General features: G+C 30.6%; 56 protein-coding genes and 1 other RNA gene (1 of these 57 running past the window's edge). 29 read left to right on the top strand and 28 right to left on the bottom strand.

Annotated elements, in window-relative coordinates:
* From ACYEKI_RS18275 to ACYEKI_RS18260, 4 genes are all read right to left on the bottom strand, one after another.
* Positions 1-1,809: the 5' portion of an ABC transporter ATP-binding protein gene (locus ACYEKI_RS18275; protein ID WP_459212655.1), read on the bottom strand. The gene continues 15 nt to the left of window position 1, outside the view; 1,809 of the gene's 1,824 nt are visible here — the first part of the coding sequence; the start codon lies at positions 1,807-1,809; its stop codon lies beyond the left edge, outside the window.
* Positions 1,810-1,848: 39 nt separating this feature from the next.
* Positions 1,849-3,576, bottom strand: a complete 1,728-nt coding sequence (locus tag ACYEKI_RS18270) for a phospho-sugar mutase (RefSeq protein WP_459212654.1) — start codon at positions 3,574-3,576, stop codon at positions 1,849-1,851.
* A gap of 79 nt (positions 3,577-3,655) precedes the next feature.
* Entirely contained in the window at positions 3,656-4,603 is a 948-nt protein-coding gene (locus ACYEKI_RS18265; protein ID WP_459212653.1) for a glycosyltransferase family 2 protein, read from the bottom strand.
* 3 nt (positions 4,604-4,606) lie between these two features.
* Entirely contained in the window at positions 4,607-5,134 is a 528-nt protein-coding gene (locus ACYEKI_RS18260; protein WP_459212652.1) for a DUF4199 domain-containing protein, read from the bottom strand.
* 178 nt (positions 5,135-5,312) lie between these two features.
* Here ACYEKI_RS18260 and ACYEKI_RS18255 point away from each other — a divergent pair, with 178 nt between their 5' ends.
* Positions 5,313-5,564, top strand: a complete 252-nt coding sequence (locus ACYEKI_RS18255) for a type B 50S ribosomal protein L31 (protein ID WP_459212651.1) — start codon at positions 5,313-5,315, stop codon at positions 5,562-5,564.
* A 122-nt stretch (positions 5,565-5,686) separates the two neighbouring features.
* On the top strand, positions 5,687-6,865 hold the full coding sequence (locus ACYEKI_RS18250) for a GlmU family protein (RefSeq protein WP_459212650.1): 1,179 nt from the start codon (positions 5,687-5,689) through the stop codon (positions 6,863-6,865).
* Between the two features lie 100 nt (positions 6,866-6,965).
* Here ACYEKI_RS18250 and ACYEKI_RS18245 read toward each other — a convergent pair whose 3' ends face one another.
* From ACYEKI_RS18245 to ACYEKI_RS18235, 3 genes are all read right to left on the bottom strand, one after another.
* The gene (locus tag ACYEKI_RS18245) at positions 6,966-8,024 is read right to left on the bottom strand and encodes a hypothetical protein (RefSeq protein WP_459212649.1); all 1,059 of its coding nucleotides are present in this window, start codon (positions 8,022-8,024) and stop codon (positions 6,966-6,968) included.
* Positions 8,025-8,388: 364 nt separating this feature from the next.
* Entirely contained in the window at positions 8,389-9,408 is a 1,020-nt protein-coding gene (locus tag ACYEKI_RS18240; RefSeq protein ID WP_459212648.1) for a hypothetical protein, read from the bottom strand.
* 70 nt (positions 9,409-9,478) lie between these two features.
* Positions 9,479-11,050: an ABC transporter substrate-binding protein gene (locus ACYEKI_RS18235; RefSeq protein ID WP_459212647.1), complete on the bottom strand. Its 1,572-nt coding sequence runs from the start codon at positions 11,048-11,050 to the stop codon at positions 9,479-9,481.
* A gap of 170 nt (positions 11,051-11,220) precedes the next feature.
* Here ACYEKI_RS18235 and mtaB point away from each other — a divergent pair, with 170 nt between their 5' ends.
* The gene (gene mtaB / locus ACYEKI_RS18230; RefSeq protein WP_459212646.1) at positions 11,221-12,537 is read left to right on the top strand and encodes a tRNA (N(6)-L-threonylcarbamoyladenosine(37)-C(2))-methylthiotransferase MtaB; all 1,317 of its coding nucleotides are present in this window, start codon (positions 11,221-11,223) and stop codon (positions 12,535-12,537) included.
* Positions 12,538-12,601: 64 nt separating this feature from the next.
* Here mtaB and ACYEKI_RS18225 read toward each other — a convergent pair whose 3' ends face one another.
* Positions 12,602-12,904 (bottom strand): GNAT family N-acetyltransferase, encoded by a 303-nt coding sequence (locus ACYEKI_RS18225; RefSeq protein ID WP_459212645.1) that lies wholly within the window; start codon positions 12,902-12,904, stop codon positions 12,602-12,604.
* A gap of 216 nt (positions 12,905-13,120) precedes the next feature.
* Between ACYEKI_RS18225 and ACYEKI_RS18220 the strand changes: the two genes are divergently transcribed.
* Genes ACYEKI_RS18220 through ACYEKI_RS18205 form a run of 4 tightly spaced genes read left to right on the top strand, consistent with a single transcriptional unit; the run spans position 13,121 to position 16,295 of the window.
* On the top strand, positions 13,121-13,786 hold the full coding sequence (locus tag ACYEKI_RS18220) for an alpha/beta hydrolase family protein (protein ID WP_459212644.1): 666 nt from the start codon (positions 13,121-13,123) through the stop codon (positions 13,784-13,786).
* A gap of 32 nt (positions 13,787-13,818) precedes the next feature.
* On the top strand, positions 13,819-14,766 hold the full coding sequence (locus tag ACYEKI_RS18215; protein ID WP_459212643.1) for a lytic transglycosylase domain-containing protein: 948 nt from the start codon (positions 13,819-13,821) through the stop codon (positions 14,764-14,766).
* Positions 14,763-15,212 (top strand): glycine-rich domain-containing protein, encoded by a 450-nt coding sequence (locus tag ACYEKI_RS18210; RefSeq protein ID WP_459212642.1) that lies wholly within the window; start codon positions 14,763-14,765, stop codon positions 15,210-15,212. The genes ACYEKI_RS18215 and ACYEKI_RS18210 overlap by 4 nt, the downstream gene beginning before the upstream one ends.
* A gap of 15 nt (positions 15,213-15,227) precedes the next feature.
* A complete protein-coding gene (locus tag ACYEKI_RS18205; RefSeq protein ID WP_459212641.1) occupies positions 15,228-16,295 on the top strand; it encodes a hypothetical protein in 1,068 nt (355 codons plus the stop codon).
* Positions 16,296-16,328: 33 nt separating this feature from the next.
* Here the strand turns inward: ACYEKI_RS18205 and ACYEKI_RS18200 are convergent, their stop codons facing one another.
* Both ACYEKI_RS18200 and ACYEKI_RS18195 read right to left on the bottom strand, forming a co-directional pair.
* Positions 16,329-17,081 (bottom strand): TlpA family protein disulfide reductase, encoded by a 753-nt coding sequence (locus tag ACYEKI_RS18200; RefSeq protein WP_459212640.1) that lies wholly within the window; start codon positions 17,079-17,081, stop codon positions 16,329-16,331.
* Positions 17,082-17,234: 153 nt separating this feature from the next.
* Entirely contained in the window at positions 17,235-17,750 is a 516-nt protein-coding gene (locus tag ACYEKI_RS18195) for a DUF2892 domain-containing protein (protein ID WP_459212639.1), read from the bottom strand.
* Between the two features lie 378 nt (positions 17,751-18,128).
* Between ACYEKI_RS18195 and rpmH the strand changes: the two genes are divergently transcribed.
* The 3 genes from rpmH (at position 18,129) to ACYEKI_RS18180 (ending at position 22,267) form a co-directional block, all read left to right on the top strand.
* Positions 18,129-18,290, top strand: a complete 162-nt coding sequence (gene rpmH, locus ACYEKI_RS18190; protein WP_459212638.1) for a 50S ribosomal protein L34 — start codon at positions 18,129-18,131, stop codon at positions 18,288-18,290.
* 115 nt (positions 18,291-18,405) lie between these two features.
* Positions 18,406-21,258, top strand: coding sequence for a carbamoyl-phosphate synthase large subunit (gene carB, locus ACYEKI_RS18185; protein ID WP_459212637.1), 2,853 nt, complete (start codon positions 18,406-18,408; stop codon positions 21,256-21,258).
* Between the two features lie 202 nt (positions 21,259-21,460).
* On the top strand, positions 21,461-22,267 hold the full coding sequence (locus ACYEKI_RS18180; RefSeq protein WP_459212636.1) for a carbonic anhydrase: 807 nt from the start codon (positions 21,461-21,463) through the stop codon (positions 22,265-22,267).
* Positions 22,268-22,312: 45 nt separating this feature from the next.
* Here the strand turns inward: ACYEKI_RS18180 and ACYEKI_RS18175 are convergent, their stop codons facing one another.
* The 3 genes from ACYEKI_RS18175 to ACYEKI_RS18165 form a co-directional block, all read right to left on the bottom strand.
* Positions 22,313-22,861: an acyl-CoA thioesterase gene (locus ACYEKI_RS18175; RefSeq protein ID WP_459212635.1), complete on the bottom strand. Its 549-nt coding sequence runs from the start codon at positions 22,859-22,861 to the stop codon at positions 22,313-22,315.
* 56 nt (positions 22,862-22,917) lie between these two features.
* Entirely contained in the window at positions 22,918-23,277 is a 360-nt protein-coding gene (locus ACYEKI_RS18170) for a 6-phosphogluconate dehydrogenase (RefSeq protein WP_459212634.1), read from the bottom strand.
* 87 nt (positions 23,278-23,364) lie between these two features.
* Positions 23,365-23,772: a GlcG/HbpS family heme-binding protein gene (locus tag ACYEKI_RS18165; protein ID WP_459212633.1), complete on the bottom strand. Its 408-nt coding sequence runs from the start codon at positions 23,770-23,772 to the stop codon at positions 23,365-23,367.
* 137 nt (positions 23,773-23,909) lie between these two features.
* On the opposite strand from ACYEKI_RS18165, the gene ACYEKI_RS18160 reads away from it, so the two are divergent.
* Positions 23,910-24,326 carry a hypothetical protein gene (locus ACYEKI_RS18160; RefSeq protein WP_459212632.1) on the top strand — a complete coding sequence of 139 codons (417 nt, stop codon included), beginning with the start codon at positions 23,910-23,912 and terminating at the stop codon, positions 24,324-24,326.
* 17 nt (positions 24,327-24,343) lie between these two features.
* Here the strand turns inward: ACYEKI_RS18160 and ACYEKI_RS18155 are convergent, their stop codons facing one another.
* Entirely contained in the window at positions 24,344-25,735 is a 1,392-nt protein-coding gene (locus tag ACYEKI_RS18155) for a DNA recombination protein RmuC (RefSeq protein WP_459212631.1), read from the bottom strand.
* Positions 25,736-25,898: 163 nt separating this feature from the next.
* Here ACYEKI_RS18155 and ACYEKI_RS18150 point away from each other — a divergent pair, with 163 nt between their 5' ends.
* On the top strand, positions 25,899-26,129 hold the full coding sequence (locus tag ACYEKI_RS18150) for a hypothetical protein (protein WP_459212630.1): 231 nt from the start codon (positions 25,899-25,901) through the stop codon (positions 26,127-26,129).
* 104 nt (positions 26,130-26,233) lie between these two features.
* Here the strand turns inward: ACYEKI_RS18150 and ACYEKI_RS18145 are convergent, their stop codons facing one another.
* The 3 genes from ACYEKI_RS18145 to ACYEKI_RS18135 all read right to left on the bottom strand — a co-directional run bounded on the left by ACYEKI_RS18145 (position 26,234) and on the right by ACYEKI_RS18135 (position 28,769).
* A complete protein-coding gene (locus ACYEKI_RS18145) occupies positions 26,234-27,181 on the bottom strand; it encodes a septum formation inhibitor Maf (RefSeq protein WP_459212629.1) in 948 nt (315 codons plus the stop codon).
* Between the two features lie 98 nt (positions 27,182-27,279).
* On the bottom strand, positions 27,280-27,867 hold the full coding sequence (locus ACYEKI_RS18140) for a Maf-like protein (protein ID WP_459212628.1): 588 nt from the start codon (positions 27,865-27,867) through the stop codon (positions 27,280-27,282).
* A gap of 5 nt (positions 27,868-27,872) precedes the next feature.
* Positions 27,873-28,769, bottom strand: coding sequence for a geranylgeranylglycerol-phosphate geranylgeranyltransferase (locus ACYEKI_RS18135; protein ID WP_459212627.1), 897 nt, complete (start codon positions 28,767-28,769; stop codon positions 27,873-27,875).
* A 283-nt stretch (positions 28,770-29,052) separates the two neighbouring features.
* On the opposite strand from ACYEKI_RS18135, the gene ACYEKI_RS18130 reads away from it, so the two are divergent.
* Positions 29,053-29,754 carry a gasdermin gene (locus ACYEKI_RS18130; RefSeq protein WP_459212626.1) on the top strand — a complete coding sequence of 234 codons (702 nt, stop codon included), beginning with the start codon at positions 29,053-29,055 and terminating at the stop codon, positions 29,752-29,754.
* A 52-nt stretch (positions 29,755-29,806) separates the two neighbouring features.
* Here ACYEKI_RS18130 and ACYEKI_RS18125 read toward each other — a convergent pair whose 3' ends face one another.
* A complete protein-coding gene (locus tag ACYEKI_RS18125) occupies positions 29,807-30,268 on the bottom strand; it encodes a YybH family protein (protein WP_459212625.1) in 462 nt (153 codons plus the stop codon).
* A 211-nt stretch (positions 30,269-30,479) separates the two neighbouring features.
* On the opposite strand from ACYEKI_RS18125, the gene ACYEKI_RS18120 reads away from it, so the two are divergent.
* The 3 genes from ACYEKI_RS18120 to ACYEKI_RS18110 all read left to right on the top strand — a co-directional run bounded on the left by ACYEKI_RS18120 (position 30,480) and on the right by ACYEKI_RS18110 (position 34,165).
* The gene (locus ACYEKI_RS18120; RefSeq protein ID WP_459212624.1) at positions 30,480-32,846 is read left to right on the top strand and encodes a TonB-dependent receptor; all 2,367 of its coding nucleotides are present in this window, start codon (positions 30,480-30,482) and stop codon (positions 32,844-32,846) included.
* Between the two features lie 13 nt (positions 32,847-32,859).
* Positions 32,860-33,336: a thioredoxin family protein gene (locus ACYEKI_RS18115; protein ID WP_459212623.1), complete on the top strand. Its 477-nt coding sequence runs from the start codon at positions 32,860-32,862 to the stop codon at positions 33,334-33,336.
* 94 nt (positions 33,337-33,430) lie between these two features.
* Entirely contained in the window at positions 33,431-34,165 is a 735-nt protein-coding gene (locus tag ACYEKI_RS18110; RefSeq protein ID WP_459212622.1) for a GIY-YIG nuclease family protein, read from the top strand.
* A gap of 68 nt (positions 34,166-34,233) precedes the next feature.
* Here ACYEKI_RS18110 and ACYEKI_RS18105 read toward each other — a convergent pair whose 3' ends face one another.
* Positions 34,234-36,627 carry a TonB-dependent receptor domain-containing protein gene (locus ACYEKI_RS18105; RefSeq protein ID WP_459212621.1) on the bottom strand — a complete coding sequence of 798 codons (2,394 nt, stop codon included), beginning with the start codon at positions 36,625-36,627 and terminating at the stop codon, positions 34,234-34,236.
* A gap of 289 nt (positions 36,628-36,916) precedes the next feature.
* On the opposite strand from ACYEKI_RS18105, the gene ACYEKI_RS18100 reads away from it, so the two are divergent.
* The 3 genes from ACYEKI_RS18100 to ACYEKI_RS18090 are packed head-to-tail and all read left to right on the top strand — an operon-like array spanning position 36,917 to position 39,474.
* Positions 36,917-38,302: a sensor histidine kinase gene (locus ACYEKI_RS18100; protein ID WP_459212620.1), complete on the top strand. Its 1,386-nt coding sequence runs from the start codon at positions 36,917-36,919 to the stop codon at positions 38,300-38,302.
* Between the two features lie 2 nt (positions 38,303-38,304).
* The gene (locus tag ACYEKI_RS18095; protein WP_459212673.1) at positions 38,305-38,991 is read left to right on the top strand and encodes a response regulator transcription factor; all 687 of its coding nucleotides are present in this window, start codon (positions 38,305-38,307) and stop codon (positions 38,989-38,991) included.
* 15 nt (positions 38,992-39,006) lie between these two features.
* Positions 39,007-39,474, top strand: a complete 468-nt coding sequence (locus ACYEKI_RS18090; protein ID WP_459212619.1) for a hypothetical protein — start codon at positions 39,007-39,009, stop codon at positions 39,472-39,474.
* 64 nt (positions 39,475-39,538) lie between these two features.
* Here the strand turns inward: ACYEKI_RS18090 and rlmH are convergent, their stop codons facing one another.
* Positions 39,539-40,012 (bottom strand): 23S rRNA (pseudouridine(1915)-N(3))-methyltransferase RlmH, encoded by a 474-nt coding sequence (gene rlmH, locus ACYEKI_RS18085; protein WP_459212618.1) that lies wholly within the window; start codon positions 40,010-40,012, stop codon positions 39,539-39,541.
* Between the two features lie 52 nt (positions 40,013-40,064).
* Here rlmH and nadC point away from each other — a divergent pair, with 52 nt between their 5' ends.
* The 6 genes from nadC (at position 40,065) to priA (ending at position 46,771) form a co-directional block, all read left to right on the top strand.
* Complete coding sequence (gene nadC, locus ACYEKI_RS18080) at positions 40,065-40,922, top strand: carboxylating nicotinate-nucleotide diphosphorylase (RefSeq protein WP_459212617.1); 858 nt, start codon at positions 40,065-40,067, stop codon at positions 40,920-40,922.
* A gap of 10 nt (positions 40,923-40,932) precedes the next feature.
* Positions 40,933-41,850: a YihY/virulence factor BrkB family protein gene (locus tag ACYEKI_RS18075; RefSeq protein ID WP_459212616.1), complete on the top strand. Its 918-nt coding sequence runs from the start codon at positions 40,933-40,935 to the stop codon at positions 41,848-41,850.
* Positions 41,851-42,353: 503 nt separating this feature from the next.
* Positions 42,354-42,917 (top strand): chalcone isomerase family protein, encoded by a 564-nt coding sequence (locus tag ACYEKI_RS18070; protein WP_459212615.1) that lies wholly within the window; start codon positions 42,354-42,356, stop codon positions 42,915-42,917.
* Positions 42,918-43,086: 169 nt separating this feature from the next.
* The gene (locus ACYEKI_RS18065) at positions 43,087-43,464 is read left to right on the top strand and encodes a DUF2147 domain-containing protein (protein WP_459212614.1); all 378 of its coding nucleotides are present in this window, start codon (positions 43,087-43,089) and stop codon (positions 43,462-43,464) included.
* A gap of 109 nt (positions 43,465-43,573) precedes the next feature.
* Entirely contained in the window at positions 43,574-44,140 is a 567-nt protein-coding gene (locus tag ACYEKI_RS18060; RefSeq protein ID WP_459212613.1) for a chalcone isomerase family protein, read from the top strand.
* Positions 44,141-44,317: 177 nt separating this feature from the next.
* Positions 44,318-46,771, top strand: a complete 2,454-nt coding sequence (gene priA, locus ACYEKI_RS18055) for a replication restart helicase PriA (protein WP_459212612.1) — start codon at positions 44,318-44,320, stop codon at positions 46,769-46,771.
* Positions 46,772-46,821: 50 nt separating this feature from the next.
* Here priA and ACYEKI_RS18050 read toward each other — a convergent pair whose 3' ends face one another.
* From ACYEKI_RS18050 to ACYEKI_RS18040, 3 genes are all read right to left on the bottom strand, one after another.
* Positions 46,822-47,604 carry a carboxypeptidase-like regulatory domain-containing protein gene (locus tag ACYEKI_RS18050; RefSeq protein WP_459212611.1) on the bottom strand — a complete coding sequence of 261 codons (783 nt, stop codon included), beginning with the start codon at positions 47,602-47,604 and terminating at the stop codon, positions 46,822-46,824.
* Between the two features lie 81 nt (positions 47,605-47,685).
* Entirely contained in the window at positions 47,686-49,440 is a 1,755-nt protein-coding gene (locus ACYEKI_RS18045) for a DEAD/DEAH box helicase (protein WP_459212610.1), read from the bottom strand.
* 115 nt (positions 49,441-49,555) lie between these two features.
* A complete protein-coding gene (locus ACYEKI_RS18040; protein ID WP_459212609.1) occupies positions 49,556-50,644 on the bottom strand; it encodes a glutaminyl-peptide cyclotransferase in 1,089 nt (362 codons plus the stop codon).
* Between the two features lie 89 nt (positions 50,645-50,733).
* On the opposite strand from ACYEKI_RS18040, the gene ffs reads away from it, so the two are divergent.
* Both ffs and ACYEKI_RS18030 read left to right on the top strand, forming a co-directional pair.
* Positions 50,734-50,832, top strand: an RNA gene (gene ffs / locus ACYEKI_RS18035) — signal recognition particle sRNA small type.
* Between the two features lie 215 nt (positions 50,833-51,047).
* Entirely contained in the window at positions 51,048-51,239 is a 192-nt protein-coding gene (locus tag ACYEKI_RS18030) for a hypothetical protein (protein WP_459212608.1), read from the top strand.
* Positions 51,240-51,374: 135 nt separating this feature from the next.
* Here ACYEKI_RS18030 and ACYEKI_RS18025 read toward each other — a convergent pair whose 3' ends face one another.
* Both ACYEKI_RS18025 and ACYEKI_RS18020 read right to left on the bottom strand, forming a co-directional pair.
* Positions 51,375-52,466 carry a DUF4932 domain-containing protein gene (locus ACYEKI_RS18025; protein WP_459212607.1) on the bottom strand — a complete coding sequence of 364 codons (1,092 nt, stop codon included), beginning with the start codon at positions 52,464-52,466 and terminating at the stop codon, positions 51,375-51,377.
* Between the two features lie 198 nt (positions 52,467-52,664).
* Positions 52,665-53,537 carry a bile acid:sodium symporter family protein gene (locus ACYEKI_RS18020; RefSeq protein ID WP_459212606.1) on the bottom strand — a complete coding sequence of 291 codons (873 nt, stop codon included), beginning with the start codon at positions 53,535-53,537 and terminating at the stop codon, positions 52,665-52,667.
* 309 nt (positions 53,538-53,846) lie between these two features.
* Here ACYEKI_RS18020 and ACYEKI_RS18015 point away from each other — a divergent pair, with 309 nt between their 5' ends.
* Positions 53,847-54,665, top strand: a complete 819-nt coding sequence (locus ACYEKI_RS18015; RefSeq protein ID WP_459212605.1) for an SDR family oxidoreductase — start codon at positions 53,847-53,849, stop codon at positions 54,663-54,665.
* A 55-nt stretch (positions 54,666-54,720) separates the two neighbouring features.
* A complete protein-coding gene (gene fsa / locus ACYEKI_RS18010; RefSeq protein WP_459212604.1) occupies positions 54,721-55,377 on the top strand; it encodes a fructose-6-phosphate aldolase in 657 nt (218 codons plus the stop codon).
* Between the two features lie 113 nt (positions 55,378-55,490).
* On the opposite strand, the gene deoD is transcribed toward fsa, so the two are convergent.
* The 3 genes from deoD to ACYEKI_RS17995 form a co-directional block, all read right to left on the bottom strand.
* Positions 55,491-56,189 (bottom strand): purine-nucleoside phosphorylase, encoded by a 699-nt coding sequence (deoD, locus tag ACYEKI_RS18005; protein WP_459212603.1) that lies wholly within the window; start codon positions 56,187-56,189, stop codon positions 55,491-55,493.
* A gap of 2 nt (positions 56,190-56,191) precedes the next feature.
* Positions 56,192-56,836: a deoxyribose-phosphate aldolase gene (deoC, locus tag ACYEKI_RS18000; RefSeq protein WP_459212602.1), complete on the bottom strand. Its 645-nt coding sequence runs from the start codon at positions 56,834-56,836 to the stop codon at positions 56,192-56,194.
* Positions 56,837-57,034: 198 nt separating this feature from the next.
* On the bottom strand, positions 57,035-57,514 hold the full coding sequence (locus tag ACYEKI_RS17995; protein WP_459212601.1) for a hypothetical protein: 480 nt from the start codon (positions 57,512-57,514) through the stop codon (positions 57,035-57,037).
* Positions 57,515-57,671 lie beyond the last annotated feature (157 nt).

Here is a 57,671-nt window from a genome sequence, read left to right as displayed (position 1 = left end):
CATAGAGACTAATTTATTATAAACGCCATTTTTTGCAATTAATTCATCATGTTTTCCTTGTTCTACAATTCTACCTTGTTGCATGACAACAATAAGATCAGAATTTTGAATTGTAGATAAACGGTGAGCAATAACGATACTAGTTCTGTTTTTCATCATATTTTCTAAAGCAGCTTGAACTAGACGTTCACTTTCTGTATCTAGAGCAGAAGTTGCTTCATCAAGGATCATTATTGGTGGATTTTTAAGAACAGCTCGTGCAATAGAAAGGCGTTGCTGTTGTCCACCACTCAATTTATCTCCGCTATCACCTACAACAGTATGAATACCTTGGGGTTTATCTTTTACAAATTCCCATGCATTTGCTATTTTAAGTGCTTCAATAATTTCTTCATCAGTAGCATCTTCTTTACCAATAAGCAAATTGTTTTTTATGGTATCGTGGAATAGGATAGATTTTTGAGTAACTAATCCTAGCATGTTTCTTAAAGAATGCTTACTTAAATCTTTGATATTAATACCATCGATTTTAATATCTCCTTTGTTAATGTCATAAAAACGAGTTACTAAATTTGCAATTGTAGATTTTCCACTTCCAGATTGACCTACTAAAGCTACAGAAGACCCTTTAGGAACTTGTAATGAAAAATCTTTAAGCACATAATCGTCTTCGTATTTAAAAGAAATAGTATCTATTTCGATAGCTGTATCAAATTCTTTTTTATCAATAGCATTTGGTTTATCCTTAAGAGGAGATTCGGTATTTAGAATTTCTAAAACACGCTCGGCAGCAGCATTACCACGTTTTACACCATAAGTAGCTTTTGATATTGCTTTTGCAGGTGTAAGGATTTGATATGCTAATCCCATGTACACGATAAATAACCCTGGATCTAATACCTTGTCAACTAATACCATTTGTCCTCCATACCACAATAAAATAGCAATAACGGTAATCCCTAGAAACTCACTTGTTGGGGAGGCTAAATTTTGACGATTTAAAAGACTATTTGAAAAATTATAGAAACGTGAAGTTGATTCTTGAAATTTTGAATTAAAAATCTTTTGAGCGTTAAAACCTTTAACAACTTTAAGTCCTCCCAATGTTTCTTCTACAATAGAAAGGAAGAAACCTTGTTCTTTTTGAACATCATCAGAATGTTTCTTTAATTTTTTCCCAATTAATGAAATTACGAATCCAGAAATGGGGATAAAAATAAATACAAATATTGTTAGTTGAGGGCTAATCATAATCATAGCTCCTATTGCAAATAAGATAGTAAGTGGTTCTCTAACGATTAGCTCTAAAATAGATAAGAATGAGTGTTGTATTTCTAATACGTCTGTAGAAATACGAGCTATAGTATCACCTTTTCTTTTTTCTGAGAAGAAAGATAAAGGTAAATCAATTGTTTTTTGATAAAGTTCATTTCTAATATCTTTTAGAACACCATTTCTTAAGAAAGTAATGAAATACATGGCTAGATAATTAAAGATATTCTTCATAAAGAACATGAAGATGATTAATGCTATCATAAAGATTAAAACATCGCTATGACCTTCGTCTTGTTTTGTAGTTACAAAATAATTAAGGTAATTTTCGATATAATCTTTGGCATTGAAAATACCGTCCCATTTAGGTTCGGTACGAATTCTTTCTGTTTTCCCAAAAAGTACATTAAGCATAGGAAATAAGGATACCATTGCTAATGTACCAAATAATGCATAAAATATATTGGCAATAATATTGAGTATTGCATATATTTTATAAGGTTTTGCATAACGCAAAATTTGTTTAAAGTATTCCATTTAATAAAAGTGAAAATTGCCCCAAAAGGGCAATTTTATTTAAGTTAATTGTAAATCTTTTTTGATGGCTAGAATTTTATGATCTAGTTCATTTTGTATGGTTTCAAAATCATCGACAGAAGCTAGTGGTTGTTGAACACTTATATAAAATTTAATTTTTGGTTCGGTACCACTAGGGCGTGCTGCAATTTTACTACCTTCTTCGGTATAAAAAATTAATACATTAGATTTAGGTACATCAATAGTTGTTTCTGTATGATCTTGTGTATTGTAAGCAATACTTTTATCATAATCTTCTATTAATACTACTTTTTCTTCGTTGATATATTGAGGTGGAGTATTGCGTAAATCAACCATAGTTTGTTTAATTTGAGTAGCTCCTTCGATTCCTTTTTTAACTAGAGAAACTAAAGATTCTTTATAAAAACCATGAGAGGTATATAGCTCAATAAGTTGTCTGTAGAATGAACTTCCGTTAGCTTTTGTATACGCTACAATTTCACAAGCTAATAAGGTAGAAGTTACGGCATCTTTATCACGAACAAAGTCGCCTACCATAAAACCAAAACTTTCTTCACCGCCTCCTATAAAATGATCTTGAGGAAAATCTTTGATTAATTTGGCAATCCATTTAAAACCGGTAAGTACTTCTTTGTATGTAACGCCAAAAGCATCAGCAAGACTACGCATCATAGGAGTTGAAACGATAGTAGAAGCGATAAACTCATTTCCTTTTAAGCCTTGTTTTTTATAATGATCAAGTAAAAACCAAGTCATGAGAACCATAGTTTGATTACCGTTCAATAATTCAAGTTCTCCATCTAAGTTACGAACGGCAATTCCTAATCGGTCACAATCAGGGTCTGTACCAATAACTATATCTGCATTAACTTCTTTTGCTAATTCCATAGCCATAGTTAATGCTTCAGGTTCTTCTGGATTAGGAGATTTTACTGTTGGGAAATCTCCATTAGGTTCTGCTTGTTCTTGGACAATATGAACATTTTTATATCCAGCTTTTTGAAGCGTTTCTGGTATTGCTTTAATAGAAGTACCATGTAACGAAGTAAATACAATAGTAATATCGTCTTTTGCTTCTTGAGAGGCTGCAAAACTTCCTTTTTTGACACTATTTTCAATAAAAACAGTATCAATTTCTTTATCAATCATTTGGATTAATTCTTCATTTGCGTCAAAGTTGATATCAGCATAATTAAGTGAATTAATCTCTGCAATAATTTCTTTATCTTGAGGTGGAACTAGTTGTCCGCCATCTTGCCAGTACACTTTATATCCATTGTACTCTGGTGGGTTATGACTAGCTGTAAGTACTATACCACAATGACATCCTAATTCTTTTACAGCAAAAGATAATTCTGGAGTAGGGCGTAGCTCAGAGAATAAAAATACTTTAATTCCGTTTGCAGAAAATACATCGGCAACAATTTTTGCTAACGTATTGCTATTATGTCTACAATCATAAGCAATAACTACTTTAGGTTGTTCATTTGGGAATTGTTTGTGGATATAATTACTTAATCCTTGTGTATTTTTACCTAAGGTATATTTATTGATACGATTTGTACCAACACCCATAATACCTCTCATACCACCAGTACCAAACTCTAGATTTTTATAAAAACTCTCTTTAAGTTCTTCTGGATGATTATCAATTAGGTCTTGTATTTTTTGTTGTGTTGTGTTGTCAAATATAGGAGTTAGCCATTCGCTAACTTGTGAAGCTATTGTAGTATCAATTACTGCCATAGGTTAAATATATTTAGGTGGACAAAAATAAGATTTAATTAAGATACTTCAAGTCTTTTAAAAGAACTAAAATTTATAGTTAAACCTTTATTTTTTCTGCTACTTTATATCGTTTTTTATCTCTTTTGGTAATTATAATGATTTCTCCTATAAAACCGGCTAAGAAGAATTGTGTTCCTAATACCATACAAATAAGTGCTATATAGAATTCGGGACGTTGTGTAATCAATCTTCCTTGTGTATCAATATATAGTTTGTCGATACCCATATATACAGAAAAACAAAAACCAGCAAAAAATAACAAGGTACCAATTAAGCCAAAAAAGTGCATAGGTCTTTTGGCAAATCTTGACATAAACCATATTGTAATTAGATCTAAAAAACCATTAACAAAGCGATCTATACCAAATTTTGTGGTTCCGTATTTTCTAGCTTGATGTTTAACTACTTTTTCTCCAATTTTTGAGAATCCTGCATTTTTTGCAAGAACAGGAATGTAACGATGCATTTCGCCATAGACATCAATGTTTTTAACTACTATTTGTTTGTAAGCCTTTAATCCACAATTAAAGTCATTTAATTTTACTCCAGAAGTTTTACGAGCAGCGGCGTTAAATAATTTGGAAGGCAAATTTTTAGCTATGATAGAGTCGTAGCGTTTCTTTTTCCAACCAGAAACTAGATCGTAGCCTTGATTTTGAATCATGTCAAATAATTCAGGAATTTCTTCTGGATTGTCTTGTAAATCTGCATCCATTGTAATGATGACATCTCCAGATACAGCTTCAAAACCAGCATGTAAAGCCTGAGATTTACCATAATTACGTAAAAAACGAATTCCTTTTACTCGAGGATCTTTTTCTGATAATTCCTGGATAGTATTCCAAGAGTCATCTGTACTTCCATCATCGATAAAAAGAATTTCGTAAGAAAAAGAATTGGATTGCATAACTTTTGCAATCCAATTGTATAGTTCGTTAAGTGATTCCTGCTCATTGAGCAGCGGTATAACCACAGATATATCCATATATTAATATATATTTTCTTTTTTCTGCATTACTGCACCTCCTATAAGAGAGATAATAAAACCTAAAAAGATATTTACTACCAATCCAATTGCAAAAACAATAAAAGGAGAACTGAATTTTTTACCTATCTCGGCAGCTTGTTCAAGTTGTTCATCCGTTAAATTAGGATTCATTTGTAAAGCTTGTTCTCTTTGAAGTTCTATAGACTTCGCTAAAAAATCTGGATCTAATACATTAGAAACTAGTAGAGACCAAACTCCTCCTATAATTCCTGAGATAAGAGCAATTCCTAAACCTATTTTAATGGCTTCTCCTATAGTAAGATAGCTATTGTTTTCATTTTTATAGGCTTTAATTCCCATGATGATAGCTACAGTAATGATAATCAATCCTATGATTGAGAATGCCCAATGCGGTTGAACGTGATTGTCTGTAACATATAGTATTACACCTAGTAATACACTTACAATACCAAGGATTAGACCGTAGTTAAGAATAAATTTTTTAGCAGAAGGTTTTACATTCTCCATAAGTACATGATTTTTGGTTATTAGTATAACCTATCAGTAAACAAATATACTAAAACGTTACAAGTAATCGAGAATTAAATAAAATTTCGAAATAATTTGCATTTTTTTTGAAATAATTGTTGTTATATTATATATGTTTCTTAAATTTGCAGCTCGAAAAAATGAAAAGATTATTACGATGAAACAAGGTATTCACCCAGAAAATTATAGGTTAGTAGCCTTCAAAGATATGTCAAATGATGAGGTTTTTATAACTAAATCTACCGCGAATACTAAAGAAACTATCGAAGTTGATGGTGTTGAGTATCCGGTTGTAAAGTTAGAAATTTCAAGAACTTCACACCCTTTCTATACTGGAAAAGCAAAACTTATCGATACAGCAGGACGTATTGACAAGTTCAAAAATAAATATGCTAAATTCAAAAAGTAATTTAGATAATAATATAAAAGAAGAGCCTTTCATATCGAAAGGCTTTTTTTATTTTTAAAAAATAGTACTACTGCTATTTTCAATGTATTTTTATAACGATTTATTATAAAAGAGTTTTCTGTATGAATTATATCCTTTTTGATGGAGCTTCAAGAGATGCTTTATTACCTTTTACATATACTAGACCAGTTGCAGATATTAGAATAGGTATCTTAACTATTAGAGAAAAATGGGAAAAATATCTAGAAACTACTACCTCTACTGTTACAGAAGAGTATTTAAGTGAAAAATTCCCGATGGTAGAATTAGAAGAGAACATTATGATTAATGCATCATTCTTACCTACGACTAATCTTGTAAAGATGATAAAAAATATGACTTCTGCCCAAGCTATTTTTTATAAAGATGAGCCTATTGCATTTTATGTAAAAGAAGATGAGGAAGTTAATTTTGATGTATATGATGTAATCCCTTATGATTTTGATGTATTAAAAATAGGAAACACTTGGGATATTTTCTCTAAAAATGAACGTGCCATAGCAGAAGATTTTGAGCTATTGACTAGAGATCGTACATCTCAACCTATACCAGAAAGCGTTCAATGTATCAATAAAGAGCAAATTTTTATAGAAGAAGGAGCAACAGTGTTTGCAGCTACTCTAAATGCAGCTAAAGGACCTATATATATAGGAAAAGATGCAGAGATTATGGAAGGAAGCTTAATTAGAGGACCTTTTGTTTTGGGAGATCATGCTGTGGTTAAGATGGGAGCTAAGATTTATGGAGGAACAACTATAGGACCTTATGCAAAAGTAGGAGGAGAAATAAGTAATTCGGTTATTTTTGGATATTCAAATAAAGGGCATGATGGATTTTTAGGAAATTCTGTAATAGGAGAATGGTGTAATTTAGGAGCTGATACGAATACATCGAACTTGAAAAACAATTATGCACCTGTGCGTTTATGGAGTTATGAAACTGAAGGTTTTGCCAAAACAGGATTACAATTTTGTGGATTGATGATGGGAGATCATTCTAAGTGTGGTATTAACACCATGTTCAATACAGGAACAGTGATAGGGGTTAATGCTAATATTTTTGGTAGTGGATTCCCTCGTAATTTTGTACCTAGTTATAGCTGGGGAGGAAGTAATGGTTTTGTTACATATTTAACCAGAAAAGCATTTGAGGTAGCCAAGGTAGTAATGGCTAGACGTAATGTTGAATTTACAGATCAAGATGCAAAAATATTAGAACATGTTTTTGAGATCACTCAGCAATGGAGAAAAAGTTATGATTAGATAAAAAGATAATTTTTACTTGAAATATAAAAAGCATCGCAAAATACTATGCGATGCTTTTTTGGTTGAAGTTAGTTGTTGTTTTTATTAAGAGTAATTTTTATCGTATTAAATTATATGTAATAGCAGGAATAGTGATAACTCCAGCTTCTTCTTGTTGGTTTTCATTTATAGAAAGAGATGTCGCTGTAACATCGATAGCATTTGTCGAAATTATTTTTCCGTAATCAAGTTCAAAAGGATCATTTTTTGCAAATTGAACAAGCGTAAGAGTCCCATTTTCTTCATCAAAAGCCCATTTTCCATGAGATCTAAAAGCAATATCATCAGAATCTTCATCAAATCTAGCTTCACAGTTTAATGTTGAATCTTCTATATTGAGTTTTTTTGTTTTTTTATAAATTTCGGTAAGCGAATAAGTACCATCTTCTCTTATGGTAAAGTTTAACGTAGATGTGGCTTCACATGAAGCTTGTAAAATCTCTAAGGTTTCTTGATTATTGCAAGTATAAGAGTTGTCTTTTGAGCATGAGTGATCCTCACCAGCCAAAACAGTAAGTCCATTATCGAGGACATGATCAAATTTCCAGTGAGAAACCAAATTAGGATTACCTCCCCAAGCTTCAATATTTATGCATACTTCTTGAGGTTGACTTACATTACCTTCATTATCATATACACTAATTAGAAAACAAAATTTACCTGGAGTCATAGTTCTTTTAAAGTGAACAGGGATATTGGGACCATCTATATTGGTAGTAGTAAAAAGACTAGATTTGATACTAGAAGAGTTTACATTAGATCTATTTGTGATAGGTACATCATGATAATTAGGTGCTAAATTTCCAGTTAAAGATTTTACTTGAATATAAGCTCCTGAGTAATCTCCTGTAGGCAATAAGATTGTAAAACCATGTTTGAGATAAGCATATTGACTGGTTGCTATTTCAGGAAAATCGATTGTCCCTCTAGGCTCAGGGAGCGGCTCTGATATTCTTGAACTTTCTATGATAACGAGATTATCAGAAACAGTATTTTCATTCAGGATTGCTTCTTCTTGTGGATCACTGGCAATAAATTCTTGAAATGAGTCATCTTTTTTACAAGATTGGAAGAAGATAACAAGTAATAATAAAGCTGTTAAGTAAATTTTATACATAAGCGATTGATTTTGTGTTATAATAGTGCACACGACAGAAATGCTAAATAATTAGCACATAATGTTTTTAAGATGAGTTTAGTTGTATAAAGAAGTTGAACTTCTATATTTTTGGGATAATTCTGTTTCTTTAATAAGAGTTTTATAGCTTGATGTCTGATAATCAATTAAAAAAACAAATTAAAGAACTTTAAAATTTCGAAGATAAAAGTAGTTAAAAAACAGTTTAAAAGTGTTTTTTAAACTGTTAAAATTTTAATTGAGAGAGAATAATCTTACAAATAATATGTTTTTCTATAAAAAAGGTATTCTAGATTATCTAGAATACCTTTTGATTTTATAATATATAAATCAAATTTTGAGTCTATTTTTCGAAGTGTATTTCTATAGTTTCTCCATCTTGCTCATAATCTGTTAAATAAATAAAAGAATTAGAGGTAATAGTTGTTATCCCTGTAGTATAAACTTCACCTGGATCTAATGTTCCAGAATATTGATCCTCTGTATATTCAAACTCAATAAGTGTTAAAATATTATCTTCTTCATTATAAGCCCACTTACCTTTAGACGTTGAAGTAGACTCTTCATCTCCATCGATAAAAACAGGAGAACATGTAGCTTCGCTTTCAGCAATGTTAACTCTATTCGTATAAACTATAGTGTCACTAAAAAAGTAAGTTCCATCAGCATTGATAGTAAGAGTTGAAGAAGAAATAGCTTCACATTCTGCATCTTCTACAGTAAAACTATCTGTAGCGTTTTCACATAAAATACGTACTTCACCACAATGATCAGGAGTTCCAACAGGTATAGTTTCACCATTTCTGATCATCTTTGTATAATTCCAAGTTCCTACTGCATTAGGGTTACCTCCCCAGTTTTCGATTTGAACACAAACCTCTTGAGGGTCACTTATATTTCCGTTATCGTCATAAATACAAATTACATAACAAAACTGACCAGCTGTTTGATTTTCGTTAATCTGTACACCGATCTCAGCAATATTGTCATAAGTATCAACATTAGTAACATCAAAATATTCTGGTGCAGCATTACCATTTGTAGATCTAATTTGAATATAAGCCCCAGTAAAATTATCTGGAACAGAAAACGTAAGTGAATTCTCTGAGTCTACAAAAGCTGAAGCAGGAGGGTTTGCATAAGTAAATGCAATATTTCCTGTTGGAGTAGGAGGATTACCATTCTTTCTTTCAGCATTACTAATAGTAATATTTTGGGAAACACTAGAAGGATCAAGAATTGTTTCTTCTGTAGGGTCAACTTCTACAGTTTCTGGACCATTACCTGTATCATCATCATTCCCACATGATGATATGCATAAAGCTAAGAATAAGATAGAAAATAAAAGATTGATTTTTTTCATGATTATATGATTGAGTTAATAAATGAGTTAAGATTTTTGACAAGCAAAAATATAAGTTTTAAAGATGAAATTACTTTTTTTCTTTCCAAACTTTTTTTAGTACAAGGAAATTCTGCGGATTATTCTTTAAACCTTTTACATTTTTTTGAGTAAAGCGAACAACTTGATCATAGTAAAGAGGAACCATTGGTGCTTTCTGTATTAAAATAGAATCCATTTGTTGATATACTATTTTACGTTGATCTATATTCGTGATAGATAAACTTTGTTCGTAAAGTTTATCATAATAAACATCTCTAAAATGTGTATAGTTAGGACCATTAGGTGCAAAGTTTTTACTGTAATATAAGGATAGGTAATTTTCGGCATCAGGATAATCTGCTATCCAGCTGGCTCTAAAAATATCTAATTTTCCACTAGATTTTGATTTACGTAATGTAGAAGCTGGCATGACATTTATAGTTACTTTTAGTCCTATTTTTTCAAGTTCGCGTTGTATATATTCACAGATGTCTAAGTAATTGTTGTCTGTACCAATTGAGATTGTGGGTTTATGATTACCTGTCTCAGCTATATATTCTTGAATAAGTTGTGTTGCTTTTTCAGGATTGTAAGAATAGCCTTTTATATTATCAAAACTAGGTAAGCCTTTAGGGATAAAACCATGTTGTGCAGGAGTACCGATTCCGTTTCTTAAATACGTAATCATTTTTTCTCTGTCAAAACCATAATTAACAGCCTTTCTTAATTTTTCGGATTTAATGATGTTATTCTTAGATTCCATAAAGAAACCTAGATATTCTGTATTTAAATAAGGACCAGTATTGATATTAATTTTATAGCGATATTTAGTTCTTAATTTTCCAGAAGGAGTAAGTAATTCGTCTTTATAAGAAGCATCTAGACTGTTTAAGAAATCTAAATTCCCTTGTGCAAACTGTAAAAATTCACTTTGTTTATCGGGTAAAAATGTGATTGCAACAGCTTCGAGATAAGGTAACTGTTTTCCTTGCTCATCTTTTTCATAATACAATTCGTTTCGTCTTAAAACTAATTTTACATTTTCTTCCCAACGTTTGAATTTAAAAGGACCAGTTCCTATAGGATTAGCTCTAAAATCAGTACCATAATAATTCACTATCTCTTGAGGCACAACAGAACAATAACGCATACTAAGAAGGCCTAAAAAAGCAGGAAAAGGTTTTTTTAAATTGATATTAAATGTAGAATCATTGACCGCAGTATAATTGGCAACATTTTTTAAAACCCATATTCCGGGAGAAGCTATTTTGGGATCTTTTAAACGATCAAAACTATATACAAAATCTTGAGCAGTTACATTACGTGTGCTATCTGTAGTATTAAATAGAGCGTGTTTATGAAATTTAACATCTTTTCGTAAATGAAAAGTATAAGAAAGAGCATCAGTAGAAACATACCAAGTATGAGCTATATCTGGTTGAATATTTAACTCATCATCTAATTGTACTAATCCATTGAATAATTGATTTGTAGGCCATATATTTTGAGGGTTTCTTGCAAAAGCAGGATCTAGAGAAGAAATATTACCATGTTCGTTATATCTAAAAACTAGATGATCTTTATCTTCATATAGGTTTGAAGAACAAGATAAAAGAAGCAAAAAACTGCAAATAATTGAAAAGTAATGGCTTATTGTAAAGAAATGATTGGTTTTCAATTTTATTAAAAAAATTATTGTTGGTATCTTTGCACGTTCGTAAAAAACGAATCTCTTTTAATAGAGATAAGGGTAAATATAATAAGATCCTGAAACAAGTAGAGGATAGCTTTATGGAAAAAAGAAAAAAAGTAGCTTTTTATACACTTGGATGTAAATTAAATTTTTCAGAAACGTCAACAATTGCTCGTGATTTTAACAAAGAAGGTTTTGATAGAGTTGATTTTTCTGAAACTGCAGATATTTATGTAATCAATACTTGTTCTGTTACAGAAAATGCAGATAAGCGCTTTAAAACGATAGTGAAACAAGCTCAAAAGGTAAATCCAGATGCTTTTGTAGCAGCTGTAGGATGTTATGCACAATTAAAACCAGAAGAGTTAGCTGCTGTAGATGGTGTAGATTTAGTATTAGGAGCTACAGAGAAGTTTAAAATAACTGATTATATTAACGATTTATCTAAGAATGAATTTGGAGAGGTACATTCCTGTGAAATTGAAGATGCAGATTTTTATGTAGGAAGCTATTCTATAGGGGATCGTACAAGAGCTTTTCTTAAAGTACAAGATGGATGTGATTATAAGTGTACGTATTGTACTATTCCATTAGCGAGAGGAATTTCAAGAAGTGATACTCTTGAAAATGTATTAAAAAATGCCAAAGAAATTTCTGAAAAAGGAATTAAGGAAATTGTACTTACGGGAGTAAATATAGGAGATTACGGTAAAGGAGAGTTTGGAAATAAAAAGCATGAACATACCTTTTTTGAGTTAGTACAAGCACTTGACGAAGTAGAGGGTATAGAGCGATTACGAATTTCTTCAATAGAACCTAATTTACTTAAGAATGAAACTATAGATTTTGTTTCACAATCTAGAACCTTTGTTCCTCATTTTCACATTCCATTGCAATCAGGTAGTGATACAATTCTTAGATTGATGAGACGTCGCTATATGAGTGATTTATATGTTGATCGAGTAAAGAGAATAAGAGAAGTGATGCCTCATGCTTGTATAGGTGTTGATGTTATCGTAGGATTCCCAGGAGAAACAGATGATCATTTCTTAGATACTTATAACTTTTTAGCAAATCTTGATATTTCGTATTTGCATGTATTTACATATTCAGAAAGAGAAAATACTATTGCAGCAGAGCTAGATGGTGTGGTTCCTCATGATGTAAGAAAGAAGCGTAGTAAGATGCTTAGAGGATTATCTGTTAAAAAACGTAGAGCATTTTATGAAAGTCAATTAGGTACAGAGCGTACAGTGCTTTTTGAATCAGAAAATAAAGAAGGGTATATCCATGGGTTTACCGAAAATTATGTAAAAGTAAAAATGCCTTGGAATCCAGAATATATGAATACATTGCATAAGGTAAAACTTACTGATATTGATGAAGATGGTATGGTAAGGTTTGAATTGCTATAAACTAGATGGGCTTATTAAATCCTATGTTAAAAAATAAAAAAGCGGCTTTAAAGCCGCTTTTGTGTTATATCGCAATTCCTACAGGAAGTAAATCTTTATATTTTCGTTTATTTTTACGAACAAACTTTGCTATAGTAGGACTTGTAGGAACTAAACGTGTATTGCGTTCCTGAATCAAGTTAAAAACAGCTTTCATAAAATCCTCGTGAAATCCTTGTTCTATTAAAGAATCACTCATTATAAGCTTAGTAAGGAATATTTTTCGCTCTTGTTGTGAATACTCTATGAGTACTTTTTCACCATTAATGGTCGTTTCAAATTGTCTTAAAAATTCATTATCAGTAATTTCTAATGCTACATCATTCATGACTTCTTTGTTTTATTCATAATTGGGGTTATGAGATGAATATCAAATTTGTGTTTATATGCAAAATGTTAAGTGTTTTAGCTATGAATATTGGGGTTTAGCTAATGAAAAATAGATTCAGTATTTCTTTTCTAATGAAAAAGAAAACAGTAATTTTATACATCAAAGATACGGATTTTGTATCGTTATTTCCCTATAAACAGTGTTAAATTACTTATGATTGAGCAAGTTACAGATGTGTATTTTGTGCCAGGGATGGCTGCAAGCACTTCTATTTTTGAATATATTAAATTACCAGAAGATCAATTTAGGGTACATGTGATTCCTTGGAAAATGCCAAAACCCAAAGAACATATATCTGATTATGCAAAAAGGATGTGTGAAGACATAAAACATGATAATCCAGTATTAATAGGTGTTTCTTTTGGTGGAGTGATGGTTCAAGAAATGAGTAAGCATGTTAAACTTAAAAAACTAATTATTATTTCTAGTGTTAAAAGTAAACATGAATTGCCCAATCGTATGAAAATTGCACGTAAAACTAGGTCGTATAAATTACTACCTACATCAATTGTTTCAAAAATAGATAATTGGGAACGTTTTGCTTTTGGTGATTTTGCAAAAAAAAGAGCAGAGATGTATAAACGATATTTATCAGTGAGAGATAAAGGATATTTAGACTGGGCGATAGAGAATATGGTATGTTGGGATCAAGAAGAAGCTCCAGAAGGAATAGTCCATATTCATGGAGATAAAGATATTGTATTTCCAGAAGTAAATATAAATAGTTATATTAAGCTTGCGGGAGGAACTCATGTAATGATAGTTAATAGAGCAAGATGGTTTAACGAAAATCTTCCTAAAATAATTAGAGGGAAATAAAAAATATATAAACAATTTTAAAGCGATAGAAGATGAAGGGATTACAAAAAGTATTAATGCTCTTGGGTGGAGTATTTGTTTGCGGTACATTTATTAATGCTACTCAGGTTGAAAAAAAAGAAAGTAATATTGCTATTGAGAAAATAGAGCAAAAGCTTTTAAACGATTATAATGTATATGCATTACCAATTCCAGAAAAATTAAATCTAGCAGGAGAAGTAGTGCCTATAGAAAATCCAGATATTAGAGAACGTATGGATCGTGAATTGCTAGTAAATACATATTGGCAATCAAATGGGTTATTGTTATTTAAAAGAGCGCATAAGTATTTTCCTATCATAGAGCCAATTTTGGAAAAACATGGAATCCCTGAGGATTTTAAATACTTGGCGGTGATAGAAAGTGGACTTACACAAGCATTATCACCAGCTAGAGCAGCTGGATTTTGGCAAATTCTAAAGAATACAGGGAGAGAATATGGATTAGAGGTGAATCAAAATGTTGATGAAAGATATCATATAGAAAAAGCAACAGAAGTAGCATGTAAGTATTTAAAAAAGTCTAAAGAACGTTTTGGTAGTTGGACTTTGGCTGCTGCTGCTTACAATGCTGGTAATGGAGGAATAAATAAGCAATTAAAAAGGCAAAATGTAACCAATTATTACGATCTTCTTTTAGGACAAGAAACAGGAAGGTATGTTTTTAGAATAATCGCATTAAAAGAAATATTATCTCACCCAGAAAAATATGGGTTTAATATGAAAGATGAAGATTTGTATAAACATATTCCTACATACAAAGTTAAGGTAGACTCTGTAGTGACAGATTTCTCAAAATTTGCAGAGCATTTCGGAATAAACTATAAAATTTTGAAATTACACAATCCATGGTTAAGAGAAGCTCATCTTAATAATGCTTCAAAAAAGGAATATTATATTGATATCCCAGAAAAAGGAATTTATACGACTGTGGGGCAATGATATTAAAACATCAAGAACGTCTAATAGATACTCATATAATACGTGAAGAAGTTCTAAAGATTATTGAAGAAACACCAATATTAAAAAAGAAAATTAGCATTGCGTTAGAACAAGAACCTATAAAAGAAGAAGCACTATTAGAAGAAGTATTAAAGTTTTTATATCTAGTTACAGTATATAAACAAACATTGAGTCCATCATACTGGGTAGATCAAGCTTGGCATGAGTTTATTTTATGTACGAGGTTGTATCATCATTATTGCACTCAATATTTGGGTAGATATATACACCATACACCAGACGATAATACTTTAAATAATCAATCAAATTTTAAACAAACTATTAAGTTATACATTTTGCATTTTGGAGCACCTGATAAAAAAATATGGGGAGATTGGGCTTATGAAGAATGGAGTGAAGCACAATGTGGCGCTTGTAGTTCTTAATAATCACTATACCATATGTTTTTTGAAGGAAAACTAACTATTGACCCATCTCAATTGACAAAAATTGATAGGGTAAAACCGACCAAAGTCTTTAAGAAAATGTTTTACTATATGACTTTGGGTAACGTCACAGATAAACAAGAAAGAGAGACTTTTACTAGCTTATCTATCCTCCAGCAATTGAATGCTGTATTAAGAGCAAATAAAATCACTAATATTATTCAATTAGCTCATGATGACATCAACTTTTATTTAGATCACGAAGGGAAAGAAGATGACCTTAAAGAAGCTATGGATACCTATGATATTCGTATAGACGAATCTATGGCAACTCATTTTGAGAAGATATTGATGGTATTAGAATATTTAGATGATGATTTTAAATATCTATTAAAAATACATATCAATAGAGTACATAAGGTAGGAGAATATCCCATAGAAGTAGAAGTTTGTGGTTATTTGAAAGACTTTTCTAGTAGTGATGAAGAAGATGAATTGATGAAGAAAAAGATGGAAGAAGTTATGCAAAGTCAAGAAACTTATGATGCATATACATTTAAGCAAGAAAAGCGATTTACTGCATTTTTGGAAGCATTAAAAATGGATATAACCAAATATCTGCATGTAGATGATGTGACTATAGATGTAAAAACAAAAATGATCGTACCTCAAGAAAAAGAAACTTCAAAAAGAGGTACTGTATATGGAGGAGCGCCAAGTACTGGGGGAGAAGTGTATTACGGATTTGGAGATTATGTATTTTACAGTATGCTGTGGTCAAGTATGTGTCATTCTCATCATATGACGGTAAAAGATACTCATTTTGAAAATGAAAATGGTGAGTCATTAGGTTTTAAAGAAGAAGTAGATACGTCTTCAGATTATTTTGATGCTGAAGCAGAAAATACAGAAAATATATTTGATGGTACAATGAGTGGTAATAGTGAAGACAATAACTCATTCTTTTCTGACTGGTTTGATTTTGACAGTACGGGAGGAGATAGCGATTCTAGCTGGAGTAGTTGTAGCTCATGTTCTTCATGCTCATCTTGTTCCTCATGTTCTTCTTGTGGAGGAGATTAAAAACATAATGAATAATAAAAAGAAAGGGAATGATTAATCATTCCCTTCTTCGTCTAAATCTTCTTCGTCATATATTTCTTTTTGTTGATATATGTCGATTTGTTGAGTGTTTTCTTTTACAGCATCTAAATCTGCAACTAATAGCGAAACGTTTTTTGAAAAAGCATTATAATAAATAGTATATGAATTGCTTAAAGTTTCACTAGAGTGATGTGTAGCTAATTTTCGTATGTCAAGAATTCTCTTATCAGCATTAGTCAAATATGTTAATGGTACACCTAAAGCATGCTTATAACTATTGATAATATGAGAATCTCTATTAGTGCTTTCATCCACATACATTATTTGTACATGGTGACTATAATCTCTTGATTTTTCTTTAACCTTATCTTTTCTATCAAAATACAAAACAACAAAATCAATAAGATCATGAAATTTATCGGCTAAATCATTAAGTGCTGGAATTTCTCCTATAGCAGGAGCGTACCATGATGACATAGTGATTAAAAACATGGGTTTTTCAAATTCACTAAACTCTATAGCACGTCCTTTAAGTGGCTTTATCTTGAAATTATCAATATAAGTTCCCTTAAGGTGATTGTCGACCAAAGAATCAAATAAGAATGTACCACGTTCATGATCTTTTTCGCGATAAGCTTTATTAATTCTTTTATTGTATTTTTTTAAGTGAATAGCTATAGCAGTAGAAAAATCAATTTGTCGCTCTTGAGCAGAAATAAAATTGAATCCTAATAATAGGATAAATACTATTAATATATTTCTCATGGATATGATAACTTCTAAACCTTTATGATATTTATGTCCGTATAATCTTCAAATAATTACATTGAGCAAAAAACACACTGTAACACAAATATATAGAAGATTAACGGTAAACCTATAAGAATAGTATGTGAACCTACAATAAAGCTTTAAATACTAAATACGTTTCATTTGTTGTTTCATCATGGCAATTTGATCTTTAAGCATGTTGTGCTTATCAAGCTTTTTTGCCTCGTTCAACAAGATTTGAGCTTCTCTCTTTCTACGTTTAGTCATTGCAATACCAGCTAAGTTTAATTTAGCAACAGCCAAATCCTGATCCATATTTAAACCAAGTTTGATTGCTTTCTTTAAATATTTTTCAGCTTGAGTGATATTTGTTTGAGATAACATGATTCCTTGAAGATAGTTATAATACCCTTGTTGCTTAGCAGTAAGTGCAGCTTCAGGATCTTTAATTTTGGCTAACCAACTTTGAGCCCTAGGGAAATCTTGTTTACGCAATTTTAAAAACGCAAGAAGAATAAATTCATTTTTAAAATATAAAAAGACAAAAACACTAGCAAGAAGCAGTAACATGATTCCGTTACCGATATAACTTTCTATCATTTGCCAAATTGCTACAGCCACAATAAGTCCGGCTATTATTAATTTTATATTTTTGTTGTACATGAATAAAAATTTTAATCAGTTGGCAAAGGTAATAAAACAATTACTGATGTACGATTAAACTTATAACTTTTTATAATAGAAGAACGCTTGATATGACTATAATAGTGATACAAGTATAATGTAGATAAAAGACGTATTATATAAGAAAGAATATGATTGATTATGTGTGTTTTATCAATAAATAAATCTTAATATTATATATATAGTATATTCGTGTTATAAAATGATATCCAAAAGATAAATATTATGTGAAAATTTTTTAATTTTGGGTTTGTCAGTGTAAAAAATATACATATATTTGCGCTCGGTTTTGAGAGAACAAAACGTATTATATAAAAAAGATTTATCAAGCATACAGATTTATAAAGATATTTAGTAATGAGTAAGAGAACGTTTCAACCATCGAAGAGAAAGAGAAAAAATAAACACGGTTTTAGAGAGCGTATGGCTTCTGTAAACGGAAGAAAAGTACTTGCTCGTAGAAGAGCTAAAGGAAGAAAGAAATTATCGGTATCTTCTGAAACAAGACATAAGTACTAAAACATGATTTGTTTATAGACAATATATCCAAGGTGTTATCTTTTATAGGTAACGCCTTTTTTTGTACCCTTTAATTACATTAAATTTACATAAACTACCATAATAATTTTTCTAAATGCCTAAAAATAAAAGTCTTAATAGTATTTTAATTATAGGTTCGGGGCCTATAATCATTGGTCAAGCTTGTGAATTTGACTATTCTGGAACGCAAGCCTTACGCTCATTAAGAGAAGATGGAATAGAGACCATTTTGATAAATTCTAATCCAGCGACTATAATGACAGATCCATCAATGGCGGATCATGTTTATTTAAAACCGTTGAATACAAAATCTATAATCGAGATTTTAAAGAAACACCCTAATATCGATGCAGTATTGCCTACTATGGGAGGACAAACAGCATTGAACTTGTGTATAGAAGCGGATGAGAAAGGAATTTGGGAAGATTTTGATGTAGAAATTATAGGAGTAGATATAGACGCAATTAATATTACTGAAGATCGTGAGAAATTTAGAGAATTAATGCTGGATATCGGAATTCCTATGGCTCCTCAAGCAACGGCTACTTCATACCTAAAAGGGAAAGAAATAGCTCAAGAATTTGGATTTCCTTTAGTAATTAGAGCTTCATATACATTAGGTGGAGCAGGAGCTTCTTTTGTACATAAAGAAGAGGACTTTGATAAATTATTAACTCGTGGATTAGAAGTTTCTCCTATTCATGAGGTAATGATAGATAAAGCTTTATTAGGATGGAAAGAATACGAGCTTGAGTTATTAAGAGATAAGAATGATAACGTAGTCATTATTTGTACTATCGAGAATATGGACCCTATGGGAATCCATACTGGAGATTCTATCACTGTAGCCCCAGCAATGACATTAAGCGATAAAACATTCCAGCGCATGCGTGATATGGCAATCCATATGATGCGTAGTATAGGAGATTTTGCAGGAGGATGTAATGTACAATTTGCAGTAAGTCCTGATGAAAAAGAAGATATTATTGCTATAGAGATTAACCCTAGAGTATCTAGATCTTCGGCATTAGCATCTAAAGCTACAGGATATCCTATTGCGAAAATAGCAAGTAAGTTGGCTATAGGATATACATTAGATGAATTAGATAACCAAATTACTAAATCAACATCTGCATTATTTGAGCCTACATTAGACTATGTAATTGTAAAGATACCGAGATGGAATTTTGATAAATTCGAAGGATCAGATCGTACTTTAGGATTACAGATGAAATCTGTGGGAGAAGTAATGGGTATTGGACGATCATTTCAAGAAGCATTACATAAAGCAACACAATCTTTAGAAATTAAACGTAATGGTTTAGGTGCCGATGGAAAAGGATATAAAGATTATGATCAGATCATAGAGAAATTAACTTATGCGAGTTGGGATCGTGTTTTTGTAATCTATGATGCGATTCAAATGGGAATTCCGCTTAGCAGAATTCATGAGATTACCAAAATTGATATGTGGTTCTTAAAGCAATATAGAGAACTCTATCATTTAGAGAAAGAAATTTCTACATATACTATAGCCTCTTTAGGCAAAGATTTATTATTAGAAGCTAAACAAAAAGGGTTTGCGGATCGTCAGATAGCACATATGTTAGGATGCTATGAAAGCGAAGTATATAAAAAACGTGAAGAATTAGGTGTTAAACGTGTTTATAAATTAGTAGATACTTGTGCAGCAGAATTTAAAGCACAAACACCATATTATTACTCAACTTTTGAAGCTGAAGTAGAAACCGCTCAAGGCGAAAGATATATAGCTAACGAAAGCAAAGTAAGTGATAAGAAAAAAGTTGTCGTTTTAGGATCAGGACCCAACCGAATCGGACAAGGAATTGAGTTTGATTACTGTTGTGTACACGGAGTATTAGCTGCTGCAGAATGTGGGTATGAAACAGTTATGATTAATTGTAATCCAGAAACAGTTTCAACAGATTTTGATACAGCTGATAAATTATACTTTGAGCCTGTTTTTTGGGAGCATATTTATGATATTATTCGTCACGAAAAACCTGAAGGAGTTATTGTTCAATTAGGAGGACAAACAGCTTTAAAACTAGCAGAAAAACTAGAGCGTTACGGTATCAAGATTTTAGGTACTAGTTTTGAATCACTTGACTTAGCAGAAGATAGAGGAAGTTTCTCTAATATCTTAAAAGAAAATAATATCCCTTATCCAGAGTTCGATACAGCTGAAACTGCAGCAGAGGCCTTAGCAGTAGCAGACCGATTAAACTTTCCTATTCTAGTAAGACCATCTTATGTATTAGGAGGTCAAGGAATGAAGATTGTCATCAATAAAAAAGAATTAGAAGAGCATGTAGTAGATTTACTGCGTAAGATTCCTAATAATAAACTTTTATTAGATCACTATCTAGATGGAGCAATAGAAGCTGAGGCAGATGCTATTTGTGATGGAGAGAATGTATATATCATAGGGATTATGGAGCATATAGAACCTTGTGGAATACACTCTGGAGATTCAAATGCAACTTTACCGCCGTTTAACTTAGGTGAATTTGTAATGCAACAAATTAAAGATCATACTAAGAAGATTGCTTTAGCCTTAAATACTAAAGGATTAATTAATATTCAATTTGCTATTAAAGATGATATGGTATATATCATTGAAGCAAATCCAAGAGCTTCAAGAACAGTACCATTTATCGCAAAAGCTTATGGAGAACCTTATGTAAATTATGCGACTAAGGTAATGCTAGGTGAAAAGAAAGTAACAGATTTTGATTTTAATCCAGAATTAGAAGGTTATGCGATTAAGCAACCAGTGTTCTCTTTCAATAAATTTCCTAATGTAAACAAAAAGTTAGGACCAGAGATGAAGAGTACAGGTGAAAGCATTCTATTTATAGATAGTTTAAAAGAAGACGAGTTTTATGACTTATATTCGAGAAGAAAAATGTATTTAAGTAAATAAAATAAATTCTAATAATATTGAAAATCCTGCTTAAAAAGCAGGATTTTTTTATGGAATAATATAAGGTTATTAATGCATAAAAAATTGTAAAAAAATAAGAAAGAAATGTAAGAAAATAGAAATCATATCGACTGCTTTGTTAAGTGTATTTATTTGATTTGTAGTTTTTTATGAATGTGCGTTAATTTAAAGTAGATTGAGAATGAAAAAATACCTGATAATCGTTACAGTATTAAGTTTATTAAGTATATCGTGTAAACAACAAGGTCAAGAAGGGAAGGATAAATATGAAAATGAAAAACAATCACATAAAGATAGCTCACATCTTACTTGGGAATATGAAGGAGAAATGGGACCAGAACATTGGGCAGATACCAAAATAAATGCAGATTGTGGAGAACGTTTTCAATCACCAATTAACATCATTAAGACCACAGCTGTAAAAGCTACAGATAAAAATCTATTAGCAATTCATTATGGAGAAAATACAAAGATCCATGAGGTAATTAATAATGGACATACCATTCAATATAACTTTGAGAAAGGAGATTATATCCTTGTTGAAGGAAAGCGATTTGATCTAAAACAGATTCATTTTCACGAAGCATCAGAGCATACCATTAATGGTATTCGTTATCCCATGGAAATACATATGGTACATGCAAATAATCAAAAAGAGTATGCAGTTTTGGGAGTTTTAGTAGAAGAGGGATTGAGTAGTAAACCTTTTGAATTTTTAGAAAAGTATTTGCCTATTAAAATAGGAGAAAAGAAAGCTATTAATAAAGCCTTTAATGTCAATCTTAATTTACCCCAAAATAAATCATATTATCATTATACAGGATCATTTACCACACCACCTTGTACAGAAGGTGTAAAGTGGTTTGTATTTCAAGAACCTATAACAGTATCTCTAGAACAAGTAAGGATTTTACAAAAAATTATGCCTATGCACAATTATAGAATAGAACAACCACTTAACGGAAGAGAAATACAGTTGTTTGAATGATAAATATATAAAGGGCGTATTATTAATACGCCCTTTATATATTTATCATTTTTTAAGCTCAATTTTGACATTATAACCATCTAATCGATCTAGATGCTCGTTCATATCAAATTTAGATTCTTTAAAACGATCTCTACGAGCTTTACTTTCTTCTTTTCTAATAATACTTCTTACAAATCTACGAACAGTAGTTTCGCATTCTAAAATCAACCCAGGAACAGGAACATTTTTACCTTGATTATCTTTGGCAATCATAGTAAAATAGCTAGAGTTACAATGTTTAATGACTCCAGTTTGGATATTTTCGGCTTCAATACGTACCCCTACTACCATAGACGTATTTCCTACATGATTTACAGAAGCTTTAAGCGTGACTAATTCGCCAACTTCTATAGGTTTTAAAAAATCAACCTTATCTACACTAGCTGTTACACAATAGAGTCCAGAGTGTTTTGAAGCACATGCAAATGCAATTTGATCCATTAAGGAAAGAATATATCCTCCATGAATTTTTCCACTAAAATTAGAATGGGATGGAAGCATGAGTTCAGAAAGTACAACTTGAGATTCTATAGAGCGCTTAAAAGTTTTCATGTAATGGGTATTAAAGTGTACTTATAGTAGTCGCAATAGTATTTTAATGATTTCAATTATTGATGAGGTGATTGCTCTTTTACAACATCAGTAACAAAGTATTTAGTATCTCCTAACCAAGGTAAAGTACTAAAACGTTCAAAATAAACAAGTTTAACATAGTGTCCTTGTAAATCTTCCATTTTTTTGATAACATCTTTATCATTACTCTCTACAGAAAAAGAAAAGATTTGAGCACCAGAGATTCCTTGACTAATCTCTCCTTCCCAAGTTTTAAAAACGAAACCTTTATGGCTAAATTTAATTAATTCACCACTACGTGTACCTTCGCTATATGAAACAAAATAAACAAAAGCATACCATAAGGCAGCTAATAAAACAACAGCAGTGATAAAAAGGAATAATATCTTTTTCATGAGGTTTTAAAAGGTAATTGTGTTAATGCTGTAAAGATAGCCTTTTAAATGAAAAGCTATCTTTACATAAGGAAAAGTATATTGTTTTTAAAGCGATAATACAACCTCTGCTCCAGCTTGAGCTACAGTATGATCATTCTCGATGGTACTACCACTTACTCCTATAGCACCGATAACAACACCTTCTTTATTTTTGATAGGGACACCACCAGGAAAAGTAATTAAGCCTTGATTAGAGTGCTCTATATTAAATAATGGACCGCCGGGTTGAGATAATTCGCCTAGTACACCTGTTTCTTTATGAAATAGACTAGAAGTTTTTGCTTTTTTGATCGCAATATCGATGGAGCCTAACCAAGCACCATCCATACGAGCAAAAGCAACCAAGTTACTTCCTGTATCAACAATAGCAATGTCCATTAAGGTTTCAATTGTGGTTGCTTTTTCTTTTGCTGCAGCTATAGCTTGTTCTGCTTGAGCTAATGTAATGTTCATAGATTTCTTTTTTAGAATGAAAGGGTAAATATATAAGTCTATACCTTAAACTATTTTAACAAATGTTAAAAACTCAAAGACTTAGAATTTATTTTAAAAGTAAGGTTAAAAAATGTAAAAAAACTAGTTTTGATAATATGAAAGTAAACTTTAAAATTTCAGAGAATTGTGCAGTTTTATATCATGGACGACATATTGATTTGCACAATAATTTTTTATTTAATAAGTATATAGAAGAAAATGATTGTATTAAAGTTTTTTTCAAACGATCAGATGGTCATTGGGTAGAAGAAGATGAATTTAAAACATTAGTTTTTATCTGTACAAATACTTCTTATTTTTATTATGAAGAAGGAGATAATAGTATATATCCAGAAGATGAAAATATTTTGAGTTATATAACTTTTTTCCCAAAACGTGAGCGTGATATTAATGATGCATATATAGATAGGAAAGATGGTTTACCTCAAGAGAATGATGATATTATTTTTAGTTTTGAAAACGAAAAAACAATCCGTATCAATTGCGAATCAATAAGATTAGAAGTGAATTGATGTACTCATCAATAAAATTAATGATCATTAGTATCTGCACGATGTATAAGCTCTTCAGGTAGGGCTTTTTTTGCATCGGCTCCCATTTTTTTTAGCTTTTCTACTCGAGAAATCAAATTTCCTCTACCATCAATTAATTTGTTCATAGCTGCATCATACTCTTTTTGAGTATCGTTAAGGCGTTTTCCTATACCATGAAGATCTTTTACAAAACCTTCAAACTTATCATAAAGTGCACCTGCCTGTCTAGCAATATCTATAGCATGACGTTGTTGTTTTTCATTATTCCACATAGTATCGATGGTACGTAAAGTAGCTAATAGTGTCGTAGGAGTTACAATAACAATATTTTTTTCAAAAGCTTGATTGTATAGATTTGTATCTTCATTTAAAGCAATTGCAAAAGCAGGTTCTATGGGAACAAATAATAGCACAAAATCAGGAGAATCGACAGCATATAAATCCTGATAATTTTTTGAAGAAAGTTGATCTACATGACGTTTAAGAGCTAATAAATGTTCTTTAAGATGGATTGCTTTTTTTGTTTCATCTTCTTCATTAATATAACGTTCGTAAGCTACCAGAGTAACTTTGGAATCTATCACCATTTTTTTATCATCAGGTAAATGGATAATAACATCAGGTAAAACACGGTTACCTTCTATGGTAGTAAAACTCTGTTGAACAAAATATTCTCTATTTTTTTCTAATCCAGATTTTTCTAATACGCGTTCTAATACCAATTCGCCCCAGTTACCTTGTGTTTTGGTGTCACCTTTTAAAGCTTTGGTAAGATTAATAGCCTCTCTACTCATTTGCTCATTAAGATCTTTAAGTCCGATAATTTGCTGACGTAAAGCAGCGTGATAATCGATACTTTGTTTATGAGAATCTTCGATCTTTTTTTCAAATAGATTGATGCGTTCTTGTAATGGCGTTAAAATGTTTTTAAGATTTTCTTGGTTTTGAGAGGTGAATTTTGATGATTTTTCTTCTAGAATCTTATTTGCAAGATTTTCAAACTCTTTGGTGAATTTGACTTGGAGTGCTTCAGATTCAGATTTTTGTTGATTTAATTGATGTTTTAAATTTTCATATTCAGTATTACGTCTGGTTAAAGTCGTATTTAAAAAATCCTTTTCTCTACGTATTTCTTCGCGTTCTCTAGTTAATGATGATATTTTTTTATCTGTGTCATTTTGTATATCAGTCAATTGTTTAGCAATTTGAGTGATATTGTTTTGTGCAGTTTTCTTATGTTCATCCAACTGGAACTGTAATCGATTTGTTTTTTCTGCTAAGGCGTTGTTTTTTGTTTTGTATTGCAGGTTAGCAATGTATTTACCTAATAAAAAACCTAGACCTAGTGAAAAAATAGCTGTAAATAAAATAAGCAGTTCATTGTACATAAGAAGGTGTTCTTTTGTTCAAAGATAATTATTAGTAGCTATAAAAGTGAAGATATTTTTAGGATAAAAATGTATCAGTTTCTATCGAGATTACATTATGTTATTGACTAGTAAAATGTTATATTTGTATACTAACCAGTTTATCATAAATTATCACACAAATATGAGTACAATCACGGCTATTGCAAAGTCATCTACCAAGAATCATGGCCAATTAAAAAAGGCTATTATTTCCAGTAAAAACTTTTCTCATTTTGAATTTCCAGAAAAGGAAATGCAAGCTTTTAAACTAAGGTTTGAGGCACAAAAGAAAAAAGAAGCGTATAAGCACAGTCTTATAGTAGGAAGTATTTTGATAGGGATGATTATGGTGCTTTATAGAATGTGGTCTTAAAACCAATTAATATACAGTTAGATCATATCTACTGTAATTAGTTATTGAAAGAAAGAAAACGAGTGTTACCTCAATTAGGTAACACTCGCTTTTTATATGATGGACTAAAATTGGTTTGCTAATTGCAAACTATCTCTAAGATGGGTATCTCGATTACTGTTTTTACCCCAATATACAGAGCGTATACTTTTTAGTTTTGTGGCAGTAGTAGTTAATGTTTTTGCATTTGCACCAAATCCACTTTTAAAGGTTTCTGTCCATTGTTCTATACTATGAGGAAAATCATTGGTATAAGTGATAGCTAGTGAACGTTGTAATTCGGGATAAGTAATGCTATAAGTTGTAGTAGTGTCGTTTGTTTCTTTTGTGATTTGAGCAGTATATGCTTTTGTCTTCACATGTTTTAGTCTAATATATTCTATAGCAGGAATAATATTTTGAGCTCCTATAGGTAGTGAATTAGGGGCTATACGAATTTGATTCCATAATTCATTTTCTAGAATAGCTTTATCAAGAGTAAAAGCCTCATCTGCTTGATCTTCAAAATATGAATGAGCGGTATATTCAAAACTTTTTCTATTGTTAATTTGAGCATACATATGGCCACACCATTCTTGCATAGAACCAGAAACCTTGATGGCATGTTGGTTATTAGCAACGGGATAAAAAGAACTTTGCATTACAGAATAAGGATAAATTCCAGTAGCAAATTTCTTTGTAGCGTTTAATTTGAGTACAGGAATGTTATCTGGATGTTGATTATCTGCTTTTACTTGAGCTTTGGATAAAAAATCTTCGGTAACATAGATTAAAACTGCTTTACCTTCTCGTAATTCTCCATATCGAGCTTGTGATAATTGATATGAAGTGATTTCGGCTTGACCGTTATACCAGTATTTTTTAAAAGCTTCGCTAAGAGGCTTGGCTGCTGGTTTGGGTTCTGTTGAGGTAGTCGTAGTAGCTTTTTCTGGGTTAGATACCGCATTACTACAAGCGGTAATAATTGCAATACTCAGTAGCGCAATACTGCCTAAAATTTTAAATGTTTTCATAGTCAAAAAAGTATAGATATAGTAATACTATGTTCTAAATTAATACTATGAAAATACGATAAAACTAGAAATTTTGTACTATCAAACGTAACTAAAATTTAAACCGAAGCAATATCTGATAGCACTTTGTACACCATATGAGTTGGTAATCCCATAACATTAAAATAACTACCTTCGATATGAGTAATCCCAATTAGTCCAATCCATTCTTGTATACCATAAGCTCCTGCTTTGTCTAATGGTTTATAAGTAGATACATAATACTCAATTTCTTCAGGTGTTAATTCTTTAAACGTTACTCTAGTCGTATGATGTACAACATGTTCACTTGTAGCAGTTTTAAAGCATACAGAGGTAATAACATCATGAGTAGTACCAGATAAAGAGGCAATCATTTCTTTGGCATGCTCTAACGATTTTGGTTTTCCTAAAGCAATATCGTGATGCCAAACAATAGTATCACTGGTTATTAAAATATCTTTTTCTTGTAAATCATTAAAAGCATTAGCTTTTAATACAGCGAGATAATCTGATATTTCGTGATGTTCTAATTCTTCTGGATAAACCTCTTCTGTATCTTTAAGCTGAATAGTAAAGTTAAGTCCTAAATCTTTAAAAAACTGATGACGTCTTGGGGAACCTGAGGCTAATATGATATTATAATCTTGTAAAAGTGTTGCTAGCATGATAATTATGATAATACAAATTGATAAGCCATTAAAGAAACTGCAGTAGTAATTAAAACAATTTTAAGTAATAAACTCAAAATATTAAAATCCTTAGTAGAAGATGCTGTCCATGATTTGATTAAGAAAATCAATAGAGGGCCGATTAATAAAACTAAGGCAAATAATACAGCATTTGTATTATTAAATAAATAGGTATAGATATAATAAACTAAAGCTGCTATAGGAATAATAGCTAAGATTCCGCAAAGTTTAGCAGCTCGTTCACGCCCTAAAAGTAACGGAATTGTTTTTAATTGTGCATTGTGATCTGCATCCATTGAAAGAATATCTTTTATAATCTCACGAATAATGACAATAACAAAACCTAAAAATGCATAATCTAATAAAATAGAAAAGAATACGGATTGTGATGCCTGATTTTGAGGTGTGATAGCAGGAAGAAGATCAAAGATTACTACAACTAGAATTGCCAAAGCCATTAGTAAACCAATGATTAAGTTTTTGACAATTAACATTTCTTTAAGATATGTAGCATATAAATAATAGATTCCAGAGGTAATAATAAACAAAGCGGCAAAGCCAGGCCTATTAATTAAATTGGCCATATAAAAACCAAGAGCAACTCCAATTACAGAAAAACCTATAAAAAAACGCTCAGCTGTTTTTTCAGAGATTTGATATTGCTGTAATAAAGAATTAGTTGATGTTGTATGCATTTCTAACATAATATTTCCTGCTGCAGCAATACATATCGAAGCCAAAACCAATAAAGTAATTCCTAATCCATTAAGCGTAATGGAAATATCAAAAGGTTCGAATAAACCATATTTAATGGCTAGTTGGGCCAAAGCGATAAGGATAAGATTATCGATTTTAATTAGTTTTAAGTAGGCTATCATAGGTTTAGGTATTGGATTCTGTCGCAAATGTAAACAATCTGAATAGAAAACGAACTTGTAAATTAAGAACGCTTTTGATAGCATATAAACTCATTTTGGATAGATGTATTGTTTATGATTATAAGAGTACTATTTAAATAAATAAAAAATAGGTTTAAAATAGCGCGGTTAAACCGTAACAATATCTCGTATTCATGTTGTAAATTAGTGAGATAAGGAAACTTGTTTTGGAGATAAAGAAAATAAGGAATAACGATCAAGAAACAGTTTTAAATTTATAGATATGAATCTCACAAAAACGCTTAGAAATCAAGGGTATGATCTTATAGGAGGACCTATAAGGAATCAAAAACTTTTACAATTATGGTTAAAACGACCTTTTAGCGATATTGAATTGTATTATTCAAGTATTGATCATGCTTTTAAAAGTGATGTAACACTTGATAAAATTGAAAATGACGCATTAAATGTTAATGCAACAATGAAAAATGAATATAAGTTTAATCTAGGAATAACATTACTAGAGGAGTTACTTAAATCTCTAGGTTTAGGAACTTTTGAAGTATCATCAGAAATTAAATCAGGTAAAAAAGTAACTATTAGTTATGATAATTCTAAAACGATAGAAGTGCCTATTGGCGAAATACAAACATATCTGTCTGATGCTGATTTTAACCATGCTAATAGAGCTTTATTAAAAAATGCAAATAGAAATAATATTATTGTGATTTCGGGTATTTTATCAGCAAAGAATCTTGTTGTAGAAATAGAAACAGATTTTACTTTAAATGCAGATTTAACAGCAAAATTAAACGGTATAGCAGATGGTAAACTCAACTTTGCTATTGATAATGATCATACTTTAAAAATGGTTTCAAACACCAATAATTATTTCCCTATAGCAGTAAAAGCAGATAAAATTGACTTTGATAATGGTCATTTTGATAATACGCAATTGATTACTGATAGACGAAATTTATTTTAAAAAATAAAAGACCAAGAGTATCTTGCTCTTGGTCTCTTTTATAGCGTGATTTCTAATCGCGAATATTATTCCAGATATCGAGATAAATTTTCCATTCTTGATTTATCTTTTTCCAAACGATCACATATTTTCCTTTCCAGGAAATTTCTTTCCCGTCTGTTTTTAAGGTAATTCCTTCATAGTAACCATAATCATAAGCTTCGTTACCAATTATTTTAATCTCTTCTGGATTAATCTTATGATATTTAGTTTTTATACCTTCGGGTAAAGTCCAATATGTAATGATTGCATTTTTCCCTTTAATAATGTTTTTATTATTTGGGAAAATTTTAGCGTCTATAGTATATGCATTTCCTATTTTTTGATAATCTGAAGCCATCACAGCTTTAGAGAAATTAGAAAGGTTAGTTAAAATTGAATTAATGTCTTCTTTATTACCACTATAACTTTGAGCGGTTGTAGTAGTATAACTAAAAAGAAAAAATAAAAACAGTATTAAGGATAGTTGTTTCATTGAATTTATATGATTAGTTGAAAAAATGATTGTAAGTGTTAAAATACAAAATTAATCTGTTTTTAAATTAAAAAATATTAATAAGAGTGAATATGATTATTGTGAAAAAGGATTGATTTTTAGTGTTTTGAATTATGTTTGTTTTGGTTTGAAAAATTTGTTAGTCTAGGCTTACTTTTTATATTTGCAATTACTAATTCAAGAATTACAAATGAAATCATATATAGTAATACTAGGGCTATTTTTAAGTGCCTTTGTAGGATATAGTCAAGAAGGAATTTTAACTGGAAAAATTACAGCAAAAGGAGTTTCGTTACCATATACTACTGTTAAAGTAGAAAATAAAGAGTTATCCACAGGTGCTACATCAGACGAAAATGGAGTATATAAATTAGAGAAACTACCTATAGGTATTTATCAATTAAGTATCTATTTGATGGGATATCAATCTGTTTCAGAAAAGGTAGAAATAAAAGAGAATCAAACTATAAATAAAGATTACGATTTACAAGAAGATAGATTAAACCTAGATCAAGTTGTGGTAAGTGCAACACGTAATCGTGTTAACCGTAAAAAAGCACCAGTAGTAGTATCCACATTGAGTCCAAAATTATTAACTGCGACACAATCCATCTCCTTAGCAGACGGGTTAAATTACTCTCCAGGAGTACGTGTAGAAACTAATTGTCAAAATTGTGGATTTACACAAGTGAGACTTAATGGATTAGATGGAGCATATACACAAGTATTAGTCAATAGTCGAGCAATTTTTACTTCGTTAGTTGGAGTTTATGGATTAGAGCAAATTCCTACCAATATTATAGAACAAGTAGAAGTAGTACGCAGTGGAGGATCAGCACTTTTTGGTTCAAGTGCTATAGCAGGAACTGTTAATGTAATTACAAAAGACCCAGTATTAAATACGTGGGAAATAGGATCTAACTTTACGTTTATAGATGGGAAAACACCAGATAGAAACTTAACTTTTAACGCTTCTATTGTAGCAGATGATCTTAACAGTGGAGTTACATTGTTTGGTACATATCGCAATAGAGATAGTTTTGATGCTAATGAGGATGGGTTTTCTGAAATAACTAAGTTAACGAATAATACTGTAGGGGCAAAAGCCTTTATTAAACCTAATGATAGAAGTAAAGTTACTGTTAATGCAACAGCAATAAAGGAGTTTAGACGAGGAGGAGATCGGTTAGATTTATCCCCGCAATTTACAGATATAACAGAACAATTAGATCACGATACCTTTTTGGGAGGAGCAGAATACGAAATTCAAAGTAAAGACCTCTCTAATGCTTTTGCAGTGTATACTTCGGCTTCATATACTAAGCGTTTGAGTTACTATGGAGGATTAGGTGGTGGTCGTACAGCACAGGATAGTATTTTAGCAAATAATTCTTTTGGAAATACCAAAGATTTAGCTTGGGTTAATGGAGCACAATACACTAAGAATTTTAAAAATGAAGATGTTCTTACTACAGGAATTGAATACAATCACAGTGATACCAAAGATGAAATTTTAGGATATAATAGATTAATTGATCAAAGTGTAAATACTATAGGAGCATACGCACAATACGAATGGAAACCAACAGATAAGTTTACTACACTTATAGGTGCTCGTTTTGATAATGTAGATGTTTCTGGAGCTTATCAAGTAGGAGATATATCACGTAATGTATCCATAAATCAATCAGCATTTAGTCCACGATTAACAATCGCATATAAATTTACAGACGAATTAAAATTTAGAGGAGGATATGCAAGAGGATTTAGAGCGCCACAAGCATTTAATGAAGATTTACATATCTCTTCTGTAGGAGGAGAACCTCAATTTGTGATTTTATCAGAGCAACTTGAAACAGAATATTCAAATGCATATACAGCATCACTAAATTATTCAAAGAATTTTAAAAAGGTACAAACAGATTTTTTATTAGAAAGTTTTTATACCACACTAGAAGATCCTTTTACAATAATAAGTACAGGAAGTCCATTATCAAACGGATCAATATTAGAAGAAGTTCGTAATGGTTCTGGAGCAAAAGTTTATGGAGCGAATATCGAGATAGGTATTTCTCCATCAAAAAAGTGGCAATTTCAATTAGGAGGAACAATTCAAGAATCAAAGTATGATGAACCTCAATTGTTATTTGAAACAGATGGAACAGTAGCTGGAGAAACTAATATAGCTGTAGACGAATTTGTACGTAACCCTAATGTCTATGGTTATTTTAATGCAAGTTGGATACCAGGAGAGATATTTAATGTTGATGTAACAGGTACGTATACAGGAGGAATGACAGTTCCTAGAGTTGTAAGTGATACAGGTTTTTTACAACTAAATAATGTAGATTCCTTTTTTGATCTAAATATTAAATTAGAATCACACGTGGATTTTACAGAAAATTTTCAAGTAACATTTTCTGGAGGAGTAAAGAACCTTTTTAATAGTTATCAAGATGATTTTGATATAGGAGCAGGAAGAGATTCAGATTATATTTATGGGCCTAATGCTCCTAGATCATTTTTTATAGGAATCAAATTAGGTAAAATGCACTAAATAATAACATAAAATGAAAATAAAAGCCTTTTTAGGAATACTAATGATCGGGATGTTGATGACTCATGTGATAGAAGCACAAGAGTCAAAAGAAATTCAATGGATTACATTTGAACAACTGGAAGATTCTTTGAGCGTAAAACCTAAAAAGGTTTTTATAGATTTTTATGCAGATTGGTGTGTGTACTGTAAGAAGATGGATAGAGTTGCTTTTAAAAAAGAACAAGTAATCAATAAAATAAAAGAAGAATATTATGCTGTTAAAATGGATGTAGAAACTACAGATACTATTGTTTTTGGCCAACAGCAATTTGTAAATAAAGAGCACTTATCACAAAGAAGAGCATATCACGATATACCATTATTATTAGCTAGTCGTAAGGATAAACCATTTTCATTACCAGCTATTGTAATTCTTAATGAGAATTTTACAGTTAAGCAGCGTTTTTTTGAATATATGGATCCTAAAAAATTAATGAAGGTTTTGTAATAAAAATATATATTGAACTTAAAAAAATAAAACTAGTATATTTAGAAATAAATGAACATGTTATTAAATTATATATGTAGAATAAAGAAATGAAATGGAGGATATTAGACAAGAAGCCCTTGAGTTATATAGAAAACTTAAAGAAGAATTAGGTAAAAAACCATCTTCTACAATATTCTACAAGAAATTTTCTAAAAGGAAATTGAGTAAAGCATTTGAGGGAGGAAATACATGGTCTAAGCTTCAAATTTTAGCAGGAGATAAACCCACAAGGTTTTCTTCTGAAAAATCAGATATGAATCAGATTTTAATTGACTGGGGATTTTTAGCTAGAAAAACATTGACAGAATATAATAAATTACCAATACAATCTGATTGGGCGATTAATAAGCTTCGACCTACAGTAAATGGAATCGAACAAAGTCACAAGATAAGGTGGTCAGAAATTCCAAGTTTATTCTATAAAAGATTTAATAATGAATCGGATTGGAAAGATATTTGTTGTCATTTATCTAATGAATTACAAAATGAAATAACATTAAACAAGAAAACTGAAGAGTATTGCTATGTATATCTAATGTTAGATTTAAGGAATAAAGCTTATAAAATTGGGATATCGAAGAATCCAAAAATAAGAGAAAAAACATTACAAAGTGAGCAACCAAAAATTAAAATTATTGCGGCAAAAAAGTATATTAACAGAAAGATAGCTGGAGCAATAGAAAAGGCATTACACGAAACTTATAGTCATAAAAGAAAAAGGGGTGAATGGTTTTTTTTAGATGAGGAAGATTTAAAAGAATTGATATATACTTTGAAATCTAAATGAAATTAACTTTAAAACTAATATTCCTTTTAAAGTTATCTTTATTAACCTTAAAAGGAATAGTTATATAATCACAATCTTTTTTGTTCAGCAGTTTTTGAACTTTGTTTGCCTTTTTTTAAGGATTGATTCCCAAAATTGTATCGTAAGCCTATTTGGATTGTTTGTGTTTCTTGATTATCGATAAAGAAATTATTTTGATCTAGATATTGCGTTTGTATTTTGACTATTTGAGAATTTAAAAGATCAGTAGCTCTAATCGATAAGGTTAATTTATCAGTCAATAATTTTTTGGTGATTCCTATAGAAAGATCTTGACTACCTTCGACTACCAAAGCACCTTGAATGCCAGGAGTAACTACATATCCGCTGATTTCTGCTGTTAGACTTTTATCTTTTAAAAACTGATAATTACTAGATAAATATCCATAATACCCCCAACGACTGTTGGTAACCAATGTATTATTATTTTCAAGTGCATTAAAAACATCTTCATTATAAAAAGCAGAATGTACTGTATAAATAGACCAGCGATCAGTTATATTAATATTGGTGTTAAAATTAATTCCGTAACCTATTTTCTTAGCGACATTAATATTGGTGAAACGTAGCGTATTTTCGGTATTATCTTGAAAGTTAGTTTCGGTAATATAATCATCGTGATAACTATAATAAAGATCAAAATTATATTTATTAGCTATTGTATATTGTAGATCAATATTGTGGATAATAGTAGGGCGTAGTGTAGGATTTCCTTCATAAAAAGAATAGTTCCCAAAATAGAATTTAAAAGGATTCAAAGAAGAGTATTGAGGTCTACGAATACGTTTTCCATAAGAAACCCCTAGTTGATGCATATCATTAGGAGAATATTGTATATAAAACGTAGGAAATACTTTTAGATAATTAGAAGTATTGGTTTGGTCTAGTGTTAAAGAAGTACCTTTAAGATCGGTATATTCTGCACGTATACCACTTTTTATATTAAACTTACCCAAAGTTGTTTCATAACTTAAATAGGAAGCTATATTTTTTTCGTCATATAAAAAAGAATTAGATTTTGTAAGATCAATTATAGGACTATCATCAAGAATGTTGAAATGAGATAAATCGCTTTCAGAGTTAACAGAAGCATATTTAACGCCAGCTTCAAATTTTGCGGTTTCAGAGAATGGTAATACATAATCTAATTGCCCACTATAAATGTTAGTTTTTTGATCAGAAAAAGTAGTAAAACCTGAAGCAGATTCAAAATTGCCTTCAGGAGAGAAGAATAAAGTAGTTACTTCTTGATTTCCGTTTTTATCATAATCAGTATAATGCGCTTTTACCGTTAACTTTTCACCTTCTTCTTTAAGTTTTAGCGTATAGTCAAGATCAAGCCCTAAGTTTTTAGTAAAATTATTAGCTTCATTAAAAGTATCAAAAGATGAGGTTAAGACTTGATTAGCATCAAATACATTAGAACGAGTTGTATTTTTTGCACTCCAATTTGGAGAATAATATAATTGAGAAGCTAATGTTAAAGTACTTTTTTTAGATAAGGAAATATCTGTATTTATTTTAAAATTATGTGATCTAGACCATGAGTTTCGATCTAAGTGAGATTCAAATTGTTGTTCTGGATTAGTAAACATGATAAATTCATCTTCTACTCGGTTATCCTTTCTATGGCTATAAGTATAATTTGCATATAAGTTTATCTTTTTGGTTTTATAATAGTGAGATGTACCCAATAACCATTTAGGAAAAACAGCTTGTTGAAATCTACTACTAATAGTTCCTTTATAACCTTCTACACGATTATTTTTCATTTTAATATTTAAAACAGCACTACCTTCTGCTTCGTATTTTGCTGGAGGGTTTGTAATAACTTCTACCGCAGTTATCTCGTTACCAGAAGTACCTTCTAGTAAATCTTTAAGTTCTGTAGAGGATAGATAAGTACGCTTATCATTAATCAAAACAATAATATTGGTACTATTTTTTATGGATAGTGCATCCTGTCGAATCACTACCCCAGGGGTATTTTTAAGAATTTCCCATGCGTTTCCACTCGATAAAGTAGTATTAGCAACATTAAAAACTAATCGATCAACTTTACGAGCTACAGTAGGCTTTTTTGCTGTGATAACCACTTCGCTCAAAGCTTCACTTTCTTCATATAAAATGATAGATGGTAACTGGGTGTTTTTAGTAATTGAAATAGAAGATGTATGAGATTTAAAGCCAATAAAACTAACCTGTAATTGATAATCTCCTGTAGGGATATTTTGCAACTCAAAAAAACCATCTTGATTAGAAGTCGTTCCTTTAAAGTGCTCTTGTTGCCCTTCTTTGGATAAAGTCACGTTTGCAAAAGGAATAATGCCATTTGAGGTATCTGTAATCGTTCCTTTGATTGTATGTTGTGCTTGTAAAGCAATGGTCATTATAAGTAAGAATAAAAATGAGTAAAGTTTCATGTGCTATGATATTATAAATTCGCAAGGCAAAGATTTATAAACTCACTAGTTTAATAGGTTAACCAGAGGTTAATGAGAGGTTAATGTAAAAAGGGATTAGTTAATAGAAAACAGGCTAATACGACTTAGCGTCGACTAACAAAGCTATTATATGATGTTAACGGTTAATGCAAGGTTAACGAAGTGTTTTTAACTTAAAAACAGTTGATTTGTTAGTACTTTTGAGAAGACGAAAAAACAAAAACACAAATAACAATAATTAAAATACACTTATAGTAATAATAAGAATATGATTATAAAAACAAAAATAGGGATACTCGTAATAGCATCATTAATCGCTATTGTTGTTTTATCAAGTATTCAATATTACCTTATTCAAAATACTTTTAAGCTTGAAAAAAAAGCTTTTATAAAAGAAGTAAAAAATGAATTAAAGTTTATAGATGATGATAAGCATATCGAGACTTGGGATGATATGTATAAAAAAGAAATGGTAACACTCTTATTTGAATATAAAGCAGAAAAAATTACAAAGAAGGAGTTGTTGAATCAATTTCAAATAAAGTCAGATTCCTTAAATAAAACATTTTTAACTTATTATAAGTCAAAAATGAGTCATAAAAATATTCCGTATCAGATAGGGATTCAAGATGAGATGAGTGAATTATTCTTAGTTCGAAATGGAGCAATGGATACCATATTTAAAACAAAAGATAATGGGATATTATTATTTGGAGAATTGTTATCCAAAACGAATAGAATCAATATCAATATAGGTACTTGGGAGACAGAATCAGGTTCAAAAGATGAAGCAAGCGATGAATATCTTCCAGAGGATCACATCGTATTAAAAATGAAGACTAATCGTTTTATGGAAGTAGCAGAATGGAATGCAATTGTGTTACGTAGAATGGGGATGCTTCTATCACTAGCTATAGGATCTATACTTACTGTATGCATTTTATTTATATATGCTGTACGATTGTACATTAAACAAAAAAAGATAGCCGATATAAAAACTGATTTTATAAATAATATAACACATGAATTTAATACGCCTTTGGCAGTACTTAATATAGCAACTAAAACATTACAAAATAAAAAGTTATTAGCAGGAAGTGATAGCTATCTTACCACTGTAGAAACAATTGATAGACAAAATAAAAGATTACAGCGATTACTATATCAAGTAATGAATAATGCTATAGGTGTTACTGCTAAAGATTTGAACAAAGAAGAAGTAGAAGTTAATGCTTTGATATTGAATATAATTGAAGACTTTAAGCTGAAAGCAAACGGAGCAACATTAAATACGGATTTTTCAATAGGGAAAAATGTATTAGCAATAGACAAGTTTCATTTTAATACTGCGATAACGAATATAATAGACAATGCAGTAAAATATGGAGGAACTGTAATAGAACTCAAAACAGAAAACGTAGGGAAGTATTATCAAATTATAATACGAGATAACGGAATTGGTATTTCTACTACTGCACAGAAGAAAATATTTGAGAAATTTTATAGAGTTCCCACAGGAGCTAGGCATGATGTAAAAGGATTAGGTTTAGGACTCTATTATGTCAAGCAAATTATAATGGCGCATGAAGGAAGTATTAGTATAAAAAGTAAAGAAAACGAGGGAACAACAATAAGTATCAAATTACCAATATGACAATACAAAAAGTATTATTAGCCGAAGATGATTTTGATTTTGGAAGCATTTTAAAACAATATTTAGAATTGCATGGATTTGTTGTAGAATGGGCAAAAGATGGAGAAGAAGCAATAGCAATGTTTCATAAAATAGAACCTGCTATATGTGTACTTGATGTAATGATGCCTAAAAAAGATGGCTTTGCATTGGCAGAAGAAATCATAGCCATAACACCAGAAATGCCGTTTATTTTTTTAACAGCTAGAGGACAAAAAGAAGATAAAATTAAAGGACTCAAATTAGGAGCAGACGATTATATCGTAAAACCTTTTGAAGCAGACGAGCTTGTATTGAGAATACAAAATATAATCAAGCGTAGTCAACGCGTGATTCAAGAACAAAAAAGTGAAGAAACATTACAAATAGGAACATATAAATTTAATACTAAGAGTTTTTTGTTAGAACATAGCGAATTCTCTAAAAGAGTAACAGAGAAAGAAGCAACATTAATAGCGTTTTTTTATGCGCATAAAAACACATTAATAAAAAGAGAACAGGTTCTAACTGCTGTTTGGGGAAATGACGATTTCTTTTCGGGTAGAAGTATGGATGTGTTTATATCTAGGTTACGTAAATACTTTGCATTAGATCCTAATATCTCTTTAGAAAGTATACGAGGTATAGGACTAGAATTTAAAATCAAATAAATAAAAAAAGACAAGATGAAAACAATAATAACAGCGATCGTTTTAAGTATAATTAGTATATCAGTACAAGGGCAGATAACACCACCAGCAACGCCAGAACCTCCAGCAACTTCAAGTTCATCATATACTTCAAGTAGTATATCACATAGTACTTCGTATTCGAGTGATAATAAAAAAAGGAGAAGTAGCAGCAGTTCTATATCGATTAACAACACTAGTGATATGTATAAATTTAGAGCTAGATATGCCAAAGAATTGACGACAGAACTTAAAGAGATACTTAATAACGAACTTGGAGTAAAGAATAAAAAAGAAGAAGGAATAATAACTTGGAGTAAAGTCAAAAATGGAGAAAAAGCCTTTTACTGTAAATTAGCAAAAGGAAGTCTAAAAATATATGTAGATAAAGAGTTAGTTTCTGATGATTTTGCTGAAAAAATTGAAATGTTAGGACAAGAATTACGAGATGTAATTAGTGGATAAACTAAAAATAGATACAAAAGAAAAAGCTATTGATACAGGATAATCGATAGCTTTTTTTATTTGTTTAGCGATGATGATATGGCTCATTACGTAAAATGGTAAAACCTCGATACAATTGCTCAATAAAAAATAGACGTACCATTTGATGAGAAAATGTCATTTTTGATAAAGATAATTTTCCGTTGGCACGGTTGTAGATGCTAGGACTAAAACCATAAGGACCACCAATTACAAAAATTAATTGTTTGATACCACTATTCATATGTTTTTGTAAAACTTCAGAGAAAGCAACAGAATCATATTGTTTACCATTCTCATCTAATAAGATTAAAGTATCTGCAGTAGAGACATGAGTAAGAATTAGTTCACCTTCTTTTTCTTTTTGTTGCGCTTCACTTAAATTCTTGGTTTTTTTTAAATCAGGAATAATCTCCAATTTAAATTTGATATAAAAACCTAGGCGTTTAGTATACTCATCAATCAATTTTTGTAAATCTTTACTATCAGTTTTACCAATAGCAACTAATTTTATCATCATAGTTTAAAAGTTAGGAATTACTTTTTTACATTAGCAAAAATAACGTTTAGAAATGATAAGTAAAGCACAATTTGACAAAGAGATTGATTTGATAATTGCCAATGCTATTAGAGAAGATGTTGGTGATGGAGATCATAGTTCTTTAGCTTGTATTCCAGATACTACAACAGGAAAAGCTAAACTATTAGTAAAGGATGAAGGAATATTAGCAGGTGTTGATTTTGCAAAAAAAGTGTTTGCTTATGTAGATGCTAATCTAGAAGTAGAAGTATTAATAGAAGATGGAACGCCTGTAAAATATGGAGATATAGCATTTTATGTATCAGGAAGTTCTTTGTCAATTCTAAAAGCCGAGCGCTTAGTACTTAATGCAATGCAACGTATGAGTGCTATTGCTACCAAGACAAATTCGTTTGTAACGTTATTAGAAGGAACAGCAACCAAAGTTTTGGATACTAGAAAAACGACACCTGGGATAAGAGCCTTAGAAAAATGGGCTGTCAAGATAGGTGGAGGAGAAAATCATCGTTTTGCTTTATACGATATGATTATGTTAAAGGATAACCATATTGATTTTGCAGGCGGAATAACCAAAGCCATAGAAAAGACTAAGAACTATTTAAAGGAAACAAATCGAGACCTTAAAATTATCGTAGAAGCGAGAAACCTAGAAGAGATAGAAGAGATATTAAAAACACCAGGAGTATATCGTATCTTGATAGATAATTTTAATTATGAAGATACACGTAAAGCGGTGGCTATGATAGGTGATACTTGTCTTACAGAATCAAGTGGAGGAATAAATGAAGATACCATACGACATTATGCAGAATGTGGTGTGGATTATATCAGTAGTGGAGCATTAACACATTCTGTATATAATCTAGATTTAAGCCTTAAAGCCGTATAAGATTTTACAGATGCCTAGACAGCTAGAAGAAAAACTTTTAAAGATACCTGTCCTATCAATTCTGGTAAAACTTGGTAAAAAGATTGTTTTACCAGGATTTGTAGGCTTATCATTATATGATTTAGTAGAAAGTTATTTATTAGGGATCATTAAAGGAACTTTTTCTGCTAGAGCAAGTGCTATTTCTTGGAGCTTTTTTATAGCGATATTTCCTTTTTTACTATTTACTTTAAACTTAATCCCATATATTCCTATAACAAACTTTCAAGAAGGATTTCTAGCATTTATAAAAGAAATATTACCTTCTCACACATGGGAATTTTTTGAACAAATCATAAAAGATGTTGCTATAAACCCTAGAGGAACCTTATTATCAACAACTTTTATTTTGTCAATTTTTTTAATGTCAAATGGAGTCAATGCTGTTTTTTCTGGATTTGAATATTCTTATCATGTGACCTTAAATCGCAATTTTATAAAGCAATATGCTGTTGCGTTAGGAGTTTCTTTGGTCATAGCAATGTTACTATTAACGACAGTAGTGTTTACGTTATATTTTTCTTATCTCGTAAGTAACCTCAATAACATGGGAGTTGTTGATGATTCGATTTTTTGGTTAATGATAGGTAAATATGTTATTTGGGTTTTAATGATCTTTTTTACCGTTTCTATTCTGTTTTATTTTGGAGTAACAGAAGGTAGAGATAGTCGTTTTTTCTCACCTGGAGCTATAATGACTACCATTCTTATTATTATTACGACATATTTGTTTGGAATCTACATAGACAATTTCTCTACATACAATAAATTATATGGTTCAATTGGAGCATTATTAATATTAATGCTTTATATATGGCTTAATGCAAATCTTCTCTTATTAGGCTTTGAACTAAATGCATCTTTAAATAAACTGAAAAAGAAAAACTAAGAAAAAGATGTAATTTGTTTTAACATAAAACTATTAAAAAACGATTTCATGTATAGTTTTTAAAAGATAAATATGTTAAAAAATAAAAAAAAGAATAAGTCAAAATAAGAAATAATAATTGCCCAAAAAGACAATTTTACTTTTTTTGAAATGCTAAAATGAATACGATAGCCTTACTTTTTTGAAATTCAAAAATAAAAAATAAGTTAAAAAAATATTAAAAAAGAAAGTTGTTGATAATGAGGTTTTTCAGTACTTGAAAAGAGATTATACAGTAATTTTTTTGTGATCAGAATCACACTTCTTTGTAATTTTTATTGTTGGATTACTACTATAGTGTAGGAAAACAAACAAATAGGATTAAATACCACCCTATTGAGATGATAGGAAATGTAAAACGTTAAAAATTAACTGTTTTTTAACGTTTTATTGTGCATGCATAGCAATTTTAATTATCTTTGTTCGGTGATAAAATTTTGTCCAGCAAAAAAATAACAGAAGTAATGAGGAGAATTTTTTTAGTATTAGTAGCCCTAATTTCGTTGACAACAGCTACAGCTCAAATTAGAATTGGAAAAGCTATTTTGCCTTACGAAGAAAATAGGGGAGACGTTAACTTAAAATTGAATGGAGCAGGAATGCGTCAATTATTATGGATCGACTTATATGCAGGAGGATTGTATTTACAAAACAGAAGTAAAGATCCAAAAGCTATTTTAGATGCAGATGAAACAATGTCGATTAAATTGAATATTGTATCAAAATTTATTACACAGCAAAAAATGATTAACGCTGTGCGTGAAGGATTTCAGAAAGCTACATTTGGAAATACAGCAGCTTTAGATGAAAGAATTCAAGAATTTATTGGATTCTTTTCAGAGCCAATAGTAAAGAATGACATTTTTGATATTGCATATATTAAAGATGAAGGAGTTAAAGTTTACAAGAATGATAAAGAATTAGGTATCATTAAAGGTAGAGACTTTAAATATGCACTTTTTAAAATTTGGCTTGGGGAAGAGCCTGCTAGTGAAAGTGTTAAAGAAGGAATGCTAGGTTTGCAATAATAAACTCAATTATAAGCTTATCCAGAACAGTCTTAAGAAAATCTTAAGGCTGTTTTTTTTTGCATAGATTTTAGTATATTAAGAGACTATTAACAAATTAATTCGAATCAATATGTGGAGTAATTCCAAAACTATGTTTTTTTTATGTGCTATATTATTTAGCATTAGCATGACATCGCAATCAGTAATAGGTAAATGGAAAACGATAGATGATAATACTGGTGAAGCCAAGTCAATTGTTGAAATTTATAAGGATAATGATGGTAAATATTACGGCAAAATTTTAGAACTAATGAATAAAGCTGAAGAAGATAAGCTTTGTACAGAATGTGACGGGGAAGATTATAACAAACCAGTAAAAGGTATGGTAATTATCAAAGCTTTATCTAAAGATGGAGAAGAATATAGTGGAGGAACAATCACAGATCCCAAAAATGGAAAAGTATATAGATGTAAGATATGGGTTGACGAAGATGATCCACAACGACTTAATGTAAGAGGATATATAGCATTCTTATTTAGAACTCAACAATGGATTAAAGTATAATTAGAATTGAATCCTAAATACGTGAGAATTAAGCATAATTTAACATTTTTTTTGTCAGGTTTTTTTATCTAAATAGACTCAATAGTCATATCTGTAAAAAACAACAACCATGAAAAAAACAATTCTATTTTGTATGCTTATAGCCATTAGTGCTATGGGGTTTTCTCAAATCCGTATAGGTAATGTAGTACTTCCTTATAAATTAAGTTTTGAAGGAGAAGAATTAACCTTAAATGGAGCGGGAATGCGTAGTGTACTTAGTGTAGATACCTACTCTGGAGGACTATACACACAAAATAAGTATAACGATCCTAAAGAAGTATTAGATTCTGACGAAAGTATGGCTATACGTTTAAATATAGTTTCAAAAAGAGTAACTAATAAACGTATGACAAAAGTATTTAAAAAAGGATTTGATGACGCTATGTATGGCAATACAGAAACATTGCAAACACGTATAGATGAATTTTTAAAAATATTTGGAGCTGCTATTAATGTAAATGATTTCTTTGATTTTGTTTATATTAAAGGTGGAAATTTAAAGACATATAAAAACGGAGAGTTTATAGGCGAAATCAAAGGTAGAGATTTTAAATATGCATTATTTAAAATTTGGTTAGGTGATGAGCCAGCTTGTGCACTAATTAAAAACGGAATGTTAGGAATTCAAAAATAACAATATTTATTACTTGAGATAAAAGCGGTATAGGAGCAATCTTATATCGCTTTTTATTTGAAGAGGATTATTCTTTAGATATAAAAACAATGCGATACAAAAACTGTATTTTTGTCCTTATCTTAAATAAGAAGGGATGAGATATACTCCCGATATGTAGACACAGTTTTATCTTTTATGGATTATTTTATAGATGTTATTTTACCAGTTCCGTTGCACAAAGAATTTACCTATAGTGTAAACAAAGACGAAGCAGGTTTTTTAAAACCAGGAATGCGGGTAGCAGTTCCTTTTGGAAAAACTAAAATGTATGCAGGAATTGTAACAAAAATACATCAGTCTGAACCTCAATTATACGAAGCCAAGGAAATCGATCATATTCTTGACGAAGAACCTATCGTTACAGAAAAGCAGTTAGTATTATGGAATTGGATGGCTTCATATTATATGGCATCTATAGGAGAAATTGAAAGAACGGCTTTACCTAATGCCTTTTTGTTAGAGAGTGAAACTATTATTCTTAAGAATGATAAAGAGACAATAGATATTGAGACTTTAAAAGAAGATGAATATCTAGTTTATGAAGCATTACAATACCAAAGTTTGCTTAAAGTGCAAGAAGTAATGAGTATTGTTAACAAGAAAAAGGTTTTACCTGTAATCAAACGATTACTCGAAAAAGGAGTAATAACGGTACAAGAGGAAATCTATGAGCAGTATAAACCCAAATTAGTTAGATTTATACGATTACATCCACAACACGAAGGAGATAATGCACTACAAAAATTATTAGAAAAAGTAAGTAGAGCACCTAAACAGAAAGAAGTACTTCTAAAATATTTTACATTACAAGCATCAAGCAAAAAAGGTATAAAAGTAAAAGACTTAATTCAAGTTGCAAACTCAACAGCAGCCGTTGTAAAAGGTCTTGTGAAAAAAGAAATATTTGAAGAATATCATTTACAGACTGATAGAATAGCATATGACGGAAAAGCAGTTGAAGAAACTTCATCCTTAAATCCTTATCAAGAAACGGCTTTAGCACAAATTAAAGAAACTTTTGAAACCAAAGATGTTTGTTTATTACATGGAGTGACTTCTTCTGGTAAAACAGAGATATACATCAAGTTAATAGAAGATGTCCTGAATCAAGGGATGCAAGTCTTGTATTTGTTACCAGAAATAGCACTTACTACTCAGTTAATATGGAGATTACAAAAGCATTTTGGAGATAGGCTAGGAGTGTATCATTCAAAATATTCTATACATGAGCGAGTAGAAGTCTGGAATAATGTTTTAAAAAATAAATCAAAAGCTCAAGTAATTATAGGAGCGCGATCAGCAATATTTTTACCATTTCAAGATTTAGGTTTAATTGTTGTAGACGAAGAGCATGAAACAACTTTTAAACAGTTTGATCCAGCACCTAGATATCATGCAAGAGATACGGCTATTGTTTTAGGAAACTTGTTTAAAGCAAAAATAGTATTAGGATCAGCTACACCAGCGATAGAAACTTATTATAATGCAAAGCGACAAAAATATGGCTTGGTGGAATTAACTAGAAGACATGGTAATGTATTGATGCCTGATATTTCTTTGGTAGATATCAAAGAAAAGTATCGTAAAAAAAGAATGAAAGGACATTTTAGCGATACGCTTTTAAAGCAAATGGAGGAGACGTTAAAAGAAGGAGATCAAGTGATCTTATTTCAAAATAGAAGAGGTTTTTCTCCAGTTACAGAATGTACAACTTGTGGTCATTCTCCTCAATGCCCTAATTGTGATGTGAGTTTGACATATCACCAATACCGTAACCAATTGAGATGTCATTATTGCGGATACCATATAGCTATGATGCAACAGTGTCACGCATGTGGTAGTACAGCATTAACGACCAAAGGTTTTGGTACAGAGCAAATCGAAAAAGAGTTATTAGAATTGTTTCCTGAGCATAAAATAGGCCGTATGGACCAGGATACTACTAGGGGTAAAAATGGACACGCAAAAATTATCACAGCATTAGAACAAGGAGAAATTGATATCTTGGTAGGAACACAAATGTTAACCAAAGGTTTGGATTTTAAAAATGTAAGTTTAGTAGGTGTTTTAAATGCAGATAATATGCTCAATTTTCCTGATTTTAGAGCTCATGAGCGTAGTTTTCAATTAATACAACAAGTAGCAGGAAGAGCAGGAAGAAGTTTAAAAAGAGGAAAAGTACTCATACAGACTTATAATCCACATCATCAAATCTTACAACAAGTATCGGTTAATGATTATCAATCGATGTATAAAGATCAAATAGAAGAAAGACATCAATATAAATACCCACCGTTTTATCGATTGATTAAGATCACTTGTAAACATAAAGATTATCAAAAAGTAAATGATGGTTCTTTATGGTTAGCCAAAAGTATGAGAAGCTTGTTTAAAGAATTTGTATTAGGTCCAGAATACCCACCAGTAGCGAGAATAAGAAATCAATACCATAAGCACATTTTAATTAAGATACCACAAGGACAATCTATTAAACAAACTAAATTAGCAATACATAAAATACTGAATAAGTTTGCTATAATAAAAGAATTCTCTGGAGTTCGTATTTTGATTAATGTAGATAATCAATAAAAAATAAGCCTCGTTTTTAAACGAGGCTTATTTTTTTGATATATTTTTAATTACTTACGTTGAAGTAATTTATGTTCTTCATAACACCCACTAATAGCATCAAGAATCTGTAAATCATTAGCAAATTTGATAAAATCTTCAGAGTAGTTACAATGCCTTAAAATCTCGTCTACATCAATACGATCAACTTTTAATAAAGCCATTAAAGCTTCTCTATCAAATTTACTTTCAAGAAGACTTTTAATCTTATCATCCTGTTTCATCTTACGTAGCTTACGTAACTCTTTTCCACGTTTACTAAACGTATTATATAAGAAATCAGCAGGATTAAAAATAGCATTTAAGGTTTTGGTTACTGCACTAGGTTGTTTGTTACCACCTTCATAACCAGTATTTAAACCAGAAATACTGTATCTGTAGTTATCATAGATCGGAATCTTTTTTGCATCGATTTCTAAGTATCCTGTAAGCGGAATTTCAGAAACGGTTACTTCTTCTAGAGCAATTCCTAATTCTGTCATTTTAATTTTAACATCTCCAAATTTTAACCAATCGTTTGTAACACGAACTTTTAAGGGTTTAAAACCTATATAGCTAAAATATAAAGTATCATTTACTTTTGCAGGGATATTAAAATCACCTTCGTTATCAGTAATAGTACCTACTACTTGACTTAGGTTAAGAATGTGTACGTTTTGTAGTTTTACATCATTTGCAGCATTCAATACCTTTCCAGAAATAACATCTTTTTGAGTAGTTTCTGAAGTGTTTTCTTGAGCAAACGAAGAAAAAGCAGTTAAAAAAAGTAATATAATTAATAAAGTTCTTTTCATGTACATATATAAGACGTATAAATTTACAGAAGTTAACATATTAAACGTATATAAACTATATTACTTTTTTATAAAAATTAATTAGTTGCGATCACTACGTCTTCTACGATCTCTTCTTTTGTTATCATTGTTTTTATGATCTCTATCACCTCTTCTTCTAGGTTTAAAATCATCACTACGACGATTTCCTTTAAAACCACCTCTATTATCTCCACGACGTCTTCCGCCACGATCTCTACGGCCTCCTGAGTTTTTAGAGATTTCTACATTAACACTTCTTCCTTCAAGTTTGAAATTCTCAAAGATAGAAAGTACTTTGTCTTGCTCTTCTGGAGCAGTGTTAAAGAAAGAGAAGTTTTCTTTTACATCAACTCTACTCACACCATCTCTACCTAGACTTAATGTTTCTTTTAAGAAGTCTTTTAAAGACATCCAATCAAAACCATCCTTTTGTCCGATATTGATAAAGTAACGAATAGATCCATTATGAGATCTTCCACCATCTTGATCATTAACAGAGTTAAGATCTTTGGCATTTTTATAATAATTATGGAAACGAGAGAACTCAACAGAGAAGAATTTTTTAATTAATTCTTCTTTTGTAAATTCTTCAAGCACTTCGTTAATAGATGGTAAATAACTATCAATTTCATGATTGATTTCCGAAGTTTTAATATCATTAGCTAAATGAAATAATTGTACTTGACATATTTCATCACCACTAGGGATTTCTTTTCTTTCGAAAGAATTTTTGATAATACGCTCAATAGATTTGATCTTGCGCACTTCACTCTTAGAAACAATAACCATAGAAGTACCGTTTTTACCAGCACGACCTGTACGACCACTACGGTGTGTATACGTTTCTATTTCGTCAGGTAATTGATAATTAATAACGTGTGTTACATCATCAACATCTATACCTCTTGCTGCAACATCAGTAGCAACAAGCATTTGTATTTGACGATTTCTAAAACTCTTCATTACCAAATCACGTTGATTCTGACTTAAATCCCCGTGTAAAGCAGCAGCATTATAACCATCTTCGATTAAATTTTCAGCAACTTTTTGAGTATCTCTTTTGGTACGACAAAAAATTACAGAAAAGATATCGGGATTAGCATCGGCTAATCTTTTTAAAGCCAAATAACGATCTCTAGAATTTACCAAGTAGTATTCATGAGAAACATTTTTTGATCCAGTGTTTTTATGTCCTACAGTAATTTCTACTGGAGTTTTCATAAAGCGTTTTGCTATAGAAGCTACTTCTCTAGGCATAGTAGCAGAGAATAACCATGTGCTTTTCTCTTCTGGAGTATGTGATAAAATGGTATTGATATCTTCATAGAATCCCATGTTTAACATTTCATCTGCTTCGTCAAGAACACAATACTCGATATTAGATATATTAACCATTTTACGGTTAATCATATCTTGCATACGACCTGGAGTAGCTACAATAATATGTGCTCCACGTTTAATATCTCTAGCTTGTTCTTGAATACTAGCTCCTCCATAAATAGCCACGGTGTGTAGGCCTTTAATGAATTTTGAATAATTTTTTAATTCATTAGCAATCTGTAAACAAAGTTCGCGAGTAGGAGATAAGATTAATCCTTGTGTAGTACGGCTATTTACATCAATCTTTTCTATCAAAGGAAAACCAAAAGCTGCGGTTTTTCCTGTACCCGTTTGCGCCAATGCTACAATATCTGTATCCTCTTCTAATAAAATCGGAATGGCCTTTGCTTGTATGTCACTGGGTTCTGTAAAGCCCATAGCATCTACGGCCTTAATTATAGCTTCTCCTAACCCTAACTCTTCAAATTTGTTCATATACTTAAAATAAAGCCGCAAAGGTACATTTTATTATGATTATACAATAATAACTGTCTATTTATTATAATGTTTCAATAAAATGTATAACTATTTGTATATGAGTGTATTATTTTTAATTGGGTTTTACAACTTCGATTTCAAATATTTTATCCCAATTTTTCCCTGTTACAAACAGTTGATTTGAATCAGATTTATAAGCAATACCATTTAAAACATCTAATTCTTCATGTTGTGTAACATGAGTGCGAAGACTTCTTAAATCAATTACAGCTTCAAGTGCTCCATTTTTAGGATTAATAATAGAGATACTTTCTTTCAATTTACTTTTATCTGTAGCTCCATTTTTAGGCCAGGTATTGGCATAGATTTTACCATTAACCCATTCTAATTCGTTGAAATTAGATTTTACACTTTTATTTGTGGTAATCTGGATAGCTCCTTTTTCGGCTAAAGTTTCAGCATCTAATAACCATATTTTATTTGAACCATCACTTTTATAGATTGTAGTACCATCATTACATAGTCCCCATCCTTGTTTACTTTGTCCATAAGAGAAGTTTCCTGTTTTTTCTAAAGAAGCCAAATCATATACAAAACCTTGTTTTGCTAACCAAGTTAGTTGATAAATCTTATTATTAAGTATAGTAATTCCTTCTGCAAAATACTGTTGAGGAACATCTTTTTTGAGTAATACTTTCCCTGTTTTATAGTCAACTTTTCTTAATGAAGAAAATCCATTTTGGCCAGTACTCTCATATAAGGTATCACCTACAAACTCTAATCCTTGTGTAAATGCTTTTTGATCATGAGGATAAGAAGCAATGATATTGAATTTATATAATTGTGGTGCTTTATTATTAAGTAAAGTGATCTTCTTATCTAATTTTTGTGATGTGTTTTCAAAGAATACTTCTATAGCTACAGTATGGTTTCCTAGTTTTTCTGTATCAAATTTTTCTGAAAAAGAAGTTGCATTTGTAGTAAGCGCTGTTTTTTTACCTTGAAAAGTATAGGTTACAGAATCGATTACTTTATTTTTTGGATTCTTTATACCGATATTTAAGGTTTCTCCTAGCTTAAATTTGGTCTGTTTATTAGGAATTTCGGCAGAAAAGAAATTTTTTTTCTTTCCTGTATTACTTCCGCATGAAATAAGTGTTAAAGATAATATAGTGAATGTTAATAATTTATGTATTTTCATGACTCAGATTTAATTTTTGAGCAAGATATTTATTTTAATTCGAGTAAAAAAATGCTTGCAGAACTAAAGAAAGGTTGTATATTTGCACCCGGCAAGTCCTACACAACTAGCTCCTGTTGAATCCTCCAGGGCGGGAACGCAGCAAAGGTAAACGGTTGTAGCGGTGTGATGTAGGTAGCTTGCCTTTTTTTATGCAATAAAGTTACCTTCTTGACTTTGAAAGTCAATACAAATCATTCCCTTTTTTAATTCATTTTTAATATTGAAAAAAGTTTAAAGTGTGTCGATTTAAATAATTGTTAATTAGTAGAATACCTTACTTATTTTGTGGTTTTTCAGAATACATAATAGAGAATAATTGATTAAACTTGTAAATACAATCTAATCTTAAAATCTTATAATCATGAAAGAAAAAATTTTCAATCTAGAAGGGGTAATCAAATTAAATAGACATGAACAAAAGCAAATCTTTGCAGGAAGGCAAAGTTGTAGAACACATCGTGACTGTATTGTAAGAGATGATAATGGACAAGTTTTAGAAGTAGGTATTTGTATGATGTATAGACCTCCATATTTTGGAGTTTGTGAATACTAAAAAGAACTAATCATAGAAAACCTATTCAGATATGAATAGGTTTTTTTCTATAAAGAAACTAAAATACTTTTAATGGATTGTTATATACCAGACATTTTGAATTATTTATTACATCTGATTTTTTATTAATATAGACTATTTGTGTTTTGATTTAGAAGCTTCTTTAATGAGATTAATACATTCTACATAGATGCTTTCAAACGGAATTTTATTTTCTGGTTGATAATCGCTTAAGCGTTTGTAAATTTCTTTTCTTACATCTTCACATTTGTTTACATAAAAATCATGACCTCCGTTATTATTATCAAATCTTTTCATCATCGCAGCTTGAAGTGGAAACACAATCATATGATCAACTTTATTCATTATTTGAGTATCACTACAGTCTTCACAAATTGATTTATATTGAGTTAAATCTCCGATATGTTTTTTTAATAATTTTGTTGTAAAAAGATGAGAGGTTTCATGATATAAAATACCTCTAATCGAATTGTTTAAAACCATAGATTCGTTTGTTTCATTTGGCTTTATATAATCATCACAATAATTTATCAAAATAAGCGCTCTTTTATTTGAATTGTAATTGTCATAGAAATCTATAGCTTTATTATTCGCATTATTAGTGAGTTCTACAAATACAACTAGTTCTAATCCGTCTTGTTTCTCTTGGTAAAAATCCATTACTTTTCCGAAAAGATTTTCTTCAGAAACTTCATTTTCAATTTTTGAAATGGCATTTTGATAATATTCTTTATTGTTCTCAAAAAACTTATGGAATCCTGACTTTTGATAAAAGTCGAGCATCAAAGGTTGTATAGAATCAAGTGTCTCTTTTTTTAAACCATAAGATTTGAGTTTTTTTTCATAAGTACTGTCAAATTCAAAATTTTCTAAGCTTTTATACATCAGCCCAATAGTCGAGAAATCAATTCCTATGTTTTCGTCTTCATATACCCATTCAATAAGAGGGTGTTTTTTAAATGGTAAAAAGTGTTCGTTAACTCTTTTTAAATAAGCTGTTTGACAAGGTCTAATATCTTCTGGTAAAACATCTTGTACTGCAAGGTTAAAAATTGTTCGAAAAAATTCTGTTCGTTCATCAATTTTAAAAACAACTTTGTTATTAATAAGGTTTTCTGTTGTTAATTCTTTATTCGGTTGTTTTTCTTTACATCCAAGAATTATTAAAGTAATTAAGATGTTGATTAGAAAAGATAGTCGTTTCATTGATATATTTTTATCATGATAGATGATACTTACTATAGAATGTTACAATAGGAGTTAATATTCTTTATTTAGGAGGCATAATCTAAAAAGATATTTATAGTTTAAATAATAGGAATTTCTTTCTCAAGTTTAGAATATGGCTAAAATTAAAACCAATAAGTAGTTCATTTTTCTAATTGAAATTAATTCTTTCTATTTCTAATCTACGTTAGATCTTTTTCCGAGCTGCCACATTAAAATTCCTCCAGTAAGGAACATCCATATAGCGTATGCTCCAGTAGGAATTCCCATTTCTATATTGTTTAATATGGTTGTAGCAATAACAATGGCAAGTGTTCCGTTTTGTATTCCGCTCTCAATAGTAATAGAAATAGCATTTCTTAAATCTAATTTAAAAAACCTTGAGGTTAAATAACCTAATCCCATTGTTAATAGATTTAATAAAAGCGTAACTAGGCCTACATCTTTCATTGCCTTACCTATTATATTTAGATTAGCGACTATTACAGCAATAAAAACAATAATAAAAATTACAGTTGAAGCAAGACGCATTGGTTTTTCCATTCGATTGGCAAAATTTGGTTTAAGCTTTCGAATAAACATACCTATAGATATAGGTATAACTGTAATGACCATTATTTGTAATATGGTATCTAATATGGGTAATTTTATTATGCTATCGGTATCAGCGCCAAAATAATCAATTGAATAAGACAAAATAAATGGAATTGTAACGATACTAACAAAACTTGTTATAGCTGTTAATGAAACCGACAAAGCAATATTTCCCCTACTAACTTGGGTTATCAAATTACTAGTAGCACCTCCTGGGCAGGCTGCCAAAATCATTAATCCAACAGCCATTATTGGGCTTAAGTTAAAGACTACGGCTAATGAAAAACCAATAATTGGTAAAAGGATAAGTTGATTGGTTAGACCAATTAAAATTGCTTTGGGATATTTTATAATTCTAGTAAAATCGGCAGGAACTAAAGTCATTCCCATCCCAAGCATAATGATAGCAAGAGATAATGGTAAAAATACTTTACTTATAATTTCGGTAGCAGTCATAGGATTATTAATTAGTCAATGTTGTTAGTTAGAGTATTGAGTAGAGTAATAAGTTACTCTATAAAAGAATGTTTCTTAAATGTTGTATACTAATATAATAGACTTTAATGAGTTCTCAAATTATTTAGTGTTACTTGTATATAAAATTTTATTTTTCTTTTTTGAAATTATGATTTATATAAGTGAAATCAGCTCTTTTGAGAGGTGTTTAGTAAGAAGATATTTCAAGAGAAAGATTTTACTTTTGAGATAGGTTTAGTTTTTTAATAAGAATTATGCATACGTTTAAAAAAAACTGATATTTGTGGTATGAGTAAGCAATCTAAATCAGAAGTAGTTTTAATAACAGGAGGTTCTTCGGGAATAGGAAAATCTATAGGAGAATATTTATTACAGCACGGGTATATCGTTTATGGTACCAGTCGTAATCCAGATCGCTATAGTGATTCGATCATCCCTTTGATAGCGTTAGATGTTACTAAGGTAGCAAGTATAAATAATGCTATAGCAACTATTAAAGAAAAAGAAGGAAGATTAGATATTCTAATTAATAATGCAGGTGCTGGAATTACAGGACCTATAGAAGAAATACCTGAAGAAGAAATTCAGAAAAATTTTGATACTAATTATTTTGGTCCGCTTAACGTTATTAAAAGCGCATTGCCTTTAATGAGATCTCAAAAAAAAGGACTTATCATTAATATTACTTCTATAGCAGGATATATGGGATTACCATATAGAGGGATTTATAGTGCTTCTAAGGCAGCTTTGGAGATTACCACAGAAGCATGGCGTATGGAGTTAAAGCCTTTTAATATAGAAATGACTAATGTAGCTCCTGGAGATTTTGCTACCAATATAGCAGCAGGAAGATTTCATGCACCGATTATAAAAGACTCGCCATATGAAGAAGTCTATGGGAATACTTTAGAATTAATGGATGAACATGTAGATGCAGGAAAAGATCCTTTAGAGATGGCAAAAGCAGTACTAGCTATTATTAAAAGACCTAAGCCTAAAGTTCATTATAAAGTAGGAGAATTTATGCAGAAGTTTTCTATTGTATTAAAAAGAATACTTCCGGATAAAATGTATGAGAAATTATTAATGAATCATTATAAGTTGTAATTTTGAACTTTCAAAAAAGAACAAAAAATAGTATTTAATATATAAACAGAGCACTATGAAATTTTTTATAGATACCGCAAATCTTGATCAAATCAAAGAAGCCCAAGATTTAGGAGTATTAGATGGAGTTACAACAAACCCATCTTTAATGGCCAAAGAGGGAATTACTGGAAGAGAAAATATCTTGAATCACTATAAAAAAATCTGTGAAATAGCTACAGGAGATGTTAGTGCAGAGGTAATTGCTACAGATTATGAAGGAATGATCAAAGAAGGAGAAGAGTTGGCGGCACTTCATGAGCGTATTGTAGTTAAGATACCAATGATCAAAGATGGAGTGAAAGCAATTAAATACTTTAGTGATAAAGGAATCAAAACAAACTGTACCTTAGTATTTTCTGCAGGACAAGCGTTATTAGCTGCCAAAGCAGGAGCGACTTATGTATCTCCATTTATAGGAAGGTTAGATGATATCTCTACTGATGGTCTAAACCTTATTGCAGAGATAAGATTGATTTATGATAACTATAATTTTGAAACTGAAATTTTAGCAGCATCTGTACGTCATACTATGCACGTATTAGAATGTGCAAAAATCGGTTCTGATGTAATGACTGGACCATTATCATCTATAGAAGGTTTATTAAAACACCCTCTTACTGATATAGGATTAGAAAAATTCTTGGCAGATTACAAAAAAGGAAATAGCTAAGAATATTTTAGAAATAAAATAATTAAAGAGACCGAAAATAATTGATATTATTCTCGGTCTCTTTTTTAATATATGCTTGTATATTATTATATAATGAGTAAATTCTTTAATAGTTAAGCTAATGATAGGGCTATTTCTATCATTGGCTTAAAAGAAGATTCACGTTCTTGAGCTGTAGTTTGTTCACCAGTAACTAATGAATCTGAAATAGTAAGAATACTTAAAGCATTTACATTGTGTTTTGCTGCAATAGAATACAGTCCAGCTGTTTCCATTTCAACACACAAGACTCCCATAGCACTCCATTTTTTATAATTTTCAAACTGATCTTCATAAAATACATCTGCAGACAAAACGTTTCCAGCTTTTATAGCAATGTCATTTTTTTGTGCGTATTGTAATGCTTTTTGAAATAGCTCAAAATTTGCAGTAGGGGCATAATAAGCGTTAGGAAAACGGTTACTATTAATACTCGAAGTAGTAGACGCAGCCATGGCGATAACAATATCTCTTAATGTTACTTCTTGTTGATAGGATCCTGCCGAACCTACTCTAATCAAATTTTTGACTCCATATTGTGTAATCAATTCATGACAATAGATAAGTGTAGAGGGAATTCCCATTCCTGTTCCTTGTACAGAAATACGTTTACCTTGATATGTTCCTGTATATCCATACATTCCTCTTACCGTATTGTAACATTCGGATTGCTCTAGAAAAGTTTCTGCAATCCATTTGGCACGCATGGGATCGCCTGGGAGTAAAACTGTTTCGGCAATAGTCCCTTGTTTTGCATTGATATGTAAACTCATGACTAACTATTTTTAACTATAGAAATACCAGAGGAGGTACCAATACGAGATACACCTAATGAAATATAACTGTTAGCCGTATCGGTATCTCTAATTCCTCCTGAAGCTTTGATCTGTAGGGCATCTTTTACTTCACTCTTCATCAGGGCAATATCCTCTGGGGTGGCGCCACCTGTACCAAAACCTGTTGAGGTTTTTATAAAATCTGCACCAGCTTCAAGAGCAGCATTACTAGCTATGCGTTTCTCTTGATCGGTGAGATAGCAATTTTCTAAGATTACTTTTAAGGTATGATGACCAATTACTTTTTTTATAGCTTTAATTTCATCTGTGATAGCTTGTATTTCTTCAGATTTTAAGAGTCCAATATTGATAACCATATCGATCTCTGTAGCTCCATTTTCTATAGCATCTTGTGCTTCAAAAACTTTTGATGCTGTAGTATTTGCTCCAAGAGGAAATCCTACAACAGCAGCTACTTTTATATCGGTATCTTTTAATTCGTTTACAGCAAGAGTTACATAAGCGCCATTGACACAAACAGCATAAAAATTATAAGTTTTAGCTTCTTTACACAAGTTTTTTATGTCTTGTACAGTGGCTGTAGCTTTGAGTATAGTATGATCGATATAAGTTGAAAGATTCATAGATGAAATTTAAGCGATGGCAATATTAGGCTAACTAGCAAGTGAAAACTATGATAATAATCATTTTTTTGATGAAAAAAATATGATATTAACTATAGAGTCTATTTAATTTAATGATAATATGACGCATCAATTAGTACGTAAACAAAGATATTGAAAAGGAGAAATTTTGTCAGCTAATAAGACTAGAAAATAATATTAAAGTGATTCTAATTTTACTATTTCTAATTGATAATCGTATTGTAAATCTTCATGTAATTTGGTAACCTTTTTTTGTATGGCTAATAACTCTCTATGATATAAGTTTTTTAATATGGTACTCTTTTTTATAGAGGGAGAAAAATGTTTAAGTTTTGTACAAAAATATAAGAGTAATTCAACTTCGGTTTCTTTTTGCTTAGAATAGCGAATGTAGGTTTTAAGCCGTCTTAGAATTTTACGAATACTTTTCTTTATAAAATAGAAAGATTGAGTGTTGATCTCTTCAAATAAAAGATCTATTTCTTCTTTTACTGATTGGATATATCCTTCTTCATGATCAGATTCAAAAAGTAAATATGTAAGTAACTCTTTATTTTCTTTTTTAAATTTTGATAAGTGTAAACATAATTCAACTAATTCACTTTGTGATCGTTGATTAAGTTCTGTTTTGATTTCTTTTACAGATAGCGCTTTCATAGATAAAACGAAAATACTAAATACCCGTGGTGCATTTGAAGAAAGTTGTGCAAACTACTAAATAGCAGTAAATTGAAGTAACGACACTTTAATTTATATGCACAACTTTAGCGCAAATTTCGAGAAAATAATGGGTGTTTTGAAAAAATTGGAGGTA

Source organism: Aquimarina rhabdastrellae, assembly GCA_947387485.1.
Lineage (GTDB): Bacteria > Bacteroidota > Bacteroidia > Flavobacteriales > Flavobacteriaceae > Aquimarina.
Note: the sequence above shows the minus strand (reverse complement) of the source record. Positions and strands in the feature narration are given on the sequence as shown.

Excerpts from the sequence above, each read along its gene's own strand:
- ACYEKI_RS18060 (WP_459212613.1), top strand. The coding sequence starts at position 43,574 with ATGAAAAAAACAATTCTATTTTGTATGCTTATAGCCATTAGTGCTATG.
- ACYEKI_RS18200 (WP_459212640.1), bottom strand. The coding sequence starts at position 17,081 with ATGAGAAATATATTAATAGTATTTATCCTATTATTAGGATTCAATTTT.
- ACYEKI_RS18090 (WP_459212619.1), top strand. The coding sequence starts at position 39,007 with ATGAAAACAATAATAACAGCGATCGTTTTAAGTATAATTAGTATATCA.
- ACYEKI_RS18205 (WP_459212641.1), top strand. The coding sequence starts at position 15,228 with ATGTTTTTTGAAGGAAAACTAACTATTGACCCATCTCAATTGACAAAA.
- ACYEKI_RS18240 (WP_459212648.1), bottom strand. The coding sequence starts at position 9,408 with ATGAAAAAAATCAATCTTTTATTTTCTATCTTATTCTTAGCTTTATGC.
- ACYEKI_RS18040 (WP_459212609.1), bottom strand. The coding sequence starts at position 50,644 with ATGAAAATACATAAATTATTAACATTCACTATATTATCTTTAACACTT.
- ACYEKI_RS18255 (WP_459212651.1), top strand. The coding sequence starts at position 5,313 with ATGAAACAAGGTATTCACCCAGAAAATTATAGGTTAGTAGCCTTCAAA.
- ACYEKI_RS18115 (WP_459212623.1), top strand. The coding sequence starts at position 32,860 with ATGAAAATAAAAGCCTTTTTAGGAATACTAATGATCGGGATGTTGATG.
- ACYEKI_RS18195 (WP_459212639.1), bottom strand. The coding sequence starts at position 17,750 with ATGTACAACAAAAATATAAAATTAATAATAGCCGGACTTATTGTGGCT.
- carB (WP_459212637.1), top strand. The coding sequence starts at position 18,406 with ATGCCTAAAAATAAAAGTCTTAATAGTATTTTAATTATAGGTTCGGGG.
- deoD (WP_459212603.1), bottom strand. The coding sequence starts at position 56,189 with ATGAGTTTACATATCAATGCAAAACAAGGGACTATTGCCGAAACAGTT.
- ACYEKI_RS18170 (WP_459212634.1), bottom strand. The coding sequence starts at position 23,277 with ATGAAAAAGATATTATTCCTTTTTATCACTGCTGTTGTTTTATTAGCT.
- ACYEKI_RS18045 (WP_459212610.1), bottom strand. The coding sequence starts at position 49,440 with ATGAACAAATTTGAAGAGTTAGGGTTAGGAGAAGCTATAATTAAGGCC.
- ACYEKI_RS18260 (WP_459212652.1), bottom strand. The coding sequence starts at position 5,134 with ATGGAGAATGTAAAACCTTCTGCTAAAAAATTTATTCTTAACTACGGT.
- ACYEKI_RS18105 (WP_459212621.1), bottom strand. The coding sequence starts at position 36,627 with ATGAAACTTTACTCATTTTTATTCTTACTTATAATGACCATTGCTTTA.
- ACYEKI_RS17995 (WP_459212601.1), bottom strand. The coding sequence starts at position 57,514 with ATGAAAGCGCTATCTGTAAAAGAAATCAAAACAGAACTTAATCAACGA.
- ACYEKI_RS18245 (WP_459212649.1), bottom strand. The coding sequence starts at position 8,024 with ATGTATAAAATTTACTTAACAGCTTTATTATTACTTGTTATCTTCTTC.
- ACYEKI_RS18100 (WP_459212620.1), top strand. The coding sequence starts at position 36,917 with ATGATTATAAAAACAAAAATAGGGATACTCGTAATAGCATCATTAATC.
- ACYEKI_RS18050 (WP_459212611.1), bottom strand. The coding sequence starts at position 47,604 with ATGAAAAGAACTTTATTAATTATATTACTTTTTTTAACTGCTTTTTCT.
- ACYEKI_RS18110 (WP_459212622.1), top strand. The coding sequence starts at position 33,431 with ATGGAGGATATTAGACAAGAAGCCCTTGAGTTATATAGAAAACTTAAA.
- ACYEKI_RS18265 (WP_459212653.1), bottom strand. The coding sequence starts at position 4,603 with ATGGATATATCTGTGGTTATACCGCTGCTCAATGAGCAGGAATCACTT.
- priA (WP_459212612.1), top strand. The coding sequence starts at position 44,318 with ATGGATTATTTTATAGATGTTATTTTACCAGTTCCGTTGCACAAAGAA.
- fsa (WP_459212604.1), top strand. The coding sequence starts at position 54,721 with ATGAAATTTTTTATAGATACCGCAAATCTTGATCAAATCAAAGAAGCC.
- ACYEKI_RS18065 (WP_459212614.1), top strand. The coding sequence starts at position 43,087 with ATGACATCGCAATCAGTAATAGGTAAATGGAAAACGATAGATGATAAT.
- ACYEKI_RS18120 (WP_459212624.1), top strand. The coding sequence starts at position 30,480 with ATGAAATCATATATAGTAATACTAGGGCTATTTTTAAGTGCCTTTGTA.
- deoC (WP_459212602.1), bottom strand. The coding sequence starts at position 56,836 with ATGAATCTTTCAACTTATATCGATCATACTATACTCAAAGCTACAGCC.
- mtaB (WP_459212646.1), top strand. The coding sequence starts at position 11,221 with ATGGAAAAAAGAAAAAAAGTAGCTTTTTATACACTTGGATGTAAATTA.
- ACYEKI_RS18125 (WP_459212625.1), bottom strand. The coding sequence starts at position 30,268 with ATGAAACAACTATCCTTAATACTGTTTTTATTTTTTCTTTTTAGTTAT.
- ACYEKI_RS18130 (WP_459212626.1), top strand. The coding sequence starts at position 29,053 with ATGAATCTCACAAAAACGCTTAGAAATCAAGGGTATGATCTTATAGGA.
- ACYEKI_RS18165 (WP_459212633.1), bottom strand. The coding sequence starts at position 23,772 with ATGAACATTACATTAGCTCAAGCAGAACAAGCTATAGCTGCAGCAAAA.
- rlmH (WP_459212618.1), bottom strand. The coding sequence starts at position 40,012 with ATGATGATAAAATTAGTTGCTATTGGTAAAACTGATAGTAAAGATTTA.
- ACYEKI_RS18155 (WP_459212631.1), bottom strand. The coding sequence starts at position 25,735 with ATGTACAATGAACTGCTTATTTTATTTACAGCTATTTTTTCACTAGGT.
- ACYEKI_RS18215 (WP_459212643.1), top strand. The coding sequence starts at position 13,819 with ATGAAGGGATTACAAAAAGTATTAATGCTCTTGGGTGGAGTATTTGTT.
- ACYEKI_RS18150 (WP_459212630.1), top strand. The coding sequence starts at position 25,899 with ATGAGTACAATCACGGCTATTGCAAAGTCATCTACCAAGAATCATGGC.
- rpmH (WP_459212638.1), top strand. The coding sequence starts at position 18,129 with ATGAGTAAGAGAACGTTTCAACCATCGAAGAGAAAGAGAAAAAATAAA.
- ACYEKI_RS18135 (WP_459212627.1), bottom strand. The coding sequence starts at position 28,769 with ATGATAGCCTACTTAAAACTAATTAAAATCGATAATCTTATCCTTATC.
- ACYEKI_RS18025 (WP_459212607.1), bottom strand. The coding sequence starts at position 52,466 with ATGAAACGACTATCTTTTCTAATCAACATCTTAATTACTTTAATAATT.
- nadC (WP_459212617.1), top strand. The coding sequence starts at position 40,065 with ATGATAAGTAAAGCACAATTTGACAAAGAGATTGATTTGATAATTGCC.
- ACYEKI_RS18180 (WP_459212636.1), top strand. The coding sequence starts at position 21,461 with ATGAAAAAATACCTGATAATCGTTACAGTATTAAGTTTATTAAGTATA.
- ACYEKI_RS18160 (WP_459212632.1), top strand. The coding sequence starts at position 23,910 with ATGAAAGTAAACTTTAAAATTTCAGAGAATTGTGCAGTTTTATATCAT.
- ACYEKI_RS18250 (WP_459212650.1), top strand. The coding sequence starts at position 5,687 with ATGAATTATATCCTTTTTGATGGAGCTTCAAGAGATGCTTTATTACCT.
- ACYEKI_RS18030 (WP_459212608.1), top strand. The coding sequence starts at position 51,048 with ATGAAAGAAAAAATTTTCAATCTAGAAGGGGTAATCAAATTAAATAGA.
- ACYEKI_RS18175 (WP_459212635.1), bottom strand. The coding sequence starts at position 22,861 with ATGAAAACTTTTAAGCGCTCTATAGAATCTCAAGTTGTACTTTCTGAA.
- ACYEKI_RS18270 (WP_459212654.1), bottom strand. The coding sequence starts at position 3,576 with ATGGCAGTAATTGATACTACAATAGCTTCACAAGTTAGCGAATGGCTA.
- ACYEKI_RS18075 (WP_459212616.1), top strand. The coding sequence starts at position 40,933 with ATGCCTAGACAGCTAGAAGAAAAACTTTTAAAGATACCTGTCCTATCA.
- ACYEKI_RS18225 (WP_459212645.1), bottom strand. The coding sequence starts at position 12,904 with ATGAATGATGTAGCATTAGAAATTACTGATAATGAATTTTTAAGACAA.
- ACYEKI_RS18145 (WP_459212629.1), bottom strand. The coding sequence starts at position 27,181 with ATGAAAACATTTAAAATTTTAGGCAGTATTGCGCTACTGAGTATTGCA.
- ACYEKI_RS18210 (WP_459212642.1), top strand. The coding sequence starts at position 14,763 with ATGATATTAAAACATCAAGAACGTCTAATAGATACTCATATAATACGT.
- ACYEKI_RS18070 (WP_459212615.1), top strand. The coding sequence starts at position 42,354 with ATGAGGAGAATTTTTTTAGTATTAGTAGCCCTAATTTCGTTGACAACA.
- ACYEKI_RS18140 (WP_459212628.1), bottom strand. The coding sequence starts at position 27,867 with ATGCTAGCAACACTTTTACAAGATTATAATATCATATTAGCCTCAGGT.
- ACYEKI_RS18220 (WP_459212644.1), top strand. The coding sequence starts at position 13,121 with ATGATTGAGCAAGTTACAGATGTGTATTTTGTGCCAGGGATGGCTGCA.
- ACYEKI_RS18020 (WP_459212606.1), bottom strand. The coding sequence starts at position 53,537 with ATGACTGCTACCGAAATTATAAGTAAAGTATTTTTACCATTATCTCTT.
- ACYEKI_RS18015 (WP_459212605.1), top strand. The coding sequence starts at position 53,847 with ATGAGTAAGCAATCTAAATCAGAAGTAGTTTTAATAACAGGAGGTTCT.